Source organism: Ruegeria sp. C6 (genome assembly GCF_056537625.1).
In genome coordinates, this window is record NZ_JBQFRW010000001.1 from 394566 (window position 1) to 452236 (window position 57671).

General features: G+C 54.4%; 54 protein-coding genes and 3 pseudogenes (2 of these 57 cut by a window edge). 18 read left to right on the forward strand and 39 right to left on the reverse strand.

What is annotated here, in order from left to right:
* The 5 genes from ACR0MJ_RS01955 to ACR0MJ_RS01975 form a co-directional block, all read right to left on the reverse strand.
* Window positions 1-158, reverse strand: partial view of a flavin monoamine oxidase family protein gene (locus ACR0MJ_RS01955; protein ID WP_480758768.1) — the beginning only. 904 nt of this gene lie to the left of the window's left edge; only the first 158 of its 1062 coding nucleotides appear in the window; it begins with the start codon at window positions 156-158; its stop codon lies beyond the left edge, outside the window.
* Between the two features lie 3 nt (window positions 159-161).
* Window positions 162-845: an SDR family NAD(P)-dependent oxidoreductase gene (locus tag ACR0MJ_RS01960; RefSeq protein WP_480758770.1), complete on the reverse strand. Its 684-nt coding sequence runs from the start codon at window positions 843-845 to the stop codon at window positions 162-164.
* 3 nt (window positions 846-848) lie between these two features.
* Window positions 849-1517: a cupin domain-containing protein gene (locus ACR0MJ_RS01965; RefSeq protein WP_480754297.1), complete on the reverse strand. Its 669-nt coding sequence runs from the start codon at window positions 1515-1517 to the stop codon at window positions 849-851.
* A 36-nt stretch (window positions 1518-1553) separates the two neighbouring features.
* On the reverse strand, window positions 1554-2174 hold the full coding sequence (locus ACR0MJ_RS01970; protein ID WP_480758774.1) for a glutathione S-transferase family protein: 621 nt from the start codon (window positions 2172-2174) through the stop codon (window positions 1554-1556).
* 73 nt (window positions 2175-2247) lie between these two features.
* A complete protein-coding gene (locus ACR0MJ_RS01975; protein ID WP_480760320.1) occupies window positions 2248-2448 on the reverse strand; it encodes a hypothetical protein in 201 nt (66 codons plus the stop codon).
* Here ACR0MJ_RS01975 and ACR0MJ_RS01980 point away from each other — a divergent pair.
* A pseudogene (locus ACR0MJ_RS01980) lies at window positions 2368-3015 on the forward strand (IS6 family transposase). The gene ACR0MJ_RS01975 and the pseudogene ACR0MJ_RS01980 overlap by 81 nt on opposite strands.
* 489 nt (window positions 3016-3504) lie before the next feature.
* Here ACR0MJ_RS01980 and ACR0MJ_RS01985 read toward each other — a convergent pair.
* From ACR0MJ_RS01985 to ACR0MJ_RS01995, 3 genes are read right to left on the reverse strand one after another with little or no spacing between them, the layout of a single operon-like run.
* A complete protein-coding gene (locus ACR0MJ_RS01985; RefSeq protein WP_170403674.1) occupies window positions 3505-4833 on the reverse strand; it encodes an ATP-binding protein in 1329 nt (442 codons plus the stop codon).
* On the reverse strand, window positions 4833-5492 hold the full coding sequence (locus ACR0MJ_RS01990; protein ID WP_480758777.1) for a response regulator transcription factor: 660 nt from the start codon (window positions 5490-5492) through the stop codon (window positions 4833-4835). Before ACR0MJ_RS01990 ends, ACR0MJ_RS01985 begins: the two co-directional genes overlap by 1 nt.
* A gap of 38 nt (window positions 5493-5530) precedes the next feature.
* A complete protein-coding gene (locus ACR0MJ_RS01995) occupies window positions 5531-6178 on the reverse strand; it encodes a PepSY domain-containing protein (protein WP_480758780.1) in 648 nt (215 codons plus the stop codon).
* Window positions 6179-6332: 154 nt separating this feature from the next.
* Between ACR0MJ_RS01995 and ACR0MJ_RS02000 the strand changes: the two genes are divergently transcribed.
* Window positions 6333-7418: a hypothetical protein gene (locus ACR0MJ_RS02000; protein WP_480758782.1), complete on the forward strand. Its 1086-nt coding sequence runs from the start codon at window positions 6333-6335 to the stop codon at window positions 7416-7418.
* 276 nt (window positions 7419-7694) lie between these two features.
* Here ACR0MJ_RS02000 and ACR0MJ_RS02005 read toward each other — a convergent pair whose 3' ends face one another.
* A complete protein-coding gene (locus ACR0MJ_RS02005) occupies window positions 7695-7883 on the reverse strand; it encodes a hypothetical protein (protein ID WP_480758784.1) in 189 nt (62 codons plus the stop codon).
* Window positions 7884-8905: 1022 nt separating this feature from the next.
* Between ACR0MJ_RS02005 and ACR0MJ_RS02010 the strand changes: the two are divergent.
* A pseudogene (locus tag ACR0MJ_RS02010) lies at window positions 8906-9613 on the forward strand (IS6 family transposase).
* A gap of 63 nt (window positions 9614-9676) precedes the next feature.
* On the opposite strand, the gene ACR0MJ_RS02015 reads toward ACR0MJ_RS02010, so the two are convergent.
* From ACR0MJ_RS02015 to ACR0MJ_RS02095, 17 genes are all read right to left on the reverse strand, one after another.
* Complete coding sequence (locus ACR0MJ_RS02015) at window positions 9677-11308, reverse strand: alpha-D-glucose phosphate-specific phosphoglucomutase (protein WP_480758786.1); 1632 nt, start codon at window positions 11306-11308, stop codon at window positions 9677-9679.
* On the reverse strand, window positions 11296-13296 hold the full coding sequence (gene malQ / locus ACR0MJ_RS02020; RefSeq protein WP_480758789.1) for a 4-alpha-glucanotransferase: 2001 nt from the start codon (window positions 13294-13296) through the stop codon (window positions 11296-11298). Before malQ ends, ACR0MJ_RS02015 begins: the two co-directional genes overlap by 13 nt.
* The gene (gene glgX, locus ACR0MJ_RS02025) at window positions 13293-15398 is read right to left on the reverse strand and encodes a glycogen debranching protein GlgX (RefSeq protein ID WP_170734652.1); all 2106 of its coding nucleotides are present in this window, start codon (window positions 15396-15398) and stop codon (window positions 13293-13295) included. The genes malQ and glgX overlap by 4 nt, the downstream gene beginning before the upstream one ends.
* Window positions 15395-16831 carry a glycogen synthase GlgA gene (gene glgA, locus ACR0MJ_RS02030; RefSeq protein ID WP_170403653.1) on the reverse strand — a complete coding sequence of 479 codons (1437 nt, stop codon included), beginning with the start codon at window positions 16829-16831 and terminating at the stop codon, window positions 15395-15397. The genes glgX and glgA overlap by 4 nt, the downstream gene beginning before the upstream one ends.
* Before the next feature lies 1 nt (window position 16832).
* Window positions 16833-18092, reverse strand: coding sequence for a glucose-1-phosphate adenylyltransferase (gene glgC / locus ACR0MJ_RS02035; protein WP_170403649.1), 1260 nt, complete (start codon window positions 18090-18092; stop codon window positions 16833-16835).
* 28 nt (window positions 18093-18120) lie between these two features.
* On the reverse strand, window positions 18121-20328 hold the full coding sequence (glgB, locus tag ACR0MJ_RS02040) for a 1,4-alpha-glucan branching protein GlgB (protein WP_480758794.1): 2208 nt from the start codon (window positions 20326-20328) through the stop codon (window positions 18121-18123).
* Window positions 20325-22703: a glycogen/starch/alpha-glucan phosphorylase gene (locus tag ACR0MJ_RS02045; protein WP_480758797.1), complete on the reverse strand. Its 2379-nt coding sequence runs from the start codon at window positions 22701-22703 to the stop codon at window positions 20325-20327. Before ACR0MJ_RS02045 ends, glgB begins: the two co-directional genes overlap by 4 nt.
* A 19-nt stretch (window positions 22704-22722) precedes the next feature.
* The gene (locus ACR0MJ_RS02050) at window positions 22723-22962 is read right to left on the reverse strand and encodes a helix-turn-helix domain-containing protein (RefSeq protein WP_170403641.1); all 240 of its coding nucleotides are present in this window, start codon (window positions 22960-22962) and stop codon (window positions 22723-22725) included.
* Between the two features lie 161 nt (window positions 22963-23123).
* On the reverse strand, window positions 23124-24599 hold the full coding sequence (locus ACR0MJ_RS02055) for a mannitol dehydrogenase family protein (RefSeq protein WP_170511700.1): 1476 nt from the start codon (window positions 24597-24599) through the stop codon (window positions 23124-23126).
* Complete coding sequence (locus tag ACR0MJ_RS02060; RefSeq protein ID WP_480760266.1) at window positions 24587-25360, reverse strand: L-iditol 2-dehydrogenase; 774 nt, start codon at window positions 25358-25360, stop codon at window positions 24587-24589. Before ACR0MJ_RS02060 ends, ACR0MJ_RS02055 begins: the two co-directional genes overlap by 13 nt.
* Window positions 25357-26361 carry an ABC transporter ATP-binding protein gene (locus tag ACR0MJ_RS02065; protein ID WP_170383437.1) on the reverse strand — a complete coding sequence of 335 codons (1005 nt, stop codon included), beginning with the start codon at window positions 26359-26361 and terminating at the stop codon, window positions 25357-25359. The genes ACR0MJ_RS02060 and ACR0MJ_RS02065 overlap by 4 nt, the downstream gene beginning before the upstream one ends.
* Before the next feature lie 12 nt (window positions 26362-26373).
* A complete protein-coding gene (locus ACR0MJ_RS02070; RefSeq protein ID WP_480758806.1) occupies window positions 26374-27204 on the reverse strand; it encodes a carbohydrate ABC transporter permease in 831 nt (276 codons plus the stop codon).
* A gap of 10 nt (window positions 27205-27214) precedes the next feature.
* Window positions 27215-28081: a carbohydrate ABC transporter permease gene (locus tag ACR0MJ_RS02075; RefSeq protein ID WP_170403629.1), complete on the reverse strand. Its 867-nt coding sequence runs from the start codon at window positions 28079-28081 to the stop codon at window positions 27215-27217.
* Between the two features lie 120 nt (window positions 28082-28201).
* Window positions 28202-29509 (reverse strand): ABC transporter substrate-binding protein, encoded by a 1308-nt coding sequence (locus ACR0MJ_RS02080; RefSeq protein WP_170403626.1) that lies wholly within the window; start codon window positions 29507-29509, stop codon window positions 28202-28204.
* Between the two features lie 114 nt (window positions 29510-29623).
* Window positions 29624-30679, reverse strand: coding sequence for a LacI family DNA-binding transcriptional regulator (locus tag ACR0MJ_RS02085; RefSeq protein ID WP_170403623.1), 1056 nt, complete (start codon window positions 30677-30679; stop codon window positions 29624-29626).
* Window positions 30680-31546: 867 nt separating this feature from the next.
* Window positions 31547-31771 carry a YjiS-like domain-containing protein gene (locus tag ACR0MJ_RS02090; RefSeq protein WP_170403620.1) on the reverse strand — a complete coding sequence of 75 codons (225 nt, stop codon included), beginning with the start codon at window positions 31769-31771 and terminating at the stop codon, window positions 31547-31549.
* Complete coding sequence (locus ACR0MJ_RS02095) at window positions 31761-31985, reverse strand: DUF1127 domain-containing protein (RefSeq protein ID WP_480758816.1); 225 nt, start codon at window positions 31983-31985, stop codon at window positions 31761-31763. Before ACR0MJ_RS02095 ends, ACR0MJ_RS02090 begins: the two co-directional genes overlap by 11 nt.
* A 130-nt stretch (window positions 31986-32115) precedes the next feature.
* Between ACR0MJ_RS02095 and ACR0MJ_RS02100 the strand changes: the two genes are divergently transcribed.
* The gene (locus tag ACR0MJ_RS02100) at window positions 32116-33030 is read left to right on the forward strand and encodes a LysR family transcriptional regulator (RefSeq protein ID WP_170403615.1); all 915 of its coding nucleotides are present in this window, start codon (window positions 32116-32118) and stop codon (window positions 33028-33030) included.
* Between the two features lie 317 nt (window positions 33031-33347).
* On the opposite strand, the gene yghX is transcribed toward ACR0MJ_RS02100, so the two are convergent.
* Genes yghX through ACR0MJ_RS02125 form a run of 5 tightly spaced genes read right to left on the reverse strand, consistent with a single transcriptional unit; the run spans window position 33348 to window position 38237 of the window.
* Window positions 33348-34235, reverse strand: coding sequence for a YghX family hydrolase (gene yghX / locus ACR0MJ_RS02105; protein ID WP_170511706.1), 888 nt, complete (start codon window positions 34233-34235; stop codon window positions 33348-33350).
* Between the two features lie 42 nt (window positions 34236-34277).
* On the reverse strand, window positions 34278-35846 hold the full coding sequence (locus ACR0MJ_RS02110) for a malonate--CoA ligase (protein ID WP_170734661.1): 1569 nt from the start codon (window positions 35844-35846) through the stop codon (window positions 34278-34280).
* Window positions 35843-37141 (reverse strand): malonyl-CoA decarboxylase, encoded by a 1299-nt coding sequence (locus tag ACR0MJ_RS02115; protein ID WP_170403606.1) that lies wholly within the window; start codon window positions 37139-37141, stop codon window positions 35843-35845. The genes ACR0MJ_RS02110 and ACR0MJ_RS02115 overlap by 4 nt, the downstream gene beginning before the upstream one ends.
* Window position 37142: 1 nt before the next feature.
* Entirely contained in the window at window positions 37143-37799 is a 657-nt protein-coding gene (locus tag ACR0MJ_RS02120; RefSeq protein WP_480758824.1) for a GntR family transcriptional regulator, read from the reverse strand.
* Window positions 37800-37850: 51 nt separating this feature from the next.
* Window positions 37851-38237: a YciI family protein gene (locus ACR0MJ_RS02125; RefSeq protein ID WP_170403600.1), complete on the reverse strand. Its 387-nt coding sequence runs from the start codon at window positions 38235-38237 to the stop codon at window positions 37851-37853.
* 84 nt (window positions 38238-38321) lie between these two features.
* On the opposite strand from ACR0MJ_RS02125, the gene ACR0MJ_RS02130 reads away from it, so the two are divergent.
* The 10 genes from ACR0MJ_RS02130 (at window position 38322) to ACR0MJ_RS02175 (ending at window position 46540) form a co-directional block, all read left to right on the forward strand.
* Window positions 38322-39206 (forward strand): fumarylacetoacetate hydrolase family protein, encoded by an 885-nt coding sequence (locus ACR0MJ_RS02130; RefSeq protein ID WP_170403597.1) that lies wholly within the window; start codon window positions 38322-38324, stop codon window positions 39204-39206.
* Complete coding sequence (locus ACR0MJ_RS02135) at window positions 39203-39868, forward strand: malonic semialdehyde reductase (RefSeq protein ID WP_170403594.1); 666 nt, start codon at window positions 39203-39205, stop codon at window positions 39866-39868. The genes ACR0MJ_RS02130 and ACR0MJ_RS02135 overlap by 4 nt, the downstream gene beginning before the upstream one ends.
* An 18-nt stretch (window positions 39869-39886) precedes the next feature.
* Window positions 39887-40342: an OsmC family protein gene (locus tag ACR0MJ_RS02140; protein ID WP_170403592.1), complete on the forward strand. Its 456-nt coding sequence runs from the start codon at window positions 39887-39889 to the stop codon at window positions 40340-40342.
* Window positions 40343-40377: 35 nt separating this feature from the next.
* Window positions 40378-41451: a C4-dicarboxylate TRAP transporter substrate-binding protein gene (locus ACR0MJ_RS02145; protein WP_480758829.1), complete on the forward strand. Its 1074-nt coding sequence runs from the start codon at window positions 40378-40380 to the stop codon at window positions 41449-41451.
* Window positions 41452-41481: 30 nt separating this feature from the next.
* On the forward strand, window positions 41482-42033 hold the full coding sequence (locus ACR0MJ_RS02150) for a TRAP transporter small permease subunit (protein WP_480758832.1): 552 nt from the start codon (window positions 41482-41484) through the stop codon (window positions 42031-42033).
* Complete coding sequence (locus ACR0MJ_RS02155; RefSeq protein WP_170565456.1) at window positions 42030-43334, forward strand: TRAP transporter large permease; 1305 nt, start codon at window positions 42030-42032, stop codon at window positions 43332-43334. The genes ACR0MJ_RS02150 and ACR0MJ_RS02155 overlap by 4 nt, the downstream gene beginning before the upstream one ends.
* A gap of 10 nt (window positions 43335-43344) precedes the next feature.
* Window positions 43345-44211, forward strand: coding sequence for a dioxygenase family protein (locus tag ACR0MJ_RS02160; protein WP_170597623.1), 867 nt, complete (start codon window positions 43345-43347; stop codon window positions 44209-44211).
* Window positions 44212-44232: 21 nt separating this feature from the next.
* Window positions 44233-45039 (forward strand): amidohydrolase family protein, encoded by an 807-nt coding sequence (locus tag ACR0MJ_RS02165; protein WP_480758836.1) that lies wholly within the window; start codon window positions 44233-44235, stop codon window positions 45037-45039.
* A gap of 68 nt (window positions 45040-45107) precedes the next feature.
* On the forward strand, window positions 45108-45413 hold the full coding sequence (locus tag ACR0MJ_RS02170; protein WP_170733678.1) for a hypothetical protein: 306 nt from the start codon (window positions 45108-45110) through the stop codon (window positions 45411-45413).
* Between the two features lie 8 nt (window positions 45414-45421).
* The gene (locus ACR0MJ_RS02175) at window positions 45422-46540 is read left to right on the forward strand and encodes a cytochrome-c peroxidase (protein ID WP_480758840.1); all 1119 of its coding nucleotides are present in this window, start codon (window positions 45422-45424) and stop codon (window positions 46538-46540) included.
* On the opposite strand, the pseudogene ACR0MJ_RS02180 reads toward ACR0MJ_RS02175, so the two are convergent.
* The 6 genes and pseudogenes from ACR0MJ_RS02180 to ACR0MJ_RS02205 all read right to left on the reverse strand — a co-directional run.
* A pseudogene (locus ACR0MJ_RS02180) lies at window positions 46527-47125 on the reverse strand (pyridoxal-phosphate-dependent aminotransferase family protein); the annotation flags it as partial. The gene ACR0MJ_RS02175 and the pseudogene ACR0MJ_RS02180 sit on opposite strands and share 14 nt — an antisense overlap.
* 177 nt (window positions 47126-47302) lie before the next feature.
* Window positions 47303-47818 (reverse strand): redoxin domain-containing protein, encoded by a 516-nt coding sequence (locus ACR0MJ_RS02185; protein WP_170403571.1) that lies wholly within the window; start codon window positions 47816-47818, stop codon window positions 47303-47305.
* 84 nt (window positions 47819-47902) lie between these two features.
* A complete protein-coding gene (locus tag ACR0MJ_RS02190; RefSeq protein WP_480758844.1) occupies window positions 47903-49183 on the reverse strand; it encodes a TRAP transporter large permease in 1281 nt (426 codons plus the stop codon).
* Entirely contained in the window at window positions 49183-49680 is a 498-nt protein-coding gene (locus tag ACR0MJ_RS02195; RefSeq protein WP_480758847.1) for a TRAP transporter small permease, read from the reverse strand. Before ACR0MJ_RS02195 ends, ACR0MJ_RS02190 begins: the two co-directional genes overlap by 1 nt.
* A gap of 114 nt (window positions 49681-49794) precedes the next feature.
* Window positions 49795-50778, reverse strand: coding sequence for a TRAP transporter substrate-binding protein (locus tag ACR0MJ_RS02200; RefSeq protein ID WP_170403565.1), 984 nt, complete (start codon window positions 50776-50778; stop codon window positions 49795-49797).
* Between the two features lie 51 nt (window positions 50779-50829).
* Window positions 50830-51615, reverse strand: coding sequence for an SDR family NAD(P)-dependent oxidoreductase (locus ACR0MJ_RS02205; protein WP_480758852.1), 786 nt, complete (start codon window positions 51613-51615; stop codon window positions 50830-50832).
* Between the two features lie 260 nt (window positions 51616-51875).
* On the opposite strand from ACR0MJ_RS02205, the gene ACR0MJ_RS02210 reads away from it, so the two are divergent.
* On the forward strand, window positions 51876-52556 hold the full coding sequence (locus ACR0MJ_RS02210) for a GntR family transcriptional regulator (protein ID WP_170597820.1): 681 nt from the start codon (window positions 51876-51878) through the stop codon (window positions 52554-52556).
* A 35-nt stretch (window positions 52557-52591) separates the two neighbouring features.
* Window positions 52592-52903, forward strand: a complete 312-nt coding sequence (locus tag ACR0MJ_RS02215) for a cupin domain-containing protein (RefSeq protein ID WP_480758856.1) — start codon at window positions 52592-52594, stop codon at window positions 52901-52903.
* 140 nt (window positions 52904-53043) lie between these two features.
* Here ACR0MJ_RS02215 and ACR0MJ_RS02220 read toward each other — a convergent pair whose 3' ends face one another.
* Together ACR0MJ_RS02220 and ACR0MJ_RS02225 are read right to left on the reverse strand one after the other, a co-directional pair.
* On the reverse strand, window positions 53044-54681 hold the full coding sequence (locus ACR0MJ_RS02220; protein WP_170626566.1) for a GMC family oxidoreductase N-terminal domain-containing protein: 1638 nt from the start codon (window positions 54679-54681) through the stop codon (window positions 53044-53046).
* A gap of 10 nt (window positions 54682-54691) precedes the next feature.
* Window positions 54692-55720 (reverse strand): LacI family DNA-binding transcriptional regulator, encoded by a 1029-nt coding sequence (locus ACR0MJ_RS02225; RefSeq protein ID WP_170396944.1) that lies wholly within the window; start codon window positions 55718-55720, stop codon window positions 54692-54694.
* A gap of 238 nt (window positions 55721-55958) precedes the next feature.
* Between ACR0MJ_RS02225 and ACR0MJ_RS02230 the strand changes: the two genes are divergently transcribed.
* Together ACR0MJ_RS02230 and ACR0MJ_RS02235 are read left to right on the forward strand one after the other, a co-directional pair.
* Window positions 55959-57425, forward strand: a complete 1467-nt coding sequence (locus ACR0MJ_RS02230; RefSeq protein ID WP_480758861.1) for an aldehyde dehydrogenase family protein — start codon at window positions 55959-55961, stop codon at window positions 57423-57425.
* Window positions 57426-57479: 54 nt separating this feature from the next.
* Window positions 57480-57671: the start of an ABC transporter substrate-binding protein gene (locus tag ACR0MJ_RS02235; protein WP_170635328.1), read on the forward strand. It continues 783 nt past the right edge of the window; the window shows 192 of its 975 coding nt (coding positions 1-192); the start codon lies at window positions 57480-57482; the stop codon falls past the right edge of the window.

Here is a 57671-nt window from a genome sequence, read left to right on the forward strand (position 1 = left end):
ATGTCGAAATACCCACCCTCCAGCCTTTCCGTCAAGATACGTCCGCCCGGACGACCCCGCGCTTCGACCAGCAGGTAGTCATGGTTTCGTGCCTGTAGCTGTCGCGCAAGGCAGAGGCCAGAAAGGCCTGCGCCAATGATCAGAGTTTGCGTCTGCATCGCTCAGAACCCCTCGGATGCCGGGCGCAGGTCCAGCTCATGGGTCCAGGTGGATTGCGGTTGATGGGCTAACTGCCAGTAGGCCTCGGCAATCTCGTCCGGTTTCATCATCTTCGACGGATCCAGCGAGTGCAAATCCCGCGAGCGGTGTGTATCGATGATCCCGTCCAAAACGACGTGCGAGATATGTACGCCAGCCGGTTGATATTCACGTGCCAGCGATTGTGTCAGCCCGCGCAGGGCGAACTTAGCCGACGCAAAAGCGGAAAACCGTGGGCCGCCGCGCAGCGACGCTGTGGCCCCCGAAACGATCAGCGCGCCACCACCGCTGCGCACCATCGGTTGCAGAACACATTGCCCCAGTAGAACCAAAGATTGCACCATTGATGTCCACGTTCTCTGATAGTCTTCCAATGGGATTTCGGGGAATGGCGCGATCACCAGCTCAGCCGTATTGTGCACCACGATCTTCGGCGGGCCATGCGTAGCGATCAATTCAGAAATCACTGGCGCAACCGCACTCGGATCGGACAGATTGACCTGATGAAATGGCGCGATCGTTTCCTGCGGCTGCGTCCGTCCAAGACCAATGGCCGTCATGCCACCTGCCTGAAACCGCGCGAGAAGGGACTGGCCAAGGCCAGCCCCCGCACCAGCGACAATCGCCAGAGGTTTCTTGCTACTCATGAATTAAACCACCGGTGGCTGTGCAAAGGGCAGGTGGCCAGTCTTCATCCAGACCTTCGCCCCGTCTGGGCCAGCCATAGCCGACAGCGCTTCACCCTCAGGCAGGCGTAGCCAGTCGTTCTTTTTCAGAACGTCACCGCCTGAGGTCAGCGATCCGCCAATCATTAACAGCTCGATACCACCCGGCGCATTCGAAGTAATCTCGGTGCCTGCATCAACATGGCTGTAAGTGACAACCTCGCGGTCATCCTTGTGCAGGGTCGCAGTGGCGACCCCGTTCACGGGTGCGGCCAGTTCGTCGGCCATGGTTTTGCGGAACTGATTGCGGTCCTCCATGTCGAACTGCCAGAGTTTGACGAAGATCGTGCAGCCGGGTTCTGAGCCGGGCGTGTGCTCGGTCGTTGGGGGATTGCGCACATAAGTGCCTTCGGGAAAATCGCCATGTTCATCCTGAAAGACGCCGTCCAAAACTATGAACTCTTCACCGCCTGTATGGGTGTGGGCCGAAAACTTGCTGCCTGGTGCATAGCGCACAATGGTGGTGGCGCGGGCGACTTCGCCACCAATTCGGTCCAGCATGCGCCGGTCCACACCCTTCATGGGCGAGGCCTGCCACTCAAGCTGATCAGAGTGAACAACGACACGCGAAGAGAAGTCCGAGTTGAGTTCCATAGGAGGGGTCCTTTCAACTTAAATGGCAGTTCTCGCTTAGCCGGCGATAGATGGACGGGCCGCCATCTTAGCACGCCAAGCTTGCAGGTTGGTCAGGGTTTCAGGAATTTCAACTTTGGCAAAATCGGCGAACGCCAATCCTGCAAAGGCGGTGATATCAGCCACCGAGAATGTGTCTCCAGCCAAGTATTCGTTTTCGGCCAATACCGCATCCAGATAGACCATAGTGTTTCCGGCAACCTCTTTCTGTTTGTTGCCCCATTCGGCGCATTGATAGGTTTCCAGTTCTGGGCCGAGGCCAGGTGTGGCATGGTGGAAGTAGGTGCCGACCGCATTCAACAGACCGTTTTCCGCGCGCAGATTCATCATCGAGATTCGGGCGCGCTCTTGCGCAGTCACGCCGGTCAATGATGGGCCATCGAAGGTTGCGTCGATATATTCAGTGATCGCGTTGCATTGAGCGATGTGCGATCCATCTTCCAGTTCCAAACAAGGCACTGCGGCATCGGGGTTTTTGGCTTTGAACTCAGGCGTGCGATGTTCGCCGCCCATCACATCCACAGGGATGAATTCAACTCTGTCTGACGCGCCTTTTTCAGCCAGCGCAATACGAACACGGGCAGGGTTCGGGAACCCTTCGACATCATATATCTTCATCTGAATACTTCCGTCGGGGTTTGTGCTTCATGAAAACTACCTATCAATAGGTAGATGTTATTACAAGCCTTTTTTACGTCTTGTCAGAAGAACTTGGCTTGAGGCGGGCAGGGCGGTTGCGTAGCTTTTGCAGATGACCAGACCTGCCTCCTTCAAACAGTTTAAATCCAGTCCCGAGATCATCCGCCTTGCGGTGATGCTGTACATCCGCTTCCCGCTTTCGTTTCGGAATGTCGAAGTTCTGCTGCACGAGCGAGGGATCGACGTGAGCCACGAAACCCTCCGATATTGATGGAACAGGTTTGGCCCGATATTTGCTGCTGAGATAAAGCGGAAGCGTGTTTAGCAATTGAGAGCATACTCCAAATGGAAGTGGTAGTTGGACGAGGTTATTGTGAAGGTGAATGGCAAGCGGCATTATCTTTGGTGGGCTATCGATGAAGAAGGTGAGGTGCTAGAAGCCGTTGTCACCAAACGTCGAAACAAAGCTGCAGCATTGAAATTTCTAAAGAAATTGATGAATCGACACGGCCATGCGGAAGCCGTCGTCACGGATCGCTTCACCGGATACAAAGTCGCGGTCAGAGAGCTGGGCGCGCTCGAAAAACAACCGACGGGTAGATGGCTCAACAACCGCGTCGAGAACTCGCACCTCCCGTTCCGACCAAGAGGACGCGCCAACCAACGGTTCAGGCGCATGCGAAGGTTACAGAAATTCGCCTCCGTCTATTCCTCCGTTTACAACCACTTCAATCAGGAAAGATCTCTAGCCTGCCGAGACACCTTCAAGCTGTCGCGCACCGCCGCTCTCGCCGAGTGGCGCGAACTTTGTTCTGGATAGGTTCACGGTTTCCGCGGCAAACTGAGACTGGCTAAAATTCGTCTGACAGCAACAATGTGGGATCATTCCAGCACTGGATCTGTAAGAAGATCATGGATTGAGACGGGCAAAAGTTATCTCAAATGCGGTTAGCTTTGTCCGCTAGGCGGTCGTTCGTGCGGAACAAAGGCGCAGTACTACGGCCAGCGGTGGCTTCGTCCGCACTGCGGTCGTTCATCTGAACTTGTCGAATGACCGCTGTGAGCCCTTTGTAGCGAATGCTGCGTCGTGGAATAATCGCCGCATTGCGCAGAAAGCGGACTTTGCAAAGTGAAGGCTGCAGCTCAAAGCGGTTACGCTACATCGAGCTGCCATACCGCGGTCGCGGTTCATGCTGCCGCTATTCCCAGCACGGTCAAAGCCAAAGACTGTTCGAACCCATAATCTGAAAAAAATTGCAATTCGATTGACTGAACTCAACGGCTGATGTGTGCCTATGTGCAATTGTGTTTATTTTGAAATCAGAATTTGGCAAGCCAAGCCGCCGAGTTTTTGGGATGTATCTAGTGTCAGTTTGCATCCATATGCATTCAGCAGATCAACGGCTATTGCCAAACCCAAACCGGTGCCACTGACAGAAGTGTCTAAACGACCTCCCGAACGAAGCACTCCTTCACGTGCAATTTCAGGAATACCAGGCCCGTCATCCTCAATGCAGATCTGAATGCCCTCTTCAACACGCTTTGCGGTGATCTGAACTGTTGTTTGGCACCATTTGAGAGCGTTGTCGAGAAGGTTACCAATCACTTCTTCTACGTCCTGAGTGTCCATTCGCACCCAGAGACCGGCGTCGTGATCTGAAGTAAGTGATTTCCCCTCGCGCTCTGCCATGACCGAAAATAGTCTGGACAATCTCCCGACCGAGTTCGAAAGATCGGTTTTTGAATGTGTCAATTCTCCAGTATTGGTCGCACGCATACGTGCGAGAGAGCGGCCAAGCTGGGCATCGATCCGACCCAATGCCTCTTCTGCCTGAGTGGTATCAGCTCCGGTTTCCGACAAGCTTTTCAGTTCATTTCTGAGGATTGCTGTCGGTGTTTTCAGCGCATGCGCCAGGTCCGCCGCTTGCCGCCGCGAGCCGGCCACAATCTCGCGATTTCTGTGCAGAAGTTGATTGAGGTCTTCGACAAGTGGCGAAACCTCTTCCGGATAGTCTTTCGGCCTAAGATCATCCCCCTTGTCCCAACGATGCGCCACATCTGCGCGTAATTTCCTGAGAGGACCGACAATTGCTGACATCAACAGCAGCGAACCCGCAACTCCAATTAGACCGACCAGCCCAAATACTGGAAGCAAGTTGTTCTGCGCGGCGCGACGTTCGCTGATCAGTTCAAGCCTGCTTTCGGCGACCGTCACGCTCCATTCTGTTCCGTCTTCGAAGGTGATTTTCTGATAAGCGCTGCGAACGGCCTCGCTGTCCGGACCTGTGGTGTTCCAAACGAGGGTCTCATCACTCACACGCGCAGGTTCAGAAATAGTTTCGTCAAAGAGTGAGGCCGATGTGAATGTAACCCCGTTTGCATCGGTCACCTGCCAGTATCTGCCTGAAAACGGCGTTCCATAGGCCGGGTCGAACATGAGATCACGTAAAGCCTCGGGGCTGTCCGTCGTCGCGCTCAACCCGACAACCAGCTGCGTATGTCTATTGCGCAGCGTCTCGTCGAACTGCTCAAGAACGCGCGCATTGATGTAGGAAAAAACAACCAAAGTTCCAACGCCGACAGAAAGCGCACCTGTGGCGAGGCCGCCAAGCAACGCGCGTTGGCGCAGCGATAACATCAGGCGGTATCGATCATATAGCCGCGTCCTCTGACCGTTGTTATTAGGTCAGGGCCGAGTTTCTTACGCAGCCGGGTTATGAAAACGGCAATGGTGTTCGAATCCCTGTCACCATCATATTCGTAGATATGTTCGGACAGCTCAGTACGCGACACCATGCGCCCGAGATTATGCGCAAGGTATGTCAGGACAGCTATTTCCTGCGCGGTCAGATCAACGGGAATTCCACCTACGCTGACCCGTCCGTTTCGTGTATCCAAAGAGACATCCCCCATTTCGATCACAGGATTCAATTGACCGCTCTGTCGGCGCAGGATCGCGCGGACACGTGCGGCCAGTTCTGGCATGTGAAACGGCTTGGTCATGTAATCATCCGCGCCTGCGTCAAGGCCATCTACGCGTTCACTCCAACCATCGCGGGCTGTTAGGATCAACACCGGCGTCTTGATCCCTGCGCCACGCCATTCGCGCAGGACGGAGATGCCATCGCGCTCGGGCAATCCAATGTCTAGGATGATCATGTCGTATGGTTCGGTCGCCCCCAAGTGAAGCGCATCCGTACCATTGTTGGCCACGTCCACTACGCGGCCTTCTGCACTCAGAAGCTTTTTGATCTGCTCGCACAACTGCGGCTCATCTTCGGCCAGAAGTACTCTCATATTCAAAAACTACAATCACAATGGTTTTGAATTAAGCCCTATTTTTTACCCTTGCCTTTGCCGTTCCCACCGGAATTGCCATTACCGTTGCCATTCCCATCGGAATTGCCATTGCCGTTACCATTTCCCCCGGAATTACCATTTCCGCCGCCATTGCCGTTTCCGCCACCGTTGCCTCCGCCATTGCCGCCCCCGTTTCCGCCGCCTCTGTTGCCATTCTCGCCGCTGCTGCCGCGGCTTGCAGAGGCACCACGGTTGTTACTGGTGCTGCGGTTGCTGTTCTTGTCGGCATTTGCAGACCCAGACCGCGCAGCTTTTGAAATTTGGCGGGCCACGCTGGTTCGGTTGGAAACAACGGCACCGGTTTGAGCATTCACAATGACGCTAACGATTTTTCCATCGGGCTTCTTAACGAGAATACGATAGTAAATCTGGTCCGCCTGAAAGGCGCGCGCATCGACAGGTGTGCCACCGAAAGCTTTCTCAACACCATTGATGACCCGCTTCAGCCGGATCGTGTCGCCTGTCAGAGTCGCCTTGCGCAGCTCACCTTGCTTGAGCTCACGTGTTTCGGCACCCGCTTCCCCACTGGGTAAAGCAACAAGCACGTTTGCAACCAACAAGAACACGTACGCACGCATAAAAGCTCTCAATATTTCCTGGCGTAAGATTACGCCGTTCGACATGAACCGATGATGAACAAGCAGTTAGCTCTGCGTTCAAGCGCTCTCAAGTTAAATGGGAATAAGCATATGAGATTCGGGCGCGAATCGAGACGATAGAACACAGCGAGTTGTTTCAGAAAACTGCTACCCGCTGATTTCCAACGAGGAGTTCGATATGAAAACCACCAGTTTGGGACTGCTCAAAGCATCGACCTTGGCAATTGCGTTGCTGGGTTCAACCGCCATCATAGCAACCGTCGCCGTGCCGGATGTTGCCTTTGCAAAGGAAGGAAAAGGCAATGGTGGAGGAAATGGTAAAGGCGGTGACAACGGCGGTGGAAAGGGTAACAGCGGCGGCAAGGGCAACTCTGGAAAAGGAGACCGCGGCGACCATAGCTCTGCCAGCAACAAAGGCGGAAAGAAGGGCGCTGACAAAGGTCAAGGTGGCCGGACTGCAGGAAAATCCAGCAACGGCAACTCGAAGTCCAAAGCTTCGCGGTCTGTATTCGGTAATGGCGGTCGTATCTCGTTGAAGGACATCTTTAGCGGAAAAAGTAAATCGAGAACGGTTACCACCTCCAGGAAAGGGTCAACGACCGGTAGCGGCAAGCAAAAGCCCCGGACGTACAAGAAGCCTTCAAAAACCGTGATCGTTGAAGAATCCATACGTCCGGCCGTCCGGACCAAAGGCAACAGGATGGCAGCACTTCTTGGTGCCCATCCATCCGAGTTGGGGGCCCTGAACGCGGCTAACGCCAGCGCAACCGCACTGGCGAACGCAGCGCCCAACTCTCGCGTCGGTCGAATTGCCTACTATCGCGATACCGTTTTGGCTGGCGAACCGTTGCGTGAGGAACTTGCGGAGCAGTTGGAAGAACTTGCCGGACTGGAGCCGCCAGAGCGGACTATACCCGAAATCGAGGAAGACCTGCGAACTGCGTTGGATGATGTGCAGGAGAACCAAGAGAGGGTCGAAGAACTTGAACAGGCGCTGGAGGAGGCAGGTGGAACTGATCCTGAGATTGAGGAACAACTTGATCAAGCCCGCGCAGATTTAGAGAGTTCGGTCGAAGAAGCCCAAGACCTGAACGATGAAAGACAGGCCGCCGTCGAATACGAAGAAGCGACTGAGGAAGTGCGGGAACTGGCTGATCTGGTTGAAGAACAGGAATTGACCGAACGGGAAGCCTTGGAAGCTGCAGCCAACAAACCCGTCACAGATGCCGTTGAGCAGGAGGTAAAGTCGCTCCTGGGTCTGTAAGAACAGGCAACAGCTTATTCGCCTCACGATACACGCAGTACTTACCACTCACGGAAGTACTGAATGCCGGGCCAGTCATACGCTTCGCAAAGGCGAGAAATGGCTGGCCAGCATAATATGAGGCCGAGCCATAACAACGAAGGCTACAAGCCTCGCATCCTTAACATCGACCACGCAGAAAAAGAAACCCCGCTCCAAGATGGAGCGGGGTTCAGTTTTTAATTCCAATATTTTGGACAGATATCGGGAATTGTGTGGGGGTCTGCTGAACTGCCTTCAGACGTTGTTATGTGCCTCGGAAAGCCGCTTGTTTTTGACGATCTGTGTTAATGCATTTTCGATAGGAGGGAAGCGACCACTGCTCGATTTGGTCATGGTTGACAAACGTTCTTCGGCGATTTTGCCGGAGGTTTGCATCGCAGCTGTTGTGCTGGACTTTTCAGTCACAAAGGCAGACTTGATCATGCGTTTCCCCTTGTCAGCGATCAAACGATACACCTTTCGTTCGATCCAACCCGATCACTATGCATTAGCTTGGTTGAACACTCTGAGAATACATTGTTCACGTTCGGTTAATGTTGTTCGCGAAATAAAGACAAAGGAATGAATGGGTTGATTGACGGGTTAAGAGCTGCCGGATGGGGTGCCGTAAGTGCGTGCTCAAATGAGAAGCTTATTACTCAGCTACTGTGGAAGCGCTGATCTACCTTCGTAGTGGAAAGCCACTCATTGCTGATGAACTCGCCAATGCCCGTTCAAGGGCATATGTAGACCGCACAGCTAAGAAGGATGCAGGGAATGAACATAGCCGTTGGAGTATTGGCGGTGGCCCTGTTGGCGCAGGGCGCATCATCTACGAACGCAAATCACAGCTTGTGGAGCCATAGCGTTGGGCAGGTTAGCCGAGCTGGTGCAACTGCGCCAATCCTAGTGAAATCCAAAGCCGGACATTGTCCACCTGGCTTGGCGAAAAAGGCGATCCCTTGTGTGCCGCCTGGGCAGGCTAAGAAATATCGACGTGGCGATTACATCTATAATGGGTACGTTCGCATCGATGATCCCGGCCGCTGGGGACTAAGGCGCAAAGGTTATTACGTGAGAGCCGGAGATTACGTATACGAAGTAAATCGTGAGACGTACGAAGTGCTGAACTTAATAGGAGCAACCGCCGATATTCTGAATTAAGTGCTTCGCCAGCTCTTGGCCCTGATACTAAGTTCGAGGCCATTTAGACCGCTTTCCAAAATTGAAACAAACGCCCGTTTAAGGCCTTGGTCACAGCAAATTATTCGCTTAAACAGCTTATGTCGCCAGCCCGAATGGAAATCTGGTATAGCCTTCGCTAAGGGCTGTATTGTTGCACAACTCGGGATCTGTAAAGCTCAGTTATGTAGGCTGGCTTTGAGCTACCATCGTTAACAGATGAGAAGAGTCTTGTCGGAAGAGCTTTGCTTGAGCGGGGCGGGACGGTTGCGTAGCTTTTGGCCATGGCCAAACCTGCCTTCCTCAAGTACTTCAAAACCAGCTCCGAGATCATCCGCTTTATGGTGATGCTTTAAATCCGTTTTCCGCTTTCGCTTCGGAATGTTGAAGACCTTCTGCACGAACGCGGGATCAACGTGAGCCACGAGACTGTCCGATATTGGTGGAACCGTTTTGGTCCAATTTTCGCGTCAGTGATCCGAAGAAAGCGTGTTCAGTAATTGCGAGCATTCTCGAAATGGAAATGGCATTCAGATGAGGTCTTTGTGAAAATCAATGGAAGGCGGCATTACCTTTGGAGTACCGTGGATCACAAAGGCGAGGTGTTGGGAGCCGTTGTTACCAAACGCCGAAACAAAGTTGCAGCACTGAGATTCCTCAAGAAATTGATGAAGAGACACGGTGTAGTGGATGAAATTATGACGGATCGCTTCGCGTCATGCCGAGCCGCGCCCAGAGATATCGATGCGACGGAAAAGCAGATGACGGGCAGGTGGCTTAACAACCGCGTCGAGAATTCACACCTTCCTTTCCGACGACGCTAACGCGCCATGCAGCGATTCAAGCTTATGCGAAGTTTACAGAAATTCGCCTCCGTCCTTTCTTCCGTCTACAACTACTTCAATCAGCAAAGATCATTTAGCAGCCGAGTAATCTTCAAGCAGACCTGTTCCGCCGCTCTGGCTGAGTGGCGTCAGCATTGTTCCACGTAAATTCGCGGATTTGGCGTCAAACTAAGACTGGTTGGACTTAGTCTGACAGCACCCTTGTAGCTGTTATGTTATGACGTCTGGCGTCTGGCGGTCGCAGATTTCGGGGATTTTAGTTATTCGAGCCATTGCTTCTGTGATTTCTTGCAATGCTGACTGGGTATCCATATGCATATCGCCCCCAACGGGTGTGAACTGCTCCAAATAGATACGAACTGTGGCACCGTCCGTTCCTGTACCCGAAAGGCGGATCACGCCTCGACAGCCATTCTCGAAAGTAATGCGCACTCCTTGGTTCTTGCTTATCGAACCATCGACCGGGTCTTCGTAGGAAAAATTGTCCGCAGTCGCGACAACAAGATTGCCGGTGCTGCGGCCAGGAAGTTCAGGTAACCGATCAGTCAAATCGGCGATCATTTTCTCGGCTTTGGCGTTGTCAACGGCCTCGTAGTCATGCCGCGAATAATAGTTGCGGCCATAAGTCCGCCAGTGATCTTCCATGATTTCGCGGACCGAGACCCGACGTTCGGCAAGAATGTTCAGCCACAGTAGAACGGCCCACAATCCGTCCTTCTCGCGCACGTGATCCGAGCCAGTACCGGCACTTTCCTCTCCGCACAGCGTGATGCAGCCCGCGTCGAGCAAGTTGCCGAAAAACTTCCAACCTGTTGGCGTTTCATAACAATCTAGTCCCAACTTTTCGGCAACACGATCGACCGCTGCGCTGGTGGGCATCGATCTAGCGATCCCGGCGAGCCCCTTGCCGTAGCCCGGGACGAGGTGGGCGTTGGCGGCCAGCACGGCGAGACTGTCGGACGGGGTGACATAGATCCCTTTCCCTAAGATCATGTTGCGATCCCCATCCCCATCTGACGCGGCAGCAAAGTCCGGACCACCAGGAGATAGGACCAGATCGACAAGCGGTTTGGCCCAGATCGGGTTTGGGTCGGGATGCCCTTTGCCAAAATCGACCGATGGCACAGCGTTCAGGACTGATCCCTTTGGGGCACCCAGTTCATCTTCAAGTATGGCGGTCGCATAGGGTCCCGTGACCGCATGCATTGCGTCAAAACGAAGGGTGAACCCGCCGGACAGCAAATCTCTGATCCGGCCGAAATCGAAAATATCACGCATCAGTTCTGTGTAATCGGCCACCGGATCGACGATCTCCACGCCCATATCTTCGAGCCTTGAAACGCCGACCCCTCCCAGATCGATGTCCCCGGACTCAAGCGAGCGATACTCGGTCATGCTCCGTGACTGGGCAAAGAATTCTTCCGTCAGGCTCTCGGAGGCCGGGCCGCCATTGGCACCGTTGAATTTCAGCCCGAAATCGGCGTCGATGCCGCCGGGGTTGTGACTGGCGGACAGAATAAAGCCGCCATCGGCCCCGTGCTTGCGGATCAGATTGGACGCGGCAGGCGTTGACAACAGGCCATTCTGTCCGACAATCGCACGAACAGCGCCATTGGCTGCGGCCATGCGCAAGATGATCTGGATGGTCTCGGCGTTAAAAAACCTGCCGTCGCCACCGATGACAAAAGTCTTGCCTTGCGCGCCGCCAATGGCATTGAAAATCGACTGCACATAGCTCTCCAGATATCCGGGTTCCATAAACACCCGCGTCTTTTTGCGCAGTCCCGAGGTGCCGGGTTTCTGACCCGCAAAGGGGGTGCAGGGAAACACTACGAAAGGCATGGATCAGTTTCCTTCTGTTGAACGGTGGCGGGGACTACCCGCGCCGGTTCCATAGAATTACGTACGTCTTTCAGACTTTGAACGGCAGCTAGTTCCTCTACAGGCACGCGTGCCGGACGCCTCCAATTGGGGTGCTCGTCAATTGTTCCGGGTAGGTTCTGGGCCTGCTCGCTGCCCAACAAGTCGTCCAGTTGCACCGTCACCAGTTCCGCCGGGCTCTTTCCCAGCTCTGAATGCACCGCGCCGCGGATATCTTCCAAACTTGCTTCCGGCGGGATGGCGCAATGACGGCGCAGTGAATTCCGCTGGACGGCCCGCGCGGCGTGCAATGCCATCGCCCTGTCCCGGGACAGCCAACCGATGGTGCGCCACCATTCGATATCGCGCCCGCGCCAGAAGCCTTGGATCGTCGGCGTATCATGTGTACTGAAACAAGCCATACTGAAAGGGCGCAAATCCTGCGCCGACCTCAATGCGCCATCTCGTGTCCCTTCAAATTGCCAAACCGCGTAGCTGTAGAGACCGGACTCATTCAGGCGCTCGCGGAACCCGGCGGGCACCAATCCCAGATCCTCGCCCACAACGCAGCAGTGATTGCACCAGGCCTCTATGGCCACCACCGCAAGCAACACGTCGAACGGTTGCGAGATATACCCACCCGGGCTGCCATCCTCAGGTACCCAGAAGCTGCGCATCAGGCCAAGAACATGGTCAATCCGGACAATCCCAGCCTGGGACATCAGTTTTCTCAGCAGTGTCCGCACGGGTTCGTAGCGGTTTTTCGACAACTTATTTGGTGCGTAGGCCGCTAATGTCCAGGATTGCCCAGCAGGACTGAGCTGATCTGGCGGTGCCCCGATTGAGACGCCGCGTGCAATCAGATCCTGGTGCATCCAAACTTCGGCACCGTCGGGACGCGCTCCAACCGCAAGGTCCAAGAAAAGACCTAAAGCCATCCCGGACCGAATTGCGGTCGCTTGCGCGACCTCGAGCTGAGTATAGGCCCTCCATTGCAGCCACGCATGGAATTCGTTCCGGGGCGTCGGTTTTGTTCTTTCAGGTTGGCTTAAATGGATAGGCCAATTGCGAAAGTTGCCGCCATGCATTTCGCTGATGCTTTCAAACGTGGCGAACCGGGCCAGTTCCAGACCTTCGGCGCGGCAAAAAGCCTGAAATTCTTTGTGCTCCGTCGCTGCAGCGCTTTGCTGAAATCGCTGAAACTCCGCGTCCAATGCGAGGCGGTGTTTTATGCGAAAAGCCGGGTAATCGATCAACGCCCGGTCCGAAACAGATGCAAGCCGGGTGCCTGTTGCAATGTGATCGATATTCAGAAACCCGCGGTGACTAGGCGAATAAGGGCTTTTGGTGTCACCTACCGCCCATCCCAGCGCATGGACCGGATTAATGCCAAAATACATCGCACCCGATTGCCCCATGACAGACATCGCATGGCCCAGGTCGTCGTAGTTTCCCAACCCGCCGTTTGATCGGGACCGCAACGAGTACACTGCGCCCGATACACCCCATCCCTTCGTGCGTCCTGTCAGGTCTGCGATTGTCGGCGCATGTATCGGTCGGCTCAACAGAAACACTTCTTCGCAGCGACCAGGGCTATGCACAACCAACGTAAAATATCCAACAGGCAGAGGTTGAAGCGTCAGGCTTGTTTCTCCGCGCCCCGCCTGAACCTCGTGTCCTTTGTTATCCAGCACATGCCATTCGCTGGGCTGAGACAGTGCCAATTCAAACGGCAGTTCGGCCAGAATGACCTGTTCAATAGGTAACGCTCGTGCTGCCTGTTCGGCCTGACCCGCCCGTAAGGCCTCGGAAACGGCGCTGTCCGTATCTACGTCTATGTCCATCGCGCGGAGCAGAGCCTTCAGGGTCGGTGGATCCGATGATAAACGCGTTCCATCCCAGGCGTTGTACCCCAGATGGATGCCGCAATCCTGCGCTAGTTGACGCAGTCTGTCGTCGCTGCCCATCATTCCACTGACCGTTCTTCTAAGACAAAGGCGGCTACCGAGTGTGCCGGAATGATCGTCGTTGAAGTCGTGATCTTGCTGGCCGACTGATGAGAAACCGACGTGTCAATTTCTCGCTGCCAGACTCTGTCTCCGCCGGACGGCAACCGCAACTCCAGCGCCTCATTTTCCCGGTTGAAGGCCAGCATCACCACATCGAAGATAGTGTCGCCCGCCACGCATTCGGCGCAACCGCGCAGGATCAGACAAAGGCTGGACAGTCCCGGATCGCGCCAGTTCAGTGGCGATCCGTCCATGGCACGCCACTCGACATCCGGATATCCGTCTGTCCGTTGGGCACCATGCAGGAATCGATTTTGATTGAGTACGGGATGATTGCACCGGAAACGCGACAGTGCCGCGGTAAACGCGATCAAATCGCTGTCAAGTGTGGTCCAGTCGATCCAACTTACTGGGTTGTCCTGGCAATACGCGTTGTTGTTGCCATTCTGAGAATTGCCGCCCTCGTCACCGGCCAACAGCATAGGGGTGCCTTGTGACAAGAAGACAGTGGCCAGGAAATTTCGCATCCTTTGGAGGCGCGCGGCTTTCACTTCGGGATCGTCGCAGGCTCCCTCCATGCCGAAATTGTCGCTGTAGTTGCTGTGATGGCCATCGCGATTGTCTTCACCATTGGCTGCATTATGGCGCTGCAGGTACCGGGTCGTATCTGCCAACGTGAAGCCGTCGTGAGAGGCCACGAAGTTTACTGAAGACCAGGCCTGACGACCCTTGGTATCGAATAATTCCGCTGACCCCAATAAAGCCGAGCCCATGTCCTGCGCCGAATGGCTGTCGCCGCGCCAGAACTTGCGCACCGTGTCTCGGTAACGGTCATTCCATTCCGAAAACTCGGGCGGGAACCGTCCCAGTTGATAGCCTCCCGGACCGACATCCCAAGGCTCTGCAATCAGTTTTGCACCTGCTAGTACAGGGTCCTGGCGCAAGGCATCCAGGAACCCGCCGCTTGCTTCAAACCCATGCGCCTCGCGCGCCAGAGTCGTTGCTAAGTCAAAGCGGAAACCGTCGACCCCCATGCTCTGCACCCAGAACCGCAGGCTGTCCATCACCATCCGAAGCACAAACGGGTGCTTTACCTGAAGTGTATTTCCGGTGCCGGTGTCGTTCACATAGTAGCGCGGTTGGCCATCCAGCAGCAGGTAATAAGACGCGTTGTCGATCCCGCGAAAACTAAGCGTCGGGCCGAGATGGTCACTTTCGGCGGAGTGGTTGTAGACCACATCCAGTATGACCTCGATACCGGCGGCATGAAACCGCTCGACCATAGCGCGAAACCCGAACACGCCGGATGGCCCGAAATAGCGCGGTTCGGGCGCAAAGAAGCCCAGAGTATTGTACCCCCAATAGTTCCGCATGGATCGCGCGCGCAGCGCACCTTCAGAGGTGAAGGCGTGGATAGGCAGGATTTCAACAGCCGTCACACCCAATCGCATCAGATGATCCAGAACCGGCTGTGACGACATCCCTTCATAGGTGCCCTTCACATGGTCAGGAATGTCAGGGTGCAACATGGTCACCCCTCTGACATGCGTCTCATAAATGAAAGTGCCGTTCCAACGCCGTCCCAGCGTCACCGCGTCCGAGGTGAAACTGTCAGGACTAGAGACGACGGATTTGGGCACAAAAGGCGCGCTGTCGACTTCACTGAAAGACAGATCACCGTAGGGAGAATTGGGCAGGTAACCCAGGATTGCCGGATCATGGGTGACGGTTCCGTGCAGTTCGCGCGTATAAGGGTCCAAAAGCAGCTTGTTGGCGTTGAACCTGTGACCCCGCTCGGGTGCAAAAGGGCCTTCCACGCGGTAGCCATAAAGTGCTCCGGGTTTCAGGCCCGGCACGTAACCATGCCAGATGGCTCCATTGCGTTCGGGCAAAGCCAGTCGGGTGAGCTCGGTTCGGCCATCCTCTGCGAAAAGACACAGATTGACGCGCAATGCGTGCTCGGAGAACAGGGCAAAATTCACGCCTTCACCGTCGAAATGAGCACCGAGCCGCGATGGGTTCCCTTGTCGAATTATCAGTTGTGTAGGTCCAACATCCTTCATACAGACAAACTCTTGTACAATTCGGCATACTCCCGCGCCGACCGATCCCATCCAACAGCTTGGCGCATCGCCGCGCGTTGCATCATCTGCCACGTCTTCTTGTCGTCAAAGCAGCCAAAAACACGATCAAGCACAGCCTCAACGCCGGTTTTCGTAACGTTATCAAACACAAATCCGGTCGCACATTCGGCGTTCAGTGCTGCGACATTTGCGTCAATCACCGTGTCAGCCAATCCCCCGGTACGCGCGACGATGGGCAAAGTACCGTATCGCAGCCCATAAAGCTGGGTCAAACCGCAAGGTTCAAACCGCGACGGGATCAGAATGGCGTCAGATCCGCCTTGTAGCAGATGGGCAAAGGCCTCGTCATATCCGATCACGGCCCCTACCGAACCGGCAAAGCGCTGGCCGGCGTCCACAAAAGCCTGTTCGAGTGCAGTTTCGCCAGAGCCCAAAACAGCCAGTTGGCCGCCGCGTTCGACGATGTGCGGAACGGTGTCAATCAGCACATCCAGACCTTTCTGCTCAGTCAACCGACTGATGACACAGAACAGCGGACCCCTGGAATCGGGATCAAGTCCAACACGGTCTGCGATACTTGCGCGGCTGTCAGCCTTTCGCCCCAGGCTTCGTGCATTGTAACCTCGGGCCAGTGCTGGATCGCTCAAGGGGTCCCATGTGCCGGTGTCTATGCCATTCAGAATACCGCTAAGTATCGCTGTTCTGGACTGTAGAACGCCGTCCAAACCCATTCCATACTGCGGCGTGAGGATTTCCCGGGCATAGGTAGGGCTGACCGTCGTGATCCGGTCTGCAAACATCAACCCACCCTTCAGAAACGCAAGATCACCGTGAAATTCCAGCGCTTCGGGATGAAACCAGTCACCGCGCAGTCCTAAATCTGACAGGGCATGCGGGCCGAACCGGCCCTGAAAGGCAATGTTGTGAATGGTCAAAACCGATTTGGGCGCGTCTTGACCGGATTGTTTGAGATAAACAGGGGTCAGAGCGGCCTGCCAGTCATGTGCGTGGATGATGTCCGGCTGCCAACCGTCGACACCGTCAAGACCCACCCGCGCCGACGCCTGTGCCAGCGCGCCAAAGCGCAGATGATTGTCCGCCCAATCCGCGCCATCGGGATCCGTGTAAGGCAAGCCGGGACGATCAAACAATTGCGGAGCATCCAATAGGAGCAGGTCAATACCTTGGACAGAGACCAGAACAAGCTGTCCATAGCCGCCAGGCAGATCACTGAACTTGGCAACCTGCCGCCCGTCGCTGAGCAAAGGCTGCAACGACGGATAGGCCGGCAACAGAATGCGACAGTCGATGCCATGACCGGACAGCGCAGCAGGCAGCGCGCCGACCACATCCGCCAGTCCTCCAGTCTTAATGAACGGCGCGCATTCTGAGGCGGCCATCAGTACTTTCATATCACATGTCCAGTTGGTCGATCATCGCTTGGGTAATAAGGCAGACACCGCCTTCTGTGCGTCTGAACCGTTTGGCGTCAAGTTTTGGGTCTTCTCCAACAATCAGACCGGGTGGAATTTTGACACCCCTATCAATCACAACGTTCTTCAGGTAAGCCCGACGCCCGACCTCGCAATATGGCAGGGCGACAGCGCCTTCCAGTTGCGAAAAGGAGTGTGTTTTTACCCCGGTGAACAGCAAGCACTGATACAGTGACGAGCCTGAGATAATACAGCCGCCTGACACCATCGACGAAACAGCCTGGCCGCGGCGCCCTTCCTCGTTGTGAATGAACTTCGCCGGCGGCGTCAGTTCGGAATAGGTCCAGATAGGCCAGTCTGTGGCGTAGATATCCAGACCCGGTTTGAAATCGGTCAGGTCGATATTGGCCTGCCAATAGGCGTCAATCGTGCCTACATCGCGCCAATAGGGTTTGTCCTCAAGCCCAGACATGACACAAGACCGGCTGAAGGGGTGCGCCATTGCGCCGCCTTCGGCTACGATAGTCGGGATGATGTCCTTGCCAAAGTCATGGCTGGATGTCTCCGAATTCGCGTCTGCTTCAAGGATGTCATAGAGATATTCTGCCTCGAACACGTAAATACCCATGCTGGCCAGTGACATGTCCGCCTGACCGGGCATCGGGGGCGGATCCGCAGGCTTTTCAACAAAGCTTAGTACTTTGTCCGTCTCGTCGACATCCATGACACCAAAGCCTTTGGCTTCTTCGCGCGGCACCTCAATACAGCCCACCGTCACCTTCGCGCCGGATTGAACATGCTGCTCAATCATCAGCGAGTAATCCTGCTTGTAAATATGATCGCCAGCCAGCACCAAAATGTATTTCGGTCCATAGCCGCGCAAGATGTTTATATTCTGGGTAACGGCATCTGCGGTGCCTTTGTACCAGTTATCCTCATCCAGCTGTTGAGATGCGGGCAGGATGTCCAGAGACTCGTTACGCTCTGCCCGGAAAAAGCTCCAACCCCGTTGCAGGTGCCGGATCAGGCTGTGAGCCTTGTATTGGGTCGCAACGCCGATCCGCCGGATACCCGAGTTCACCGCGTTGGACAAAGCAAAGTCTACGATCCGCGTTTTGCCGCCGAAATAGACCGCTGGTTTCGCGCGGACATCGGTCATTTCCTTCAGACGGCTCCCCCTGCCACCCGCAAGAACATAGGCCATGGTCTGGTTGGCCAATCTGCGACGATCTTGTTTCAACGGGTGTCCTCCCACTATTGGTTCCGGTCTATTCGTGCCTCAATTCAAAGAAAACGGTGGCAAGTGGCGGAACGGTCATCACAACAGACTGGTCACAGCCATGCGCTGCGACTGGCTCGGAATTCAGCCCGTCTCCGTTGCCCTGATTGCTGCCGCCGTAATATGTGGAATCTGTGTTCAATCGTTCTGCCCAATAGCCCGCGACCGGCACACCAACGCGGAATTCCGTCCGGGTTACAGGGGTGAAATTGGCGACCACCAACACCGGCGGGCCGTCATCGGTGCCATAGCGAACCCAAGAGAACACCGAGTCGCTGGCGTTGCCGCCGTCGATCCAACGGAACCCTTCCGCACGCGTGTCTTGTTGGTAAAGAGCGGGCGTCTCACGATAGAGCATATTGAGATCGCGCACCAACCGTTGGACACCTGCGTGGCTGGGGTGCTCCAACAGGTGCCAGTCCAAACTTTGTTCGTGGTTCCATTCGGCAACCTGCGCAAACTCGCCCCCCATGAACAACAGCTTCTTGCCAGGATGACCCCACATGAAGCCGTAGTAGGCCCGCAGATTGGCTAAGCGCTGCCAATCATCACCGGGCATTCTGTCCAGCAAAGACCCTTTGCCATGAACGACTTCATCATGACTGAGGGGCAGCAAAAAGTTCTCGGAAAACGCATAGTGCAACCCGAATGTCATTTTGTCGTGGTGGTACTTCCGGTTCACAGGATTTTCGGCCATGTACCGCAAGGTGTCGTTCATCCACCCCATGTTCCATTTGAAACCAAAGCCCAGCCCGCCCTCCGATGTCCTGGCGCAGACACCCGGGAATGCTGTGGATTCTTCGGCAATTGTCATCGCGTCGGGATGCGCTGCATAAACTGCTTCGTTCATCTGTCTCAGGAAGCCGATGGCCTCCAGGTTTTCACGCCCACCATGGATGTTTGGCACCCATTCGCCCTCTTTCCGCGAATAATCGCGATACAGCATCGAGGCCACCGCATCGACGCGAAGCCCATCGATATGGTATTCTTCCATCCAAAATTTTGCGTTCGCGATCAGATAGCTGGATACTTCGGCCCGGCCGTAGTTGTAGACCAGCGTGTTCCAGTCTGGGTGATATCCTTCCTTCGGGTCGAGATGTTCGTACAAAGCAGACCCATCGAACTGACCCAGCCCGTGCGGATCGGAGGGGAAGTGGCCTGGCACCCAGTCGATGATCAAGCCCATGTCGGCCTGATGGCAAGCATCCACTAGCGCCCGAAAATCATTAGGTGTTCCAAATCGCGCCGTAGGCGCAAACAGCCCGACAGGCTGATACCCCCAAGACCCACCGAACGGATATTCCGAGATCGGTGTGAGTTCGATATGGGTGAAGCCCATGTCGCTGGCATAAACCACAAGATCGGTTGCAAGCTCCTGATAGTCCAGCGACCGGTTGCCAGCCTCAGGAACGCGCCGCCAACTTTCCAGATGTACCTCGTAGATGGAAATCGGTTTATCCACGCGTTGGTGTTGACCACGATTAGCCATCCAATCAGCATCCGACCAGTCGAATTTCCCGAGATCGCGCACGACCGAGGCCGTTTTGGGCGGTAATTCAGACCCAAACCCGACTGGGTCGGCCTTTTCCGGCATCAGATGTCCGTCGGACCCCACGATTTCGAACTTGTATGCTGTACCGTCGCCCAATCCAGGCATGAAAATCTCGTGAACGCCGGTTGCACCACGTCGCCGCATCACGTTTCGCCGTCCATCCCAGCCGTTGAAGTCACCGATAACCGACACCCGCCTCGCGTTTGGTGCCCAGACTGCGAAATGCACGCCAATGCTGCCTTCGTGCGACGTCACATGCGCCCCAAGCGCGCGCCACAACTGACCGTGTGTACCCTCTCCCAAGAGATATTCATCAATTTCGCCAAGAACAGGGCCAAACGCGTATGGGTCTTGTTCTGTCCAGCTATCGCTGTGGTGTGTTAGGCGTAGCAGGTAAGGGAACCGTTTTTTCCTACGCGGGACAGCACCAACAAAAACACCGCTTTCCGCGTCGACTCGCGACAGCGCGCAGAGCTTCCGCCCGGTTTTCTGATCCACAACCTCGACCGTGTCCGCTTCGGGGTGAAAGCACCGGATCACCAACCGTCCATCGACTTCATGCAGCCCAAGGACCGAGAACGGGTCACCATGCTCGCCCTGAGCGATGGCAGCCCTATCCTCGGCTTGGATCAGGTCGCTCCTCATGCTGACTTGCCCAGGGGTTTGATCAGAACACTATCCGCCTGCCAGATGTCGCGGGCATATCCTCTGATTGTACGGTCTGACGAAAACCATCCCATGCTGGCCGTATTCTGCAGCGCCATCGCGGCCCAATTCTGACTGTTGCGATATGCAATGTCGGTGCGGCGCTGAGAATCGAAATAACTGTCGAAATCGCAGGTGACCAGAAAGTAGTCGTGATCGTATAGCGTTCCGATCAGAGAGTGATAGCGCCCCGCTTCCTCAGGCGAAAACAGCCCCTCAAAAATCTGCCCCAATACACGCTCCAACCGTGGGCTGTCTGCAATTGCGGCGCGCGCATAGTCATGCACCCTGCGACGCTCCATGACCTCCTGTGCTGTCAAGCCGAACAGGAAAAAATTGTCCGACCCCACATGTTCGCGGATTTCGACATTCGCGCCGTCCAGCGTGCCGATCGTCAACGCGCCGTTTAGTGCAAATTTCATGTTTCCGGTGCCTGAGGCTTCTTTCCCTGCGGTCGAAATCTGCTCGGACAAATCTGCGGCAGGGATCAGGTTTTCAGCCATCGTAACGTTGTAGTTGGCGGGATAAACAACCTTCAGAAGATTACCCGTGACAGGATCGGTGTTGATGACTTTTGCCACATCGTTGATCAGCCGCACAATTTGCTTGGCAACGTGGTAACCCGGCGCAGCTTTGCCTCCAAAAAACTTTACCCGAGGTGTCCATTCGACTCTTGGATTGTCCCGCATCTCGTTCCACAGGGCGACAGTTTCCAGAATATTCATAAGCTGGCGCTTGTATTCGTGAATGCGCTTGATCTGGACGTCGAAGATCGCGTCAGGATCAACCGAGACACCACATTTGGCAGCGACCCAGTTCGACAACTTTTCCTTGTTGTGTCGTTTTGCGGCGCTGAAGTCGCTGAGGAAGCCGCGATCTCCGGCGCGGTGCTTGAGCTGTTTTAGCTGCTCCAAATCCGCAACCCAACCATCACCGATTTCGCGAGTGATCAGATCGCTCAGAACAGGGTTGCAGGTGTGTAACCAGCGGCGGGGTGTGATGCCATTGGTTTGATTGATGATACGTGCCGGATGAATGCGGTTCAGATCGGCAAAGACTGTTTCCTTTACCAGATCAGTATGCAACGCTGAGACGCCGTTGACTTTATGCGCCATGATAAAGGCCAGCTCGCCCATATGGACTTCGCCGTGTTCTAGGACACGCGGGCTGCCGGGAAACTCCTGCTGCTGTTGCTCATCAATGGCCCGAATGATCTCCAAATGTCGCGGAAGGACGCGGCCTAGCAACCCTTCGTGCCAGCGTTCCAGTGCTTCTGGCAACAGCGTGTGGTTGGTATATCCAAGGCACCGGCGGGCGAGAGAAATCGCCTCGTCCAGAGGCAAATCATGCTCATCAACCAAAAGGCGTACCAGTTCGGGTCCCGCAATCGCCGGATGCGTATCGTTAAGCTGAATGGCTACCGCATTCGGCAATTCGCGAATGTCGCCATGATCGCTCAGGAACCGGCGCAGCAAGTCCATGATCGATGCGGCGGTAAAGAAATATTCTTGCTTAAGTCGCAGTTCCTTGCCTGCATCGGTCGTATCGTCCGGATACAGAACGCGCGAAATCGTACGTGCCAGAGCCTCGGACCGGCTGGCCGCCAGATAATCGCCCCGATTAAAGCTCTCCAGATCGAACTCATTCTCTGGCCGGGCCGACCATAGCCTCAGAGTATTGCCCCACGCGCCTTTCCATCCAACCACTGGCGTGTCAAAAGCCTGCGCCTGAACGGTGTCAGCGGGATGCCATTCAGCTTGACCGTCATGATGGCTAACATAGCCACCAAATGAGATACGATAGCAGGCCTCGGGACGCACGAATTCCCATGCAAATCGCTGGTTCAGCCAGGTTTCTGCTTCTTCAACCTGCCGCCCATCGACAAAGCTCTGCTCGAACAACCCATGTTCATAGCGAATACCATAGCCGTAGGCAGGTATTCCAAGGGTGGCGAGGGAATCCATGAAACAGGCCGCCAACCGACCAAGGCCGCCATTACCCAAAGCGGCATCAGGTTCGTCGTTAAAAACGACGGAAATATCCTGACCAAGATCCTCAAGGGCCTGCCTGACCTTTTCTGTAAGTCCTAGGTTTGCAGTCATGTCTTCGACCAGCCTGCCGATCAAAAACTCCATCGATAGGTAATAAACGCGTTTCGCACCAGACTGATACGTCTCGCGCGTGCTTTCAAACCAGGGGTCAACGATGCGATCGCGAAGTGTAAGCGAAACCGCCATACGCCAGTCATAGATCGACGCGTGCTCGGCATCTTTACCGAGTGAGTAAGTGAGATGTCTGAGGATTTCTGGTTTCATGTTAGAGTGGCTGCCCCGTTTACGCTGAATTGGATTTGATGGCGACGCCTATACCGTCAGACGTGCTGCCATGTTTTAGAAATTGAACGCCTTCATCCTCCAGCGTGGTGCGCATTGCTTCAATCATTGCGTGGTTTACGCCTTTTTTTCCAGCTTCAAATCGATGCACTGTCATATGAGAAACGCGCGTCAAATCCGCAAATTCTTTCATAGAGAGCCCAAGCACGTGACGGGCCATTCTCAATTGCTCTGGTTTCACGTTATTCTCCCGACTTTGGGCTTCGCGGTTGAAGCATGTGTGCTTTGCATGAGCTAATTCATATCAGCTCAGACACATCTGTAACTCAAGCGGCTGACAGTGCTACCCGATCGACTTTTGTCTTGTAACAAAAGTATTCGCCACAAAATGACTGGTCCGACTCACACTTCTTCAACGTACTCAATAAGGGCTGCTTCACATCCATCCTTCCAAATAAGGTTGAGCCACTCAGAGAACGCATCTGAGAACTCCTTAGCGTTCTGTAAATCGCCATAAATCCAGGATTGTTCGAGCCAGGCGACCGGATTTGATTTCGCGGCAAGCGCGGCCTCAGACAGTTTGCCCCAAACGGGATCGTTAGCCTCGATCACACTACCATCTTCGCGCTTGCCTGCACACATGCGGGCCCAAAGAGCTTCGACGAGGGCTAGGCCGACAATAGAGCGACTTGCCTTTAGCTGGTCTCGAATGATCGGCATAACGAATCCCGTATGGCGCGCCGAGCCGTCGAAAGCCACTCGTCGGGTTGTGTCCACAATTCGTGGATTTGAGAACCTACTTTCAATTAGGCTTATATACTCTTCCGGGCTTTTTCCGGATACGGGTGCAACTGTTGGTGCTATTTCGGTTCTTTGAACTTTGCCAAAAAACTGCGAAAGCTGCCTGTGCTTCATGCATTCGGAAATCGTCTGAAGCCCCAGGATCTCTCCGGCATTTGCGAGAACTTGATGCCCAGCATTGAGGACGCGAATTTTCATAGTTTCAAACGCATGAACATCGTCAGTGAAAATTGCGCCAACATTGTCCAAGTCGGGGCGCCCTGCGCAGAAACTGTCTTCTATCACCCACTGACGATAGGCTTCGTGCGTGACGACCGCGGCGTCATCAATGCCAAAGTCTATGGCGAGTGCCAGTTCGCTAGGACCGGTCGCGGGGGCGATGCAGTCTACCATCGAATTTGGAAAGGACGCATTGGCGTCGATCCAATCGGCAAGTTCAGGGTTGGTCATTCGAGCCAACGAAATGACAGTTTGCCGAAGGACGTCACCGTTACCTTGCAGGTTATCGCAGCTGAGCCCAGTGAAAGGCATATGCCCTGCATCACGTCGCTGACCAAGCGCAGCCACCATGGCTCCAAATACGGTGCGGGGTTTCAGCGGGTTTTTAGCGTCGTGAAGAACGTCGGGGTGGTTGGAGTCAAACTCCTTGGTGACTGGATCGATGTAGTACCCACTTTCTGTGACCGTCATAGTTACGACGCGAATCGTAGGATTCGACATCATGCGAACTAGCGCCCCATTGTCATCTTCAATAGGCAAGTAGTCGATCATGGATCCTATGACCTCGGCAGAGATTTTTTCCGGGTCGAGTTCGATCAAGGTTGTAAGGCAATTCTGGGCGAGCAATTTATCGCGCATAATCGCATCATAAGGGCGTACGCCAGCACCGATGATTGCCCAATCTTTGGCTTTGCCTTGCTGCATCAAACGATGCAGGTACCAAGCCTGATGCGCACGGTGAAAATTGCCGACCCCTACATGAACAATGCCAGGTTTCAATGCGGCACGGTCATATCTTGGGCGTTCGACGGTCAGTTGATCGAGTGTTGAATTCGATAGGGAGATCAGCTCATCCATTGCCCACCATCCACGTTGTAAGTTTGTGCGACGATGTAGTTCGCCGCATCACTTGCCAGAAAAACAGCCATTCCGGTCAAATCGTCCGGTGTGCCCATGCGTCCGTAGGGCACGGCGGCATCAACTTCCTGTTTCTTTTGTCCGGGTGCCTTGTCTTCGTACTTGGCAAAGAACGCATCCACGCCGTCCCAGTGCTCGCCGTCGACGACACCCGGAGAAATCGCGTTCACGTTTATGCCGTGCTTGATCAGGTTCAGACCCGCCGACTGAGTCAGGCTGATGACCGCCGCTTTTGTCGCGCAATAGACTGCAACCAACGGCTCACCGCGCCGTCCGGCTTGACTTGCCATGTTGATGATCTTGCCACCTTTCCCGCGCTCAATCATGCACCGCGCTACGGCCTGCGTCGTAAAGAGAGTACCCGCTACATTGATGTCAAAAGCGCGCTGATAGTCGGCGCGTTCGATTTCAACAATCGGGGCTGCTGTGAAAAGTGCTGCGTTATTGACCAGAATGTCTATATGCCCGAACTCCCCTATTGTATTGCCCACAGCGTTGTCGATGCTGGCCTGGTCGGTCACATCCATAGCCACCGCGATTGCATTTTCTCCAAGTGCGGCAGCGCTTTGGCGAGCGCCATCAATATTGATGTCGGCGATGGCGACTCGAGCGCCTTCACTGACGTAGGCTTCGGCAAAGGCCCGCCCGATTCCTCGGGCGGCACCTGTGATCAGGGCTGTTTTTCCAGCCAGTTGCATTATTCGATCCTTAGACCTTGAGCGTCGAACTTGTGCAACTTGTCCATTTGAGGTGTCAGGTAGATCGTGTCGCCGTGCTTGGCCTGAATGTCACCTGTAATCCGCACGGTGACCATGTCAGCAAGACCCGTGTCATGGACGTGAATGAAGGTGTCCGATCCCAGGTGCTCCGCCACACCAACGACGCCTTTCCACATTCCATCAGTCATGCTGACATCTGTGTGTTCAGGACGAATGCCGATTGTGGTTGCCCCGTTTTTCTCGGCCTCAGCACCTGAGATCAGGTTCATTTTCGGAGACCCTATGAACCCCGCGACAAATTCGTTACGTGGACTGTGATAGAGCTCTAGCGGTGACCCCACCTGTTCGATCACGCCAGCCCGCAAAACGACGATCTTGTCCGCCATGGTCATGGCTTCAACCTGGTCGTGGGTCACGTAGATCATTGTCGTCTTGAGCCGTTCGTGAAGTTCACTGATTTCAAGCCGCATACCAACACGCAGGGCCGCGTCGAGGTTGGACAGCGGTTCGTCGAAAAGGAATGCCGCCGGTTCCCGAACAATTGCCCGGCCAATAGCAACGCGCTGACGCTGACCGCCCGACAATTGCCCCGGACGCCGATCCAGATAATCGGTGAGGTTTAGCGCCTTTGCGGCTCCTTCAATCCGGCGGTTTTGTTCATCTTCATCGATCCCTGCCATTTTCATCGGGAACGCGATGTTTTTGCGCACCGACATATGCGGGTACAGAGCGTAAGACTGGAAAACCATTGCCAAACCGCGCTTGGCAGGAGGCACATCCGTTGCATCCGAGCCATCAATTTCGATATGACCCGTAGTGATGTCTTCAAGTCCCGCAATCAGGCGCAGCAGTGTGGATTTACCGCAACCCGAAGGTCCAACAAAAACCGTGAACTCGCCGTCTCCAATCGTGAGGTCCAGAGGCGGAATGACTTGAACGTCGCCGAAGCTTTTGGTCACTTGGTTGAGTTTAATTTGTCCCATTGGTCAAGTTCCTTATTTGACGGCGCCGAAGGTCAGGCCGCTGACAAGTTGTTTCTGGCTGAACCAGCCAAGGATGAGGATTGGCGCAATGGCCATGGTTGATGCTGCACTGAGTTTGGCAAAGAACAGGCCTTCGGGGCTGGAGTAGCTAGCAATGAACGCCGTCAGCGGAGCCGCATTGGCTGCTGTAAGGTTCAGTGTCCAAAACGCCTCGTTCCAGGCCAGAATGAAGTTCAGCAGCAAGGTCGAAGCTATGCCGGGAACTGCCATCGGTGTGAGAACGTGAAGGATTTCCTCTTTCAGCGTCGCACCGTCCATTCGGGCCGCTTCAAGGATCTCACCTGGGATTTCCTTGAAGTATGTGTACAGCATCCAGACGATGATCGGCAGGTTCATCAGCATGAGGATGATGACAAGCGCGCCTCGGCTGTCGAGGATGCCAAGTTTGATGCAGATCAGGTAGATCGGGTACAGAACACCAACCGCCGGTAGCATTTTAGTGGACAGCATCCAGAGGAGAATGTCCTTGGTGCGATTGGAAGGAACGAAAGCCATCGACCAGGCCGCGGGGACCGCCACGATGATACCCAATATTGTCGAACCCCCGGCGATGATGATCGAGTTCCAAAGGAACCGGGCGTAGTTGGACCGCTCCATCACCGCAGAGTAGTTTTCAAGCGTCCAGTCAAATGCCAGGAACACCGGAGGGTCTGAGATTGCGGTAGCTTCGGTTTTGAAGCTGGTCAGGACAGTCCAGAGGATCGGAAAAAAGATCAGCAGTCCAACACCCCAAGCGGCGGCTGTGTTGATGATCTTACGTTGTTGAGTTACTGCGCGGGCCATCTTTTCCTCCTCACGCGTCCAGGTTCTTGCCGACGATGCGCATCAGGAAGATCGCAACGATGTTGGCGAGAATGATTGCATAGACACCACCAGCGGAACCGAGGCCAACATTCTGACTTTCAAGAACACGTTGGAAAATCAGATAGGTCAGAGTACGGGTGCCAAACGCGCCTCCGGTCGTGACAAATATTTCTGCAAAGATTGCCAGCAGGAAGATCGTCTGGATAAGAACCACGATCGTAATCGCACGGCTGAGATGTGGCAGAGTGATGTAACCAAACCGCTTCAGCGGCGGAGCACCATCCATTTCTGCTGCTTCCAATTGTTCACCGTCCAGAGACTGGATTGCCGTCAACAGGATAAGCGTTGCGAACGGCAACCATTGCCAGGAAACGATCATGACGATTGAAGGCAGTGAAGCCTCAGACAGCCACGCGATCGGCTCAGCCCCGAAAAAGCGCCACAGATGGGCAAACAGACCGTTTACCGGGTCCATGAACATGTTCTTCCAAACCAAAGCTGAAACCGTCGGCATAACAAAGAATGGTGCGATGACCAGAATGCGGACGACACCTTGGCCCCACATTGGCTGGTTCAGCAATATTGCCAGCAATACGCCAAAGATTACTGTGATCAAAAGGACCCCGCCAACGATGGTCAACGTGGCGATCACCGACGGCCAGAACGCGCTGGAGCTGACAAAGCGAACATAGTTTTCGAAGCCGACCCACCCAAGGTCTCCGCCACGCAGCGGCAGGTATTGTTTGAACGAGAAAATGAGCGTCATGATCAATGGAACGAGCATCCAGCCGAGGAGCAAGATGACCGCTGGGGCCATCATAAGCCGCGCCGCTGATCGGGAGTGTTTAGTAGCCATCGGGCATACCTCCTCTGTTGATTGCCATAAGGCTATCTTAAACAGTGCAAAGTTTTTGAGAATTGATGGCGTCTCGGGCAACACTTGGGAGAAGAGTGTTGCCCGAGACCAAGGGAATGCTCAGCGGTAGCCAGCTGCTTCCATAGCGTCGTTTGTAAGTGCCTGAGCTTTGGCGAGCGCCTCATCAACGGTTTGCTGACCGGCATAGACAGCCGAGAACTCCTGGCTCACTTCGGTAGCGATGCCCGCAAATTCCGGAATTGCCACAAACTGGACGCCAACGTAGGGAACCGGCTTAACCGTCGGATTTGTGGGGTCTGCCGCTAGAATTGAGTCCAGCGTCTTCTGGGCAAAGGGAACTGCCTGATAGTTGGGGTTTTCATACAGCGATGTTCGTGCACCCGGCGGTACGTTAGCCCAACCTTCGTTTTCGGCGACAAGTTCAATATAGTCTTTTGACGTTGCCCATTCGATGAATGCCTTTGCTGCGGCTTCCTTTTGAGTTCCGGCAGGAACTGCCAGCGCCCATGCCCAGAGCCAGTTTGCTTTCCTGTCGACACCTTCACTATTCGGCGCTAGCGCGAAACCAACCTTGTCGGCGACAGTTGAGTCATCAGGATTGGTCACAAACGAAGCCGCAACGGTGGCGTCAATCCACATGCCGCACTTGCCCTGCTGGAAAAGGTTCAGGTTTTCATTGAAGCCGTTGGTCGCATAGCCCGTCGGGCCGGATTCCTGCATCATTTCGACAAAGAAGGTCAGCGCCTCTTTCCACTCTGGCTGATCGAACTGGGCATTCCAGTCTTCGTCAAACCAGCGCGCACCGAAGGAGTTGCCGGTTACGGTGATAAACGCACCACCTTCACCCCAGCCCGCCTTTCCGCGCAGGCAGATACCATTGATGTCATTGTCACGGTCGGTCATTGCTGCGGCAGCTTCGCGAATGAATTGCCAGGTTGGTGCCTCAGGCATTTCCAGACCGGCCTTCTCCATCAGGTCGGTGCGGTACATGATCATCGAACTCTCGCCATAAAATGGCGCTGCATATAGGGTACCATCGTGGCTCAGACCGGCTCGCATGGCTGGCAGGATATCATCAGCGTCATACTCAGCTGAAAGGTCGTCAAGCGAGACCAGCCATCCATTGGCACCCCAGATCGGAGTCTCGTACATGCCGATGGTCATGATGTCGAAAGAACCACCCTTGGCGGCGATGTCCGTGGTGACACGCTGGCGCAATACGTTTTCTTCCAATGTGACCCACTCGACCGTGTGGCCAGTCTTATCAGTGAAGTCCTGAGTCAACCCCTGCATGCGAATCATGTCGCCATTGTTCACGGTGGCGATGACAAGATTCTCTGCTAGTGCGCCACTTGCAGTGACGAGTGTCATTGCCGTCGCCGCATATAGAGCTTGTTTGAATGACATCCTAATTCTCCTCCTCGTTGGATGATGACTTCGACCTTAGTCAAAATCACAACGCGAAGTCAATTATAAATTTACGCGCGTAAATTTTAGGCTGATTGCGAGATTAGTGGTTTCTTATGCCGACTCCCGCATGATCAGACGGCCCTCGAACAGTTTTTCCTGTCTTTCCGGCGGGACTTCTCCCTTTTCAAACAATGCAAACAATGTGGACACCGACCAATTCGCGATACCTTCATAATCCTGTGCGATCGTTGTCAGAGGGGGGCATGTGAACCTTGAAAACGGGTGATCGTCGTGGCCTGCAATCCGGAGATTGCATTCCGGACCATGACCAACTTTAAAGCCAAGGCCATAAGCCGCTGACAAAAGACCGATGGCAAAGCGATCATTGCTACATAGGATCGTGTTGGTCTTGAATGCCCCCTCAGACAAGAGCCGGCCACCCTGGACTTTCCCAATTTCTTCGAAGTCCCAGCCTTCTCCGTTCACTTGAAATATATTCGGTGTCTGACCGTGCCGCTCCATACTTTCGATATAGGCTTGCCTATGCTTATTGGCGTTGGGGTTGAGCGGTTTTTTCATTTCGAAAAAACAGGGAGGTTCACCGCTGCGGCAAAGGTACTCGACCATCAAATTGACGCTCTGAAAGTGATCGGTGCCAACAAATGCTCGTCCTACATTTTGCATGTTGGCATCAAACAAGACGACTGGAATCTCGGCATCAAATGCTTTAACGGCGTCTTTGTCTGACAGCCTGCCAAAAGGTGCCAATAAGACGCCAGCAGGTTTCAGGGATTTGAGTGAATTAAGGTTGTCTCGCTCCATTTCAGGATTGCCGTGTGAACTAAGTAAAATCGGGCTGTAGCCGGCCTCTATGCACGCAAGCTCTACGCGTCTGCCGATCTCGGAAAAGAATGGGTCAGCCAGATTGGGGACTACAACTCCAATGTTCTTGGTCGTGCGCCGGTTTTGGTTCATCGCGAATACATTCGGATGATACTCATACTCTTCCAGTGCTGCTTCGATCTTGTCTCTTGTGGAAACACGCACGCTTTCTGGATCGTTGAAGTATTTTGAAACGGTAGGTCGGGAGATCCCGCTGATGGCCGCAAATTCTTCCATGTTTCGGATTTTGCGTTTCAATTCTTGCCTCACACCAATTTTCAACATGTCGCGCGGAAACTTGTAGTAAATTTAGAGATGAAGGACCCGAAGTGTCAAGTCGGCTAGAAAGGGTTAAGTTTGCTCGCTTCCGCACTCATTTCAATCTTGACCGTTTTGTCCCAGGTTCGGCTCTCAAGCAACGAGCAGATCGCGATGCAAATAGCCCATGCCCAGTTATAGCATGAGCACACGTTTTGATTTCGATCACGCGTCATCGGGTTGGGGGATCAACCGCAACCCCCGCACTCAAGTTTCAAGTTGACGCAGATGATGTTCCGGGCGACCTGCGGGACTGTTTGGCCGCCGCAGTTAACCTTATCCGGGTAGTGCTGAAACCTCTTTTTTCCGCCATTGCGAACATATCTCTAAACAAAGCACTGCAAATCCCAGGGGCTCGGTCGTTCAGCTTTAACAGCGGTCGCTGCCTAGATCTTCCACATTTATGTATGAAAGACACCGCGTAGCTCCGCAAGGCCCCTTACTTGCCTGCAAAACACGGCCCATATGCGATTTTGTCTTAACCCGGAACGTTCTATGCGGAGTTCAAGCTGCCACTTCCGTTTACAGCTCCGCAAAACCGAGCCCATCGCATCTGGACAGCTAATTTATGTATTGGTCACAAATGTAAATTTTGTCGCCAAAACGGAGATGACGGACGAGCGGATCTCGTGATGTTCTCCTGCCTCTCATCTTTCGCGGCTCCTGCTTGGCAGGGTGGTTTGGGCCAGCATTTTCGGGAGGAGGTGAAAATGCTGGCCCTTTGCGTTGGCGCTCCCTGTTGGCTTTTTCGCCGCCGCTTATGCTGGCTAACTCTGGGAGGAGCGAGAACCAGCAAATTTCGTGTGAGCTTCTGCCCTGAGGGCCTCCGCTCTATTAATCAGCCATCAATTTCGCGGCATATTCCGGGATATCGGATCGCGAAATTCCGATCTGAGCGAGCTGATGGTCGTTCATACTCGAAAGCGTGGAGAGCATCCGAGCCATTTGCAGTGCCTTCAAGGCAGCATTTGTAGTGGATCCAACCCACCCCAAGAAGCTAATTGATAAGGCGATAACGTGACCGCGATCTGCACCAGCAGCTTGAGTGTTAGCAGCCATACGCAGCCTCCATAGCAAGTTTTTTGATGCTACTGCGCGGAATACCCAGATCTGTTAAGTCGCGGTCAGATAGCACCGAGAGCTCATAATACGTCGCGCGGTAAACCCTGCGATTGGCCTGTGCCTTTCGCATCGTGTCTATTTTTTGATGAAAGAACGTGCGGCCAGCTTCGAAAACGACATCCAGCCCGCTGTTTGATCGAGTAATTGCCATGATATTGCCTCGTCCGTTGCTGCAATGCAGTATTTATGCTGCAATGCAGAGATACGTGTGTTTGGTAGCGCTCACAATTTGGCAATTTGGCATAGGCCCCATGTCAGATTGGAACAGCAAGGGTCATGACATGGATATTTCTGCGCAAATGCTAATCTTTACGACAGTTGTCGAGCAGGGAAGCATATCTGCGGCTGCACGATCAATGGGGCAGACCCCCTCGGCTGTAAGCAAGCAGATCGGGTTGCTTGAAGATCAGGTGCACTACCGCCTACTGAATCGCACCAGAACAGGTATCTCCCCGACGTTGGAAGGCCAAGCGTTCTACGAAAAATGCAAAGCGATGGCTGACAAATTCAAAGAAGCCGAGGCGATGATCCATAACTTTGATGGTATCCCACGCGGAGTGCTCAGAATCGCATCCACGGTTGCCTTTGGTAAGGCACAGCTGATCCCTGCTCTGCCGAAATTCATGGAAGAGAACCCTGAAGTTAATGTGTCCTTGGATTTGACCGACCGAGAGATTGATCTTCGGAGCGAAGGGTTCGATGCGGCGATCTGCTTTGCTGAACAACGCAAGAACCCAGATATGGTCATCAGACGCATTATGCAGAGTCGCAGGGTGCTATGCGCCTCACCTGAATACCTTGAGCGTTCAGGAACCCCGACGAGTTTTGCCGAGTTGGCTGAACACAATTGCCTGAGAGTTGCTGGAAGAAGCCAACGGAACGCTTGGAACAGTATCGAACCAAAGGTCGGCGAAAAATTTGAAGCAACGGGCAGTTTTGAGGGAAACAGCACCGATGTCGTTTTTCGAGCGGTACTGGCTGGTATAGGGATAGCGCGGCTACCCTTTTACATCGCGAACTGCAAGTTTCAGTCCGGCGAACTCGTCCATGTTATGCCGGAATACGCACCACCGAGCACTGATATCGTGGTGATGTTTGCTGACAGGCGCAATCTAGCCCCGAAAACCCGAGCATTCGTGGATTACCTGGTGCAACAGTTTCGTGATGTCGAAAGCGACAAAATGACCGGTTCTTAACCATCTGGAAAAAGGGGTTCTTCACGCTAGCAAGGTCAAAATCATTCGGAGAGATCACAAGCAAAGCTGAAAATGGGGTTCGAACTAAAGGCCCATAGCGGATATTCGCAACCAGACTTTGCAAGGCCCGTGGAGCGCAAGCAAGACCCCGCCCGACCCTGTGATCTTAGTGCCGGACAAAGCGCCGCTCTTCTGACCTTGCTGAAACTGGTCCGAGTTTGTCTGGCAGTACCCACACCATTATCGTTGTATGGCACGGGCAGCAGCGTCCAGCCTGCGTGTCGCTGGCTGGCGACGTTGGCTGCGCGGGGTTCGTACTACTTCAGATATGTGTTGAACCAATCAATTGTTCGGTCCCAGGCTAGGTTCGCCATCTCCTCGTCATAGCGTGGCGTGCTGTCGTTGTGAAAGCCGTGATTGGCATTTTCGTAGATATAGGCCTCGTATACTTTTTCATTGGCCTGCAGAGCGGACTCAAAATCTGGCCAGCCTGCGTTGATACGTTCATCAAGCTCTCCCATCTGGATCAATAACGGTGCCTGAATTTTGGCCACATCCTCTGCTGCTGGCTGACGACCATAGAACGGCACACCTGCAGCAAGTTCGGGGTAGGCCACGGCTATTGCACTGACGACGCCGCCGCCATAGCAAAAGCCTACCGCGCCGACCTTGCCTGTGCAATCTTCCCGATTCATCAGGTATTCGAACCCGTTGAAGAAATCGTTCATCAACTCGACTCGGTCCACTGTCTTTTGCAGTTCGCGCCCATCGGTGTCGTTGCCCGGGTATCCACCGACCGAGGTCAACCCGTCGGGGGCCAGCGCCATAAATCCAGCTTTCGCCAATCTGCGCGCCACGTCCTCGATGTAGGGATTCAAGCCGCGGTTTTCGTGAATCACCAGAACTGCGGGTAGGGGATCTTCCACGCCCGCAGGCCGAACCAGATAGCCCCGGACATCGCCGGTTCCATTAGGTGAAGGGTAAGTAATATAGTCCGCTTGGATATCGGGATCGTTGAAGGATACCTGCTGAGCAAGGGCATAGTTTGGGCTAAGCATGTTGAGCAACGCGACGGCGGATAAGCCGCCAACTGCAAATTTGCCAGCACGATCCAAGAATTGGCGCTTGGTGATTTTGCCGTGCGCGTAAAAGTCGTACAGGTCCAAAAGCTCCTGGTCGAAATCTCTGGCCGTCATGCGGGTCATAGTAAATCTCCTGTTGAGTTTGGTCGTCCGAAGGGTGGGGTACTATCCGATTAAGGAGTCCTTTTTTGATTGAGGTTCGCGGTACGTCTTTTGAGACACTTCCAATGGCTCCTTTTGCGCGTGCCGTTCGCGCAGCACATTTTTTTGAACTTTTCCCATTGTATTGCGCGGCAGTTCCGAGACGAGCTCGTAGCGGCGTGGATGTTTGAAGCGTGACAGCCTGTCTTCGACGGTCCTCGCTATCTGTTCCATGTCCGGTTGTGCGCCGGGCTCAGCCACCAGTGCGGCGATGATTGCTTCGCCGAAATCGTTGTCGGGAGTGCCGAACACCGCCGATTCCAAAATACCATCAATGTCGTTCAGGACATCTTCAATTTCTTTTGGGTAGACGTTGTAACCGCCGGTGATGATCAGGTCTTTTGACCGACCTACAATCGACAGGTAGCTATCCTTACTATATTGACCCAGATCGCCGGTGATGAAGAATCCATTGTCCCGCAACTCTTCAGCGGTTTTGTCGGGCATCTGCCAATAACCTTTGAACACGTTGGGGCCGCGTACTTCGATCATTCCAACCTCGCCCTGAGGCAGCGGTTCCCCGGTATCCGGGTTTGTCACGATCACTTCGATGCCAGGCAACGCCATACCAACAGTTCCCGCACGTCGTTCGCCACTATAAGGATTAGAGCTGTTCATGTTCGTCTCGGTCATTCCGTAGCGCTCAAGGATCTGGTGGCTAGTGCGCGTTTCGAATGCTTGATGGGTTTCGGCAAGCAGGGGGGCGGAGCCGGAAACGAACAGGCGCATGTTCCCGGTGATTTCTTCGGTGAACCGGTCGTCTGCCAATAGTCTGGTATAAAAAGTGGGGACCCCCATCAAAAGGGTCGACTGAGGCAACTCATCCAGGATGGCGCCGAGGTCGAACTTTTCCATCAGTCGAACTCTGGAACCGGCGAGTAGTGACGTATTCATTGCCACGAAAAGCCCGTGCGTGTGAAAGATCGGCAGCGCGTGAATCAAGCGATCGTCGTTTGTGATGCCCCACAGATCAACAAGAACTTGGGCGTTGGACAACAGGTTTTGATGGCTCAGCATTGCGCCTTTGGAACGGCCTGTGGTGCCTGATGTATAAAGCAATGCGGCAAGATCGTCCGGAGCGCGATCCAAGGTCTCGAATACACAAGGTTGTGCGTCGGCCTCGCTGCTCAGGCTAGCGGAAACGCCGCCGAGTGTCCGCAGCTTTGCCCCAGACCGAGCCGCCCGTTTTCCGATTTCAAGTTCGTCTTTGCTGTCGCAAACGATCATCGCTGGTTGGGCATCAGAAATGAAATAGTCCAACTCTGCCAACGTGTAAGCCGTATTCAGCGGCAGGTAAACAGCACCTGCCTGAACCGCCGCCGCGTAGAGCGCAATCGTATCGGCGAGCTTTGGCGCTTGCACAACGATGCGATCGCCAGGTGAAACTCCGTTGCTTTGCAAAACACGTGCGATCTGCGCCGCGCGCTTCAAAAACGAGTCATAGGACACCACTTGGCCATCATCGAGCTGCAGGAACGGAGCCTCGTTACCCTCATGTTGGGCAAACAAACTATCGTAGAGGGTATTGGTCACTCTGTATGTTCCCTTGGCTTGGCCGCAATCGCGGCGGTTGAGGCCGCGCGAACTGAACGCGAGGCTTCGATTGTCGCATGTGTTGCGAATTCTTCGTGATGACGTTCTGTCTTGTTCAAATCGTAAAGATAGTTGACCATCGCACCGCCGGATTGTGATCGTCCGTTCGGCGACAAATCGGCTTCGGCGTGCAGTTCGTGCAACTCGGCACCATTGCCGAGGTGAAAGCGGGCCACGGGATCAAGCGGCATCCCATCTTCACGCTTGGCGAACATCAAATATCGCGCGGCCATCGCGCGCAAATCTTGTGGCGATGTTGTTGCCGCAAGCACGGCCTCGGCGGCATAGCCGTGCTCAGGGTGTTCTGTCTCGCCCGCCAACCAACGATTAAGCCCCGGTATTGGTGATAAGGTCACAAAAGTATCAATCCCCTGGAGCTCTCTCGACAGCTCGGTCACAACCTGTTTGATCAACAGATTCCCAAAGCTGATACCCATTAAACCCTTTTGGCAATTTGAAATGGAATAGAACGCCGCGACCTTTGCCTGTTCAGCTTGGATCGGTTCTCGACCTTCGGACAAAAGCGCATCAATAGCGTCTGGAACTTCAGCCGTCAGAGCAACTTCGACAAAAATCAGAGGTTCATCTGGCATCGAAGGATGGAAGAACGCAAAGCAACGACGATCAGGCGGGTAGAGCCTGCGTCGCAGATCGTCCAGATCGTTGATCTGATGAACCGCCTCGTAGGCAACGATCTTGTCTAGAACGCGGGCAGGGGTATCCCAACTGATTTGTTTGAGGACAAGAAACCCCCGATTGAACCAGCTTCGCAGCAAATGGACGAAATCAATATCTGTTCGCTTGAACTCGGGGTTGGATCTGAGAAAGCGCAACAGGTCAACGCGCATTGCTACGAGTTCTTGAGTCGCACCTGATGGTTGGTTTAATCGGCGCAAAAACTCTTGCCGTTTGGGTTCCGCGACTTCACTAAGCTTTTGATATAAATCGGCACTTCGCTCCTTGGCGTAGAGACTTGCCGTTTCGGCAAGCTGATCCGCGTCCAGCTCAAGTTGATCATTCAAATAGGCAAAAAATTGAAATTTCTCGGAATCGTTTAAAGTCTGGTAGCGATCAAGGATCGTGGAAGCGAGGGTAAAGCCCGATACTTCGCCTTCTGCAGACAACAAGGCCTCACAAAGCTCTACAATAGATCGATTGTCGTCATTGCCGCGCCTTTTGCCGGGACGGTCGAACAACTGATTTAACAGATCGCCCAGAAACCAGTTCCGCTGCATTTCAGGACTCCATCTGACTGCTCAGGTACTCACCCGTTCGGCGGTAGTGGTTGAGCAAGTGCTGGGTCGCGCAGTCTGCGTCGTGATCGAGTGCGGCATCTAGGATTTGCTGGTGTTCGGCAGCGATATCGCGCTTTTTGTAACTTGACCCTCCCGCTGCCAGATAACGGTAGCGAATGTTGAGGTCATAAAGCTGCGAGCAATACCGTAGCAGCAACGGCAGTTTTGCATTTTCCAACAAGGCCATATGAAACGCTTTGTGGGCGTCTTCGAAGTCAGGCGCACCTTTTTGACTGGCCTTTTTCATATGGTGATGACGCAAGACTAGCCTGTCCTCCCAAGCTCCGTCTGCATTGACGATGGAAGCGCGCAGCGCTGTTTCCTCGAGGTTGCATCGCAACAGGAGTATTTCTTCGAAGTTACACTTGCTGACTGGTGCTGCCCGAAATCCGCGCTGATCAATCCGCTCGACCAACATGTCCGATGTCAAAAGGCTAAGCGCTTCGCGAACCGGACTAGCGCCGGTGTCCAAAAGCCCCCGAAGCTGCTCGATCTTGAGTTTTTGTCCCGGAGGTAATTCTCCGGTCAGGATCATTTCGCGTAGCCTTCGATACGCTCCATGAGTGGCTGATGTCTCTTTGCCCTCAGTATCAAGCATGGCGTCCATATCCGACTGTTCCTATTTCGCGGCAAATACTCTTGAGTGCTCTTAACTGAGGGCACTCGTTCCAGTCGATAGGCCAACCGAAAGGTTCAGCGAGCCTTCGTTGATCATCCAGCGCCGAAGTACAAAACTACGTGCGCCACTTTTGTGTATAGGATCGTCTTCGGCCAGCTTCCGGGCGGCTTCAAGGCTGTCGGCGCGATAGATGATCAGTCCCATCCCCTGCATATGCTCGCCAGTTTCATCCGACATGGGGCCTGCAAAAGCCAGCTGCCCCAAACGTTCCAGCTGCGTCTGATACGCCAAGTGATCTGGCAGTGACGCCTTTACATCTTCGGGCGATTTGGCTGGCGTGCTCAGCGCGACGTAAAGCTCCAAAGCAAGAGCACCGCGGCTTTTTGCTTCTGATTTGTAGTCTGCCCAAGCAACCATTTGCTGCCTCCAAAAATATCGATATTATTTGACATATTGCAAAATAGTCGGCAAAAATCAAGTGAACTGACATGGATGGTGAAAATGAAATACCTGGTGGGAGAGACTTTGGATGGCACAGCGGTTTTTGCTGTAAACGGCGAAAATGCAGTGAATCTAACGGCTTTACATCCTGCAATCGGTTCGGATTTGATGGGTTTGATAGCCGAGCCTGAACTGGCCGACTCACTTTCCGGCAAAATTGACGCCGCAGACAGTGTGCCCGTGTCTTCCATCACTCCTGCATTGCCCGTTGCCGCTCCCGGAACGATCATTTGCATGGGGTTGAACTACACGGACCACATCAAAGAAGGCGGGTATGATATCCCGGAGTATCCGACGCTGTTTATGCGCGGGAAGAATTCGATCATGGCGGCAGGGCACCCTATGGTGCGGCCGACCTGTTCCGAGAAACTCGACTACGAAGCCGAGCTTATGCTGATCGTTGGAAAACGCGGCCGTCATATCTCGGAAGAGGACGCACTGGATTATGTCTTCGGCTACACCGTGTTTAACGACGGGTCGCTGCGGGATTATCAGCGTAAAACCGTTCAATGGACGCCCGGCAAAAACTTCGATGACACAGGCGCGATCGGCCCTTTCACCGTAACGCCGGAAGACTTGCCGGAGGGAGCATCCGGCCTGAAAATCGAAAGCCGAGTGGGGGACGAAATCCTGCAAAGCTCGAACACCGCCAACATGATCTGGGGGGTCCCTCAGGTCATCGCCACGATCTCGGAATATACCACTCTCGAACCCGGTGATCTGATTGCGTTGGGTACGCCGCCGGGTGTTGGTCACGCCAAAAAGCCCAATCCACGTTGGTTGAAGCCGGGTGAAACCGTCGAGGTCGAAATTGAGGGCATCGGCATATGCGCCAGCCCCGTCATCGACGAAAAGGACGCCGAGACTAAGGTGGCCGCGGCATGAGCGCACCAGCCGGGGCAGAGCTGGAGGCACTTCGCGCAAAGGCGCAGCAAGATCATCGCGATCTGCGCGAGCGCATCTCACGTCTTTCAGACGACGCAATTGCCCTGATCCTCCGCGAATCCAGATCTCATTACGCCTGGACCGACAAGGCTGTTTCTAACGAATTGCTTGAAGAGATCTACGACATCACGATCAACGGCGCGACCAGCATGAACACGCTGCCCGCCCGCTTCGTTTTCGTTAAAAGCGCGGAAGGTAAACAGCGCCTAGCCAAGTCGTTAAAGCCGAAGAACGTGCCAAAGATGATGGATGCGCCGGTCACTGCGATCATTGCTTACGACATGGACTTCTGGAAGGAATTACCTTTTCTTTTCCCGCACGAAGATCGACGGTCACTTTTCGAAAATAATCCCGAATATGTAGCCGATACAGCGTTTCGCAATGGAACGCTTCAGGGCGCTTACTTTATGATCGCGGCCCGGGCTGTCGGGTTGGACGTCGGCGCCATGTCTGGCTTTTCAAACAAGATCGTCGACGAGGAATTCTTCGCGGGTACGACGCTCAAGTCGAACTTTCTTTGCAATCTGGGCTACGCAGACGAAACAGGATTGTTTCACAAGCTGCCTCGCTTCTCATTCGAAAAGGTTTGCTCTTATGCATGAGGAGGTGACCCTGTGGCGATGAAAGTCAAACCTGTCGTAACCTACCGTACGACAGCTCAATGCCCGACACACGCGCGAACCGAGATCCCAATTCGCGATCTGGACGTGATTATCGACGAGCCCGTGGAGCGAGGCGGAACAAATCTTGGCCCGTCTCCGACCGAAACCGCAATGGCTGCTTTGATCGCCTGTACGAATGTCATCGGGCACAAGAATGCGCACCGTTTGGGAATTGATCTTGGCACCGTGACAATCGACGCGAAATGCAGGCTGGATCGACGCGGTGTCCTGATGGAGGAGGAGATCGATGTTCCGTTTCCCGAAATCGGACTCACTGTGAATTGCGATACGCCCGCCAGTCAGGAGGAGCTGACACGCGTGGGCGAGGAGACAGCCAAATATTGCGCCATCGCAAAACTGTTCAAAGCGGCAGGCACGGACCTGACCGTAAACTGGGTCAAAACCAACAAATAAAAATCGACAGGACCCGACTTTCTGGGAGGAGAGAAATGAAAAATTGGACCAAACGCAGCCTAGTGGGCGCTGCTCTGGCAGGCGTCATGGCGATGCCCCTCGCGGCAGAAGAGACCATCTCAGCCGTCGTAATTGATGGCTATCCCGACCGTGCGTTGTGGGTGAAAGAATTCACCAACTTCTTCATTCCGGAAGTGGACAAGCGGCTGGCCGATTCTGGCAACTACAAGATGAACTGGCAAGAGAACTACGGTGGCTCGATCGTAAAGCCGAAGGGCGTCCTGGAAGGGATCCAGCTTGGCCTTGGCGACATCGGCATTGTCACAACTATCTTCCATTCGTCCAAGTTGCCCAGTCAGGGGATATCGGGGTCGACCCCCTTCGTGTCATCGGACTCTCGCGCGGTAGCCAAAGCCGTGGATGAGATCGCGCGCGAATACCCAGCGATGCAAAATGAGTTCGCTGCACAGAACCAAGTCTATCTGGCGACCGGCGTAGTACTCGATACCTATCAGGTTTTTTGTACAGAGCCGGTCTCGGCTGTTTCTGATCTGGAAGGCCGAAAAGTGGCAGGGGCGGGACTGAACCTCCGATATCTCGAAGGTATCAAAGATGCAGCGGGGGTTCGTGGTGGCCTGACCGATTTCTACAATATGCTGCAAACCGGCCTTGTTGATTGTGCGATGCTGTGGCCTGAAGCAGCCAAGACCTTCAAGATCGCCGAAGTGGCTCCCTACATGCTCAAAGCTGACTTGGGTGCCGTGAACTCCAAGACGATCACGGTGAATTCTGACTATTGGGCAAAGTTGCCGGATGAAGTCAAAGGCGTTCTGCAGGCCGTCGCAATTGACTACCGTGATCATGTGGCCGGCATCGCTATGGACCGGGCTGCGGCCTCAAGGGACGCATACACCGAAGCCGGCGGGACGATTGTCGAAGTTTCGGACCAAGACCGAGCGGCCTGGGCCAACGCAATGCCAAATGTAGCACAGGAATGGGCAGCCACACTGAATGAGAACGGTGAACAAGGCGACGCGATACTGGCCGCTTATCTCGGCAAGCTGCAGGACGCCGGTTTTACCGGAGTGCGTGACTGGACGGCCGAGTAACAGTCTGGCGATCCACGAAAGGGGCCTTTCATGCTGAAGACCGCAGTTGCTGGCTTGTCGCGGGTCGCCAATTTGCTTGCTATCGCCGCCAACGCATTGGGTACGCTTGTCGTCCTTGCGTTGGTGGTCATTCTAAATGTCGACGTCATTGCGCGCGGTCTGTTTTCGGCACCTCTGCGTGGCACCTATGAAATGGTGCAGTTTTCGGTCGTGATGATCGTTTTTTTGCAGCTGGCCGACGTAGTCAGAGTGGATCGGCTGACGCGCTCGGACGGGTTTCTGAACCTGCTACACCACCGCCGTCCTGGGCTAACGGCCAACCTGAGGCGCATTATCAATGCCATCTCCGCAATCTTCATGGGTCTGATTGCTTATGTAACCTTTCCCGAGTTCCTGCATATGTGGGAGACACAGGACTACTTCGGAGTTCCGGGTCTTTTCACTCTGCCATGGTGGCCGGTCAAACTGGTCATCGCGTGCGGTACTGCGCTTGCCTGCGTGATCTTCCTTCTCAAGGTTGTCACGGCGCAGGACCGCCCGCATCTAATTCGTGCACCTGAACATGACGAGGCCGCAGAATGACGCCGATTGAGATTGGCCTGATCTCGGTCATAGCCATCGTCTTTCTGATTTACGCAGGCGTTTACATTCCCATCGCATTGGGCGTGGTCTCGTTCGTGTCGATCTGGCTGATGCGGGACAATTTCACGCTGGCGCTCAACCTGCTGAAAGTGGCAGTCGGCGACAGCGCGATGGAATACAGCTTTGCAACCATCCCATTGTTTACTTTCATGGGGCTCATTGTCTCAAAAGCCGGGTTGGGCAGGGACATCTACGAAGTCATGACCATGCGATTTCGCAAGGTCAAAGGCGGTATCGGTATGGCAACCGTTGGAGCCAACGCCGTCTTTGCCGCAGTGACTGGGTCGTCAATAGCCTCCGCATCCGTGTTCACCAAGGTCTCGGTCCCGCAGATGATGGCGCAGGCTTATAACCCACGGTTTGCTGTTGGCGTGGTCGCCGGGTCTTCGGTTTTGGGGATGATCATCCCGCCCTCGGCGATGCTGATCATCTATTCCTTTGTCGCCGAGCAATCTGTAGGGGACATGTTCCTTGCGGGGGTTATTCCGGGGATCATGCTGGCGATCGCTTATGTAGGCGCGATTTGGGTTATGGGTCGTTTCACCCCAGCATTCGTCGGTGGCCGCGTTGTCGAAGACACCGAGTGGATGTCAGGGCGCGAGATAGCCTCCAAAACACTGCCGACACTGTTCATCATTACCATCGTCCTTGGTGGTATCTACACAGGTTGGTTGACTGCCGTAGAAGCAGGGGCCGCCGGAGCTCTCGTTGCGCTAATCATCGCGGTTGCCCGTAAGTCGATGTCTCCACGCGCATTCTGGGACGCGTTGCTGGAAACCGGTCACATCACAGCCGCGATCCTGTTCCTGATCACGGCCGCTTCAATCTACAGCCGCATGCTGGGGCTGGCCGGGCTGCCCAATCAACTACAGGATCTGCTTGCGGGGAATTCCGCATCTTTCTGGTCGATCATGCTGCTCTATGTTCTGTTGATGCTATTTCTGGGAACATTGCTCGACACCGCGTCGATCATTCTGATTGTGGTACCGCTGTTCCTGCCCATGGCCGAAGCGCTTGATATGTCGCTGATCTGGTTTGGCATTATCACCGTGGTCGGGGCTGAGATCGGTCTTTTGACACCACCTTTGGGTATATCCTGCTTCGTTATCAAATCCACGATTAACGATGACCGCATATCACTTAAGGACGTGTTCATGGGCGCACTTCCCTTTGCGTTCGTGATGCTGATCGTTCTGTTCATTCTGATCGAGTTCCCGATCCTCAGCCTTGCCCTGATTTAAGGAGGACAAGATGCGCTCTGTCACCAAAGACAATATCACCGACGTCTTCATGGGGTACCTGTCAAAAGATACTGATCCACGGATGCGTGAAATCATGGGCTCCCTGGTCAAACACCTCCACGACTTTGCGCGGGAAACCAACCTGACGCATGACGAGTGGCGGGCCGGGATTGCGTTTCTGGAAGGCTGCGCTGCGGTGGAAACCGAGGATAGGCATGAATTCGTGCTGGCCTCGGACGTGTTGGGCCTGTCGTCATTGGTTGATATGCTGCATTCCAGTGCCGATGCGACCAGTTCGTCCGTTTTAGGTCCATTTCACGTCTCGGGCGCCCCCCCGCTGCCAATCGGTGGCGATATGAAGCGTCACTACGGCGGGCCGGTTCTACTTGCAGAGGGCGTGATCCGCGATACCGAAGGTCATCCGATTGCCGGGGCAGAACTGGATATCTGGCAAACGGCACCCAACGGCCTCTACGCCAGTCAAGATGAAGAACAGGACACCTATTCTTTCCACGGGCTGATGTCAGTTGGCGATGATGGCAGATATGCGTTCACCACAGTTAAACCAGTTGAATACACCGTGCCGTCTGACGGGCCAGTCGGTGATATTCTGCGCGCTTGTGGTCGCCATCCATGGAGGCCCTCACACTTGCACTTTATCGTCAAAGCCCCCGGGTATCGCTCACTCGTGACGGAGATTTTTCCGGACAATGATCCCTATTTAGATCAGGATACTGTCTTTGGCGTTCGGGACGATCTGGTAATGACATATGTTGAACGACCTGCATCAGAATTTCCCGATGGCATGGAGCTTTCTGGTAAGATTGCCGAACCTTTCTTGCACGTGAATTTCGACGTGACGCTTGCCAGGGTCTGAATGATATTGAGGAGGCTTGAGGTGCTGAAACATATCTCCATTTTAAGTGCAGCGTTATTTTGCAATACCGCCGTCGCAGAACAGCGACCGATCTTTGACGCACATATTCACTACAGCCACGATGCTGTCAAACTGGTTCCGCCTGAACAGGTGGCCGAAATCCTTCGAGATGCAGGCGTGCGTAAAGCGCTGATTTCCAGCTCGGATGACAATGGCACTCAGCTATTGTTGGCAGTGGCACCGGACATCGTTGTTCCGGCGCTTCGCCCTTATCGTCGTCGCGGTGAGATCAACACCTGGATGCACGATGAAACTGTAATCGAGTATCTGGAAACAAACCTGGCAAAAAACAACTACGAGGCCATCGGCGAGTTTCACGCTTACGGAGATGACATCAAGACGCCGGTCATCCAGCGTATGATTGCACTGGCGAAAGAGCGGAACCTAATCCTGCACCACCATGGTGATCGCGAGGCCGTTGATTTGATCTTCGAAACATGGCCGGAAGCTCGGGTATTGTGGGCCCATTCTGGGTTTGACGATCCAGCCAGTGTGGTCGATGCGCTAGACATCTATCCCGGGCTATGGGCCGATCTGGCATTTCGTTCGGACATGGTTTCGCGAGGCCGTGTCGACCCGGATTGGAGGGCTGCGTTCCAAGCCCATCCCGATAGGTTCATGGTCGGTACGGATACGTTCGCACCTGAACGTTGGTACTACGTAGGCCCTCATGCCGATTTTTCGCGTGAATGGTTGGATTTGCTGCCGGACCAGATCGCAGACAACATTGCCTTTGCTAACGCAGAACGTTTGCTGGCATCAGAATGACCCACTGCGCTGCTTGGTTTCTTATATGGTCCAGCGCGGCGGTTGCTTGTGAAGCGACGGGGCAACGCATGAATTCGGAAGTTCAAAACGCACCCAAGGTTTATCTGGCGGTCGACGAAATTCCGTTGGCCCAACCGTTTTCGGTGTTGGTTTCAGTTTGTAGTGAAACTGCTGTGGGCCAAATGCGTGTGGATGCAATCATGCCTGCTCATCAACATGGTATGAACTATACTCCCAAGGTTACTGCATTGGACGGCGGAGTGTTCCGAATTGATGATATGTTGTTTCACATGCCGGGTTTGTGGGAGCTGCAAATCGATGTCGACGTCAGTGGCCAATCGGTGTTCTACACGTCAGAAATTGCGCTGAAATGAAGCTGTGGATGACAGCTGCGCTAATTTTTCTGACCGGGGCGGTACGTGCAGATGTCTTGTTGACCGAAGACGAAATTGAACAAACGTTGTCCTTTGGGCCGTGGCCACTATCCTTCCAGCCGGATCCAAGCAATAGATTTTCCAAAGACGCCACGGCAATCAAGCTCGGACAGGCTTTATTCAACGATCCGGTGTTGTCGGTCGATGGTGCATTTTCCTGTGCAAGTTGTCATGATCCTGAACAGGCATTTACGATGCCGGAGGCGCGGGCACTCGGTCGTGATTTGTTAAATCGAAACACACCATCACTGCGAAACCTTGCCGGGCTGCGCTGGTATGGTTGGGGCGGCAAAAGCGATAATCTTTGGGCAGCCAGCCTGCATCCGATCATCGAAGAACAAGAGATGGCGCATAGTGCCGAAAGCCTAAAGATAGCTATCTCTGAAAGTACCTACATTGATGATTTTGAAGCCATATTTGGTCACCTCCAGGATCAAAGCCCTGAACTTTTTCTGGTGAATACTGCAAAAGCTCTTTCTGCTTACCTAGAGACCTTAGCCACCGACCGGACGATATTTGACGATTTTCGCGATGCTTTGGAGCGCCGAGATATTGCAGCGGCTAAGGAATACCCCGAAGCAGCTCAGCGAGGTCTTCAACTCTTTTTAGGGCGCGGGAAATGCGTATTTTGCCACAACGGTCCGAGGTTTTCCAACAACGAGTTCCATGACGCAGGTGTGCCATATTTTCTGAATGAAACCGAGGTTGACCAAGGTCGGTTCGGAGGATTGAACATTTTACTCTCCAGCCCCTACACATTGGACGGCGACTGGAACGACGATCCGGAAAAGAAAGGTGCCTGGGCCGTGCGAAATGTACGCAGGAGCCATTCTGATTTTGGAATCTTTCGGACGCCCAGCCTGCGAGGTTTGGGCGAAACCGCCCCCTACATGCATGACGGCAGCATGGATGATCTGGACGCCGTGGTCCGGCACTACAGCGAAATCGATACGGAAAGGCTTCACGCCGATGGCGAGGCGATACTTTCTGAACTGAATTTGACGAAACAGGAGATCACGGACCTTGTGGCGTTTTTAGAGACGTTGTCCAGCGCTATGCGGCCTTGAGATATTCCAATGCAGCCTGAGTACCGCCTTTATTGCGCGGCACGCCACTCTTGGCGAGCCCCATTTATACGCCTGAGAGGGTGGCCATCAACATCAGGTCGTTGAAATCGCCCAGGTGACCTATGCGGAAAACCTTGTCGGCCACTTTAGACAGGCCATTTCCAAGTGAGATGTCATAGTGCTCCAGCGCCGTCGCGCGGAAGGCGTCCGCAGAGTGCCCTTCCGGGACTTTGACAACGGTCAGGACGCCCGATCCCTGACCTTGGCGAGCACACAGCACCTCGAGACCCCATGCTTGCACGGCAGCCCGAGTCGCGGCTCCGTGGCGCGAATGCCGAGCGAATACGTTCTCCAGCCCTTCCTCGTGCAACATGTCGATGGCTTCATTCAGTCCATAGAGAAGGTTTGTGCCGGGAGTATAAGGGTTTGTGCCGGGAGTATAAGGGAAGAGTCCTTTTTGGTTTGGCTCGACCATATCCCCCAATCCCAATAGCTTCGCGGCATGGTCCCGGAATTTGATTGCTCCAACGCCCGGTCAATTACAGCATTGAAGCTCAGACCAGGCGGTAGCATCAGTCCCTTTTGCCCATGACCAAAAGGGCGACTTTATTGGATAAGCTGAGACTGGTTCAAATTTTGTTGACAGTACTTCGCCCACCACTTGTGGTTAACAGTTCAAAAATGCAGGAGGGGTTGGATGCGATCGGGTGGCGTCCGGAGAGCTTTCTGGGAACAGTCCTGCATCAAAGTAGGTAATTGCAGTTATAAAACTGTTCCCCGAGTCGGGCGGTTGTTTTCGATATTGAACTTCATTCCGTCTAGCAATTCTTCAAGATCCGGGCGCGCAGCAGGGGCATTCGAAATGTCGACCAACATCAAACTGCCATCTGGCCGAATTCCGAATGCGCCGGGCTCTGCAAACAGTGTCGTTGTCTCAGCCTCTGAAAGAGGGGCCGACACGTAGAGGCCAAGTGATCGCATCTGCGTTTCGGTCAATCCAAAGCCCAAATTAAATGTCCAACCGAACTCTTCCTTGTCGGCCAAAGCCTTTTCTTTAGAGTCGGCAGAAACGACCACCACATCCATGACGCTGCTCCAATCAGCCAGCATGGTGTTCAATTTATTGAGAAATCGCTTGCATCTGGGACAGTGACGCCCGCGATAGACGAAAAGCATCGTCCATCGATCTTTGGGCCGACCAATCTCTATTTCGCCACCGCAGACATCAAAAACACTGATCTGCTCGACGGGAGCATTCACTTTGGGTTTTTGCGACATGTCAGCTTCCTTTTTTCATTAAGAAAGAAACTCGAACACAAGCTTAGCTTCAAGTGTCTGCCTTTAAACTTGAATGTACTTTATTCACCCAACCAAGCTTGGCAGTGTTAGTGAAATCGCGGGTACAAAAGTGATAAGCATTAATGCGAAGAGAATTGCCAAGTAGAAGGGCCATATTGTTCGCACGGCTTTCTCCATTGGCAATTTACCCACGGCGCAACCGACAAACAGGCACGATCCGACCGGTGGTGTGCACAATCCTAATCCCAAATTCACGAGCAAGATCATCCCGAATTGCAGCGGATCAATCCCAAGGCTGTTGGCAACGGGTAGAAAAATGGGTGTGCAGATCAGAATTAGCGCTGCCATATCCATAATCATTCCAAGCAACAACAAAACCGCATTTACCATCAGCAGGATGAGTATCGGATTTTCTGTCAACCCAGTAAGCAGATCTACGGTTCTGTCCGGAACTCTGTAAAAGGTCAGCATGTAGGCAAACGCACCAGCGCATGCGATTAATATCATTACCATCGCCGTCGTGCGCACAGCAGAAGCGACGGCAATACAAAAGTTTTCCCACGTTATGCTTCTGTAGACGATCAGTGTGACCACGAATGCGTAAATGGCCCCAAAAGCTCCGGACTCCGTAACGGTGAAAATACCCGACAACACACCGCCGACGATAATCACAGCCGTCAAAAGTCCTGGAATTGCACTGAAGAAGCTCACTACGAGCGCTGGCCAACCCGGGAAAGTCTCAGCTTGATAACCTCTGCGCACCGCTACAAGGTACGCCGCCACAGCAAGGCAAAGGCACATTAAAACTCCTGGAACAACGCCTGCAAGAAACAGCTTCGAGATCGATATTCCACCCCCGGCTGCGATCGCGAAAATGATCATATTGTGACTGGGTGGAATAATTATACCGGCAATCGAGGACGTGACGGTCACGTTTACGGCGTAATCTGCATCGTAACCTTTCTCTTTCATCACAGGAACCAAGATAGACCCCAGTGCGGAAATGTCTGCGATGGCCGATCCTGAAATCCCCCCAAAAAGCATCGAAGAAAACACGTTCACAATTCCTAAGCCGCCGCGCACGGCCCCGACAGCGGCTGAAGCAAACCTGACTAGACGCATGGCTATCCCGCCGTGGAACATCAGTTCACCTGCAAAAATGAAGAACGGGATCGCCATCAACGAGAATACATTGATCCCGGAGACGATCCGCTGAAATCCGATCATCAAGGGTAAGCCTTCGAACCAAAATGCCGAAATGGCCGCTATTCCAAGCGCGAATGCTACAGGCGTTCCGATCAGAACGCAGAGGGCGAACACGCCAAGCAACAGAAGTATTCCCATCATTCGCCTCTATTCGATGCTGTCATTGCGCTGTCAAAACCGACATAGAGGCGGATTAGATGACCAACGGAAAAGAGTAATATGAGTCCTCCGCCAATTGTGAGAGGCAATGAACGCAAGCCTTCGGGGACTTGAATCAATGGGATTAGCGATCCCCACTTAAAGATCGTAAGTCGAGCTCCGAACCACAGCATCAAGGCGCCGAACCCAGCCATAAGCACGTCTGAGCAGATAACCAAAATGGTCCTCACACGTGGAGGAACTGCGGAACGCACGAGAGACACGGACAAGTGCGTGTTATCGTGTACGCCTACTGCCGCACCGAGAAACGCAATTGTCATGACGAGAAGCAAGGCGACTTGCTCGACCCAGGTCGGCGTCGCATTCAGAACATAGCGACCAAATACTAGCCATCCGAATATGACCGTGATGACAACCAGTGCGACACCGGTCAAAACCCGGCACAAGTCGGCGATCCAGTCCAGGATCTGGATCATCTTGCGCACAGATGTCGGGGGCAGGGAAGTATAACGCATTGGCTCACAACTCTTGATCAGGCGTCCGGACCCGCATGTGCGGGACCGGACAATATCAGACCCAATATAGCTAAATCAGTCCGTCGCCTGGATAGTCTCGACAAGCGGGCGTAAATCGGGGTTCGTAGCAAAGTAGGCTTCGTAAACCGGGCCCATAGCCGCTTGGAACGGGGCTTTGTCTGCCACTTCATTCACGACCACACCAGCTTCTTCGACGGCTGTACGGCTGGCTGCTTCGCGCTCGGCCCACAATTGCCGCTGAAGTTCTGCAGATTCCTGAGCTGCCTCTCGAACCGCGGCCTGCATCTCAGGTGACAGTGCGTTGAACGTGTCGGTATTAATGCAGATACATTCGGGTATGATCAGGTGCTGAGACAGCGAATAGAAACCGGCAACTTCGAAGTGGCCAGTTGACTCGTATGATGGCCAGTTGTTTTCGGCACCATCGACGACACCGGTTTTCAGGGCCTGATAAACTTCGGCAAACGCCATTGGTGATGGGTTGCCACCAAGCTCAGAAATCATGCCTGTAAAGAGGTCATTATTCATGACCCGAACTTTCATTCCCTCAACATCGGCAGGTGCGTTGATTGCCTTTGTTCCGTTGTAGAAGGAGCGAGCGCCAGCGTCATACCACGCAAGAGGTGTCAAGCCTTTGGCTGCCATGCCCGCCGCAATTGCCTCGCCACCCTCACTGTCCAAGACGCGGAACATGTGCGGGACGTCTTTGAATATAAAGGGCAACGATACAACATTGGCCTCGGCGACAATCGGGCCAATTGGGCCCAGGTTAAAGTTGCCGACTTCCAATGCGCCTGCGCGGACCTGTTCAACAGCGTCGGGCTGACTGCCCAGCGTGCCCCCATGGAACATTTGAAGGCTGATTTCACCGCCAGTTTTTTCCGTAATGAGTTCTGCGAATTTGTCCATCGCGATGGTGTTTGGGTAACCATCCACGTGGATATTCCACCCGCGCCAATCCTCTGCGAAGGATGCGCTCCCGGTAATTGCGACCACGGTCGCGGCACTCATCAGCGTTTTAGTCAGTTTGATATTCATATTTTCCTCCCTAGAAAACAGACAGTTGACTCGATGCCCGGCGAAGGCCGGTTATGAAAAGAGCAGGCCTCCGTTGATGTCGATGTTCGCGCCCGTAATGAAAGCAGCGGCGTCTGAGGCCAGATAGGCGACCAGATTGGCGACATCCTCAGATGTGCCTTCGCGTTTAAGCGGCGTGGCGCCGGCCACGTTGGTCCGCACTTCGCTTTTTGTGAAGACATTGTGAAAATCGGTGTCGATCATGCCCGGGCAAACCGAATTTACCCGGATGTCCGGCCCCAGTTCTTTGGCCAATCCACGCGTCATCGTCATGACCGCACCCTTCGAGGCCGCATAGGCGACCGCGCCTGGGCCACCCCCGTCACGCCCCGCCTGACTCGCAAACCCGACGATCGCGCCGCCTTTTTTCATATGCGGCAACACGGCCTGAACAGTGCGGGCAAAAGAAGTGGTGTTCAGGTCCATGACATGGCGCCAATGTTCCATATCCATCTCAGACAGGGTCTTCCGGGCCAGCAATCCGCCGGTCACGTGGGCAAGAATGTCGATCCGAGGTCCGAATGTCGCAATAGTCTCCGAGATCAGCCTTTCCACATCCGCACCGGAGGTCATGTCGCCCTGTATGGCAATCGCCTTACCTCCGGCAGCCGTTATTTTCTGAACCGCCGATTCCGCACCCGAAGATGAGCTGTGATAGTTGATCGCGATCGACGCTCCAGCCTTGGCCAGTTTCATGACGCAGGCACGGCCAATGTCCCGTCCGCCGCCGGTCACGATCGCAACCTTCCCTGCCAGTTCCAAGTTCGGGCCAATCTGTTCAGCGTTCAATTCGGTCATTTTCTTGTCCCCTTGGGTCCCCGGTCATCCAGTCAGTGCGCCCGTTTTGGTCCTTGAGCCTTAACGAGCATTCAGCGGTGTTGCCTATTGTAGTCGACTAGGATACTAGTATTGTCAACAAATTTGTTTGGGAGCCACAAAAGGCTTCGCACGGCCCGTGCTAAATGGATTGGCTGGAGATACATTGAGGAGTATCGGAGGGAGAGGTCTAGTGGCCCAGAATGCCGCCGGTGTTGGTCACGCGCAGAAAAAGGCAGGAAATGCAAAGTATTACGGATAAAATCGAGCGGCGCACAACCACTGACATCGTATATGAGAGTTTGTACGAGGCGATCGTTTCACTGGAAATTCTGCCGGGAACAAAACTGTCCGAAGCAGATATTGCAAAAAAGTTCGAAGTGTCGAGGCAGCCGGTCCGCGATGCTTTCAACAGGCTTGAGGCGCAGGATTTGCTGCTGATCCGACCACAGAAAGCCACGCGGGTACGTAGTTTTTCCATGGAACGGATCGGTCATGCGCGCTTTGTTCGCCTCTCGGTCGAGTTGGAAGTGGTGCGCGCTGCATGTCGGAACTGGAAGCCCGAATATTCGAAGCTGCTGGAGGACAATCTCAAGCAGCAGAAAGACGTCGTTTCAAGGAACGAAGCCGAAAAGTTCCATCAGCTCGACTACGACTTTCACCGGCTGATTTGTGGGTTGAGCGGCAACCCGCTGGCCTTCAATACGATTCAGGAATGCAAAAGAAAGATCGATCGCCTGTGCGTTCTAAGCCTAGGGCGCGAGAGCGAGGCCGACATTCTGGTTCGGGATCATGTTGAGCTGGCAAAAGCGCTAGCAGACCGCGACGAGGCGACTGCGACCGAGATGATACGCCGCCATCTGGGCCGCATCGACAAGACCATCGAGGAGGTTCACTCGAAACATGCCGAGTATTTCGAGTAAATTGAACGCCGCCAACTGACTAAGGACCTCGCATTATGACCAAGAGCTATCCGATTGTATCACCTGCATCAGGTGTCACGCGCCAGGTTTTGGCGGATAATGAAGACCTCATGATGGTTTCATTCCGGTTTGAAGAAGGTGCCGAAGGCGTGTTGCACAACCATCCGCATGTGCAGTCGACATTTGTGCGGTCCGGGCGGTTCAACTTTGTCATCGGAGATCAGGAGCGAGCGTTGGAACCCGGTGACAGCCTGATTATTCCGTCCGGTGTAAGCCATGGTTGTGTTTGCCTGGCTGCCGGAGAGTTGATCGACTGCTTCACGCCCAGGCGGGACGATTTTCTGTAAGGCGTTTTCCGTCCGCGCCATGACCTTTGGCCACGTTCTGCGCATTGAGGCAGGGTAGTCTATTTTCGGTGGGTCGGGCAGGGCGACGCCATATTCTGCGTTAGAAATAGGATCAATGACGGGCGACGCCGCAGCTCAGGTTAGGAATTGCGTATCTCGCGGGCTGATCCGATGCCGAGGATCAGGTCGGCGCATCGTTCGCCCAGCATCATGGCAGGTGCGTTTGTATTGCCGGCGTTGATGTCGGGCACGGCTGACATGTCGCACACCCGCAAGCTCTCGATTCCGCGCACGCGCATCCTGGCGTCCAGCACGGCCATTCCGTCGCCGTCCCGGCCCATTTTGGCAGTGCCCGCCGGGTGATAGTTGGTTTTTACGAATCGCTTGCAATGTGCTCGTAGCGTCTGGTCGTCGTCCGCTGTGGGAATGACGATTTCGCGAACCCTTTGAGCAAGCGGGCCCGAAGTGAATGCCCGGCGAAAGAACCGCTGCCCCCGGATCATCTCTTGCATGTCGTCTTCATGCTTCAGAAGGTTGGGCGAGACCACTGGCATGGTGTGAGGATCGGCCGAGCGAAGCCGGACCTCTCCGCGTGATTTCGGTTTGACCACGACGGTCGTAACGGTCAGGCCAAAGTCATCCTGCACCTCGTCCAGAGCGTCGCGATCCAGATAAACAATTGGCACGCAAAAAGCTTGAATGGTTGGTTCTCCATCAGGAATCGACGGATTGACAAACGCGCCGGCTTCGACTCCGGCGGAAGTCACCGGTCCGCTGCCGAACAGTTTGAACTGGATGCCGTTGCGAAGCATCCGCCAGCCCTCACCTTGTTTGAAGTATCCGTAGGGACCGTTGGCAAAGGCGGTAATTGGAACTTCGGGGTGGTCGATCAGGTTCTGGCCAACCCCAGGCAATGGGCAGATCACGGGAATACCGTGATCGGCAAGATGTGCATCAGGTCCGATGCCTGATAGCATTAGTATTTTTGGCGTCACCAGAGCGCCCGCCGCAACGACAACTTCACCATCGCACCGGACCGTGTGGGCTCCGCGTTTGTCTCGATACTGCACGCCGACGGCCTTATCGTTTTCGATGATGACTTTGCTGACCGTTGCGCCAAGCTGGATGGTCAAGTTCGGGTTCGTCTCGAGAGGGGCGAGAAACGCATAGGCTGACGAACTGCGTTTACCGGCGCGATTGGTGAACTGATAGAACCCGACACCGCGCTGCGTTGCGCCGTTAAAGTCCGTGTTGAATGGTTCGCCAAGGGCCTGCACCGACTGAACGAACCAACGTGACATGTCGTCGATATGCCCCGGATCCGAGACCTGCACCGGACCGTTGCTGCCATGCAGGTCATTGTGAAGCCTGTTATTGTCTTCCATTCTACGGAAGTAGGGCAGCACATCATCCCATCCCCAGCCGACCCCGTCGTTGGTCTGTCGTAGCAGGTCGTCCCACGCGTCATAATCAGTAGGGCGGCCGCGCATATAGACCTGGGCATTCACAGACGACCCGCCACCTAGCACGTTGGCCTGCGGAATGTCATGCACGCGACCGTCCAGGTGGTCCTGCGGTTCGGTCTGGTGGTAGGTCATGAACTTGGACCCGTTGATCATCTTGAAGATACCCGGCGGCATGTCCAGCAACGGATGGCGGTGCGAATGCCCGGCCTCCAGCACCAGAACCCTGCACTTGCCCTGGTTGACTAGTCGCGCTGCAGCGGCTGCGCCGGCAGAGCCGCCGCCGATGACGATATGATCGAAGGTTTCCGTCATGAATTCGCCTTCAGGCCCGGCGTTTGGGTTCGCTGATCGAGTCGCGCTCCACCAGTTCGCATTCAAGCTTCACGAGAGGGTGTCGCTGACCATCCGTCGGACCGTGGAACAACTGTTCGATGACCCAGCGTCCCATCGCCCTAGTTGGAAGGATCATCGAGGTCAGGGGGGGCGACAGGTGTCGCGCGGTTTCGTCATCGTCAAATCCGATGACCGAGATGTCTTCGGGGATGGATAGGCCAAGTTCCTTGAGCGCCTCATAGCAGCCGATTGCCATTCGGTCATTCTGACAGAAAATGGCGGTTGGCGGAGAGGGCAGGTCCATCAATTCGCGCGTGGCAGCATAGCCTGCGCTGGGCAGCCAGTTGCCCTCGATGACCAAATCCTCGTCAAATGGGATGTCGGCGGAAGCAAGGGCGTTTCTGTACCCGGTCGTTCGCCCTGCGGCGCATTCCATGAACGGCTCGCCGGTGATGGTGGCGATTCGTTTGTGCCCCGCCTTGATCAGGGCGTTGGTCGCCGTATGTCCAGCAGCGACTTCGCCGGGGATCACCGCAGGAAAAGAGAGGTCGTCGCAAAAGCAGTTCAGCAGCAGAACCGGGGTTGCGGTCTGCCTGAGTATTTCCGGAACGACCACCCGCCGGGTGAAAACGGTTGCGTAAATGATGCCCGCAACCTGTTGGTCGAGGAAATACCTAAGCGTTCTGGGTTCGACCTCGGGGTCGTTTTGGGTTTCTGCCAGCAATACAAGATTTCCCGTGTCCCGAACGGCCTGTTTCACGCCATTAAACGCGTTTACCATTTCGGGGCTCGACGCCAGATCGTCCACGACAAAAGCGATGGTGCCGTCTAACGCCGAGGGCCGAGGCGCGCTGTCCTGGGGTTTCCTGAGTTGAGAGGGCATGGCGTATCCAAGCGTGTTGGCGGCATCCAGGACTCTTTGCTTTGTGTCCTCGGAGATTTTGACGGAATCGTTCTTGTTTAGAACCAGCGATACTGTCGTCTGTGAGCACCCGGCGACGCGTGCAATATCATGCATCGTTATGCGCTGCCGGCCCGCGACTCGTCCCACGCCCCTGTGCTGCCCGGCCTTGTTCGCTTGATCATTCATTGCTCAACCTTTTTGTTCGCTTCCTTTTTATCGACTATACGGGGGACGCGCAACTAATATTAGTGAATAGTAATTAATATTAGTGTTGACGAAATAATATTATTAGTGTTTTGATCGACGGTGCGGTCGCCAATGTGGTCTGACCGAGTAAGCGCGGGAGGCGAAATTGCGGTCTGTAGTGGGGGAGTTGGGTCAGGTGGTTCGGCATTCGATGTTCATCGATGGCCGCTTTACCGACTCTGACGCGGACACGGTTGGTGTCGAGAACCCTGCAAATGAAGAGATCTTTGCGCAAGTTCCAGATGGCGGTGCCGCTCATGCGGATGCGGCCGTCGAGGCGGCCCATCGTGCTTTTGGCTCGTGGTCCTCGCGCCCGGCGATCGAGCGGGCGCGACTGGTTCAGCGGTTGGCCGAGGCCATCCGGATTGACGCCGGGCGTCTGGCCGCTCTGATCACGGTCGAGCAGGGCAAGCCGATCACGCAGGCCCGAAGTGAAGTTGATGCCGCTGTTACCTTTCTTTGCCATGCGGCTGAAGAGGCCCGGAGGATTTCGGGTGACATAGTGGCATCGGACAACAAGTCCGAGGAAATCCAGATCCGGCGTCATCCTTATGGCGTTGTTGTTGCGTTGACGGCCTGGAACTATCCGCTGGCATTGGCCGCCAGGAAAGTCGGGCCTGCGCTGGTCGCGGGCAACACTGTTGTTCTGTTGGGGCACGAAATCACGCCGCTGTCCGGTCTCGCGATCGCCGAGCTTGCCGAAAAGGTCGCGTTTCCGCCCGGTGTTCTGAATGTACTGACAGGCAAGGGGCCGGTGGTAGGGCAGCGGTTGGTCGAACACCCCGATACCTCACTGATCACAATGACCGGCAGCACACGAGCCGGTAAAGAGATTTTTCGCGCCGCGGCCGACCGGATCAAGGTTGTCCGGCTCGAGCTTGGCGGTAAGGCTCCGTTCATCGTGATGGAGGATGCGGATATTGACGCTGCTGTTTCGGCCGCCATTGCCGCCCGGTTTGCCAATTGCGGCCAGATTTGCACCTGCAACGAGCGTATGTATCTACATCGCGGCATTGCGGATCAGTTTCTTGAAAAATTCGTGTCTGCGGCCCGCGCTTTGTCGATCGGGGATCCGATGGAGGACTGCGATCTGGGTCCCAAAGTCAGCAAGGCCGAGGTGTCCAAGGTCGACGAAATCATTAAGCGCAGCATCACGGAAGGTGCCACGGTCCATCTGGAAGGCGGGCCCCTGTTGGACAGCGCGCACCGCAAAGGACACTGGATGTCCCCGACGGTTCTCGAGGTCTCCGACAACGGCAATGCCGCGATGCAAGAGGAGGTATTTGGCCCTGTGGCGACAGCCATGCGAGTCGATGATTTTGATCAGGCGATAGACGTAGCGAATGACACATCATTCGGGCTGTCTGCCTATCTCTTTACGGCATCGCACCGGCGATTGATGGAGGCCCCGAGCCGTTTGAAGTTCGGCGAATTGTACCTGAACCGCTCCAATGGTGAGGCCGTACAGGGATTTCACACCGGTTGGGGTTTATCCGGGGTTGGGGGCGAAGACGGCGCATATGGCTTCGATGGCTATCTGAGGAAACAGACGACTTACATGAATTGGGCATGACCTAAAACTCGCGGTCAAAACGGAGGCGACCGCACCAATGGAGGAGGAATAACCATGAAACGCAGAACTCTTTTGATCTCGACGGTTGTCGCGGGTGCGCTGTTGGGCACGACTGCGATAGCGCAGGATCTGCCACCGCTTGAGCAGAAAGATCGCTACAAGGTCGGCTTTGCGCAGATGGAGTCGAACAATCCGTGGCGCATTGCCGAGACAAAATCATTCCATGATACGGCCGAGGCCTGCGGC

Bases quoted from the DNA above. Each gene is read 5' to 3' on its own strand.
- glgB (WP_480758794.1), bottom strand. From the start codon at position 20,328: ATGAGGAGCGACCTGATCCAAGCCGAGGATAGGGCTGCCATCGCTCAG.
- ACR0MJ_RS01965 (WP_480754297.1), bottom strand. From the start codon at position 1,517: ATGGAACTCAACTCGGACTTCTCTTCGCGTGTCGTTGTTCACTCTGAT.
- ACR0MJ_RS02185 (WP_170403571.1), bottom strand. From the start codon at position 47,818: ATGTCGCAAAAACCCAAAGTGAATGCTCCCGTCGAGCAGATCAGTGTT.
- ACR0MJ_RS02155 (WP_170565456.1), top strand. From the start codon at position 42,030: ATGACGCCGATTGAGATTGGCCTGATCTCGGTCATAGCCATCGTCTTT.
- ACR0MJ_RS02145 (WP_480758829.1), top strand. From the start codon at position 40,378: ATGAAAAATTGGACCAAACGCAGCCTAGTGGGCGCTGCTCTGGCAGGC.
- ACR0MJ_RS02115 (WP_170403606.1), bottom strand. From the start codon at position 37,141: ATGCAGCGGAACTGGTTTCTGGGCGATCTGTTAAATCAGTTGTTCGAC.
- yghX (WP_170511706.1), bottom strand. From the start codon at position 34,235: ATGACCCGCATGACGGCCAGAGATTTCGACCAGGAGCTTTTGGACCTG.
- ACR0MJ_RS02200 (WP_170403565.1), bottom strand. From the start codon at position 50,778: ATGAATATCAAACTGACTAAAACGCTGATGAGTGCCGCGACCGTGGTC.
- ACR0MJ_RS02150 (WP_480758832.1), top strand. From the start codon at position 41,482: ATGCTGAAGACCGCAGTTGCTGGCTTGTCGCGGGTCGCCAATTTGCTT.
- ACR0MJ_RS01960 (WP_480758770.1), bottom strand. From the start codon at position 845: ATGAGTAGCAAGAAACCTCTGGCGATTGTCGCTGGTGCGGGGGCTGGC.
- glgX (WP_170734652.1), bottom strand. From the start codon at position 15,398: ATGAAGGATGTTGGACCTACACAACTGATAATTCGACAAGGGAACCCA.
- malQ (WP_480758789.1), bottom strand. From the start codon at position 13,296: ATGATGGGCAGCGACGACAGACTGCGTCAACTAGCGCAGGATTGCGGC.
- ACR0MJ_RS02175 (WP_480758840.1), top strand. From the start codon at position 45,422: ATGACAGCTGCGCTAATTTTTCTGACCGGGGCGGTACGTGCAGATGTC.
- ACR0MJ_RS02140 (WP_170403592.1), top strand. From the start codon at position 39,887: ATGAAAGTCAAACCTGTCGTAACCTACCGTACGACAGCTCAATGCCCG.
- ACR0MJ_RS02000 (WP_480758782.1), top strand. From the start codon at position 6,333: ATGAAAACCACCAGTTTGGGACTGCTCAAAGCATCGACCTTGGCAATT.
- ACR0MJ_RS02130 (WP_170403597.1), top strand. From the start codon at position 38,322: ATGAAATACCTGGTGGGAGAGACTTTGGATGGCACAGCGGTTTTTGCT.
- ACR0MJ_RS02215 (WP_480758856.1), top strand. From the start codon at position 52,592: ATGACCAAGAGCTATCCGATTGTATCACCTGCATCAGGTGTCACGCGC.
- ACR0MJ_RS02210 (WP_170597820.1), top strand. From the start codon at position 51,876: ATGCAAAGTATTACGGATAAAATCGAGCGGCGCACAACCACTGACATC.
- ACR0MJ_RS02080 (WP_170403626.1), bottom strand. From the start codon at position 29,509: ATGTCATTCAAACAAGCTCTATATGCGGCGACGGCAATGACACTCGTC.
- ACR0MJ_RS01985 (WP_170403674.1), bottom strand. From the start codon at position 4,833: ATGTTATCGCTGCGCCAACGCGCGTTGCTTGGCGGCCTCGCCACAGGT.
- ACR0MJ_RS02100 (WP_170403615.1), top strand. From the start codon at position 32,116: ATGGATATTTCTGCGCAAATGCTAATCTTTACGACAGTTGTCGAGCAG.
- ACR0MJ_RS02065 (WP_170383437.1), bottom strand. From the start codon at position 26,361: ATGGGACAAATTAAACTCAACCAAGTGACCAAAAGCTTCGGCGACGTT.
- ACR0MJ_RS02090 (WP_170403620.1), bottom strand. From the start codon at position 31,771: ATGGCTGCTAACACTCAAGCTGCTGGTGCAGATCGCGGTCACGTTATC.
- ACR0MJ_RS02055 (WP_170511700.1), bottom strand. From the start codon at position 24,599: ATGGATGAGCTGATCTCCCTATCGAATTCAACACTCGATCAACTGACC.
- ACR0MJ_RS02190 (WP_480758844.1), bottom strand. From the start codon at position 49,183: ATGGGAATACTTCTGTTGCTTGGCGTGTTCGCCCTCTGCGTTCTGATC.
- ACR0MJ_RS02205 (WP_480758852.1), bottom strand. From the start codon at position 51,615: ATGACCGAATTGAACGCTGAACAGATTGGCCCGAACTTGGAACTGGCA.
- ACR0MJ_RS01970 (WP_480758774.1), bottom strand. From the start codon at position 2,174: ATGAAGATATATGATGTCGAAGGGTTCCCGAACCCTGCCCGTGTTCGT.
- ACR0MJ_RS01995 (WP_480758780.1), bottom strand. From the start codon at position 6,178: ATGTCGAACGGCGTAATCTTACGCCAGGAAATATTGAGAGCTTTTATG.
- ACR0MJ_RS02085 (WP_170403623.1), bottom strand. From the start codon at position 30,679: ATGTTGAAAATTGGTGTGAGGCAAGAATTGAAACGCAAAATCCGAAAC.
- ACR0MJ_RS02220 (WP_170626566.1), bottom strand. From the start codon at position 54,681: ATGACGGAAACCTTCGATCATATCGTCATCGGCGGCGGCTCTGCCGGC.
- ACR0MJ_RS01990 (WP_480758777.1), bottom strand. From the start codon at position 5,492: ATGAGAGTACTTCTGGCCGAAGATGAGCCGCAGTTGTGCGAGCAGATC.
- ACR0MJ_RS02195 (WP_480758847.1), bottom strand. From the start codon at position 49,680: ATGATCCAGATCCTGGACTGGATCGCCGACTTGTGCCGGGTTTTGACC.
- ACR0MJ_RS02005 (WP_480758784.1), bottom strand. From the start codon at position 7,883: ATGATCAAGTCTGCCTTTGTGACTGAAAAGTCCAGCACAACAGCTGCG.
- ACR0MJ_RS02075 (WP_170403629.1), bottom strand. From the start codon at position 28,081: ATGGCTACTAAACACTCCCGATCAGCGGCGCGGCTTATGATGGCCCCA.
- ACR0MJ_RS02120 (WP_480758824.1), bottom strand. From the start codon at position 37,799: ATGCTTGATACTGAGGGCAAAGAGACATCAGCCACTCATGGAGCGTAT.
- glgA (WP_170403653.1), bottom strand. From the start codon at position 16,831: ATGAAAGTACTGATGGCCGCCTCAGAATGCGCGCCGTTCATTAAGACT.
- ACR0MJ_RS02070 (WP_480758806.1), bottom strand. From the start codon at position 27,204: ATGGCCCGCGCAGTAACTCAACAACGTAAGATCATCAACACAGCCGCC.
- ACR0MJ_RS02135 (WP_170403594.1), top strand. From the start codon at position 39,203: ATGAGCGCACCAGCCGGGGCAGAGCTGGAGGCACTTCGCGCAAAGGCG.
- ACR0MJ_RS02095 (WP_480758816.1), bottom strand. From the start codon at position 31,985: ATGGCAATTACTCGATCAAACAGCGGGCTGGATGTCGTTTTCGAAGCT.
- ACR0MJ_RS02045 (WP_480758797.1), bottom strand. From the start codon at position 22,703: ATGAAACCAGAAATCCTCAGACATCTCACTTACTCACTCGGTAAAGAT.
- ACR0MJ_RS02125 (WP_170403600.1), bottom strand. From the start codon at position 38,237: ATGGTTGCTTGGGCAGACTACAAATCAGAAGCAAAAAGCCGCGGTGCT.
- ACR0MJ_RS02170 (WP_170733678.1), top strand. From the start codon at position 45,108: ATGAATTCGGAAGTTCAAAACGCACCCAAGGTTTATCTGGCGGTCGAC.
- ACR0MJ_RS02225 (WP_170396944.1), bottom strand. From the start codon at position 55,720: ATGCATGATATTGCACGCGTCGCCGGGTGCTCACAGACGACAGTATCG.
- ACR0MJ_RS02015 (WP_480758786.1), bottom strand. From the start codon at position 11,308: ATGCCTTTCGTAGTGTTTCCCTGCACCCCCTTTGCGGGTCAGAAACCC.
- ACR0MJ_RS02160 (WP_170597623.1), top strand. From the start codon at position 43,345: ATGCGCTCTGTCACCAAAGACAATATCACCGACGTCTTCATGGGGTAC.